Origin of the sequence: Streptomyces fagopyri, from assembly GCF_009498275.1 — a bacterium.
Classification (GTDB): Bacteria; Actinomycetota; Actinomycetes; order Streptomycetales; family Streptomycetaceae; genus Streptomyces; species Streptomyces fagopyri.
Genome location: NZ_CP045643.1, coordinates 2,469,945 through 2,526,875, shown reverse-complemented (window position 1 = coordinate 2,526,875; position 56,931 = coordinate 2,469,945). Strand labels below are relative to the sequence as shown.

Annotated in this window: 49 protein-coding genes and 1 pseudogene (1 of these 50 cut by a window edge); 24 read left to right on the top strand and 26 right to left on the bottom strand. The window is 72.8% G+C overall.

Going from position 1 to position 56,931, the window contains the following annotated elements:
* From GFH48_RS10750 to GFH48_RS10740, 3 genes are all read left to right on the top strand, one after another.
* Window positions 1-484: the 3' portion of a PDZ domain-containing protein gene (locus GFH48_RS10750; protein WP_153288046.1), read on the top strand. Its footprint begins 170 nt before the window's first position; 484 of the gene's 654 nt are visible here — the last part of the coding sequence; its start codon lies off the left edge, out of view; the stop codon is at window positions 482-484.
* A 209-nt stretch (window positions 485-693) separates the two neighbouring features.
* On the top strand, window positions 694-1,809 hold the full coding sequence (locus GFH48_RS10745; RefSeq protein WP_153288045.1) for an aminopeptidase P family protein: 1,116 nt from the start codon (window positions 694-696) through the stop codon (window positions 1,807-1,809).
* Window positions 1,764-2,768, top strand: a complete 1,005-nt coding sequence (locus GFH48_RS10740) for an aminoglycoside phosphotransferase family protein (protein WP_153288044.1) — start codon at window positions 1,764-1,766, stop codon at window positions 2,766-2,768. The genes GFH48_RS10745 and GFH48_RS10740 overlap by 46 nt, the downstream gene beginning before the upstream one ends.
* A gap of 320 nt (window positions 2,769-3,088) precedes the next feature.
* Here the strand turns inward: GFH48_RS10740 and treZ are convergent, their stop codons facing one another.
* Window positions 3,089-4,834, bottom strand: coding sequence for a malto-oligosyltrehalose trehalohydrolase (gene treZ, locus GFH48_RS10735; RefSeq protein ID WP_153288043.1), 1,746 nt, complete (start codon window positions 4,832-4,834; stop codon window positions 3,089-3,091).
* A 193-nt stretch (window positions 4,835-5,027) separates the two neighbouring features.
* On the opposite strand from treZ, the gene GFH48_RS10730 reads away from it, so the two are divergent.
* The 3 genes from GFH48_RS10730 (at window position 5,028) to GFH48_RS10720 (ending at window position 7,758) form a co-directional block, all read left to right on the top strand.
* Entirely contained in the window at window positions 5,028-5,579 is a 552-nt protein-coding gene (locus GFH48_RS10730; RefSeq protein ID WP_153288042.1) for a DUF1707 and FHA domain-containing protein, read from the top strand.
* A gap of 272 nt (window positions 5,580-5,851) precedes the next feature.
* The gene (locus GFH48_RS10725; protein WP_153288041.1) at window positions 5,852-7,219 is read left to right on the top strand and encodes a M14 family zinc carboxypeptidase; all 1,368 of its coding nucleotides are present in this window, start codon (window positions 5,852-5,854) and stop codon (window positions 7,217-7,219) included.
* Window positions 7,216-7,758 carry an SSI family serine proteinase inhibitor gene (locus GFH48_RS10720; RefSeq protein WP_153288040.1) on the top strand — a complete coding sequence of 181 codons (543 nt, stop codon included), beginning with the start codon at window positions 7,216-7,218 and terminating at the stop codon, window positions 7,756-7,758. The genes GFH48_RS10725 and GFH48_RS10720 overlap by 4 nt, the downstream gene beginning before the upstream one ends.
* 1 nt (window position 7,759) lies before the next feature.
* On the opposite strand, the gene GFH48_RS10715 is transcribed toward GFH48_RS10720, so the two are convergent.
* The 3 genes from GFH48_RS10715 to glgX form a co-directional block, all read right to left on the bottom strand.
* On the bottom strand, window positions 7,760-9,010 hold the full coding sequence (locus GFH48_RS10715; RefSeq protein ID WP_153288039.1) for a M14 family zinc carboxypeptidase: 1,251 nt from the start codon (window positions 9,008-9,010) through the stop codon (window positions 7,760-7,762).
* Window positions 9,011-9,440: 430 nt separating this feature from the next.
* Window positions 9,441-11,867, bottom strand: a complete 2,427-nt coding sequence (gene treY, locus GFH48_RS10710; protein ID WP_153288038.1) for a malto-oligosyltrehalose synthase — start codon at window positions 11,865-11,867, stop codon at window positions 9,441-9,443.
* Between the two features lie 279 nt (window positions 11,868-12,146).
* Window positions 12,147-14,264 carry a glycogen debranching protein GlgX gene (gene glgX, locus GFH48_RS10705; RefSeq protein WP_153288037.1) on the bottom strand — a complete coding sequence of 706 codons (2,118 nt, stop codon included), beginning with the start codon at window positions 14,262-14,264 and terminating at the stop codon, window positions 12,147-12,149.
* Between the two features lie 178 nt (window positions 14,265-14,442).
* Here glgX and GFH48_RS10700 point away from each other — a divergent pair, with 178 nt between their 5' ends.
* The 4 genes from GFH48_RS10700 (at window position 14,443) to GFH48_RS10685 (ending at window position 18,858) form a co-directional block, all read left to right on the top strand.
* Window positions 14,443-15,264, top strand: coding sequence for a Tat pathway signal sequence domain protein (locus GFH48_RS10700; RefSeq protein ID WP_153288036.1), 822 nt, complete (start codon window positions 14,443-14,445; stop codon window positions 15,262-15,264).
* Between the two features lie 93 nt (window positions 15,265-15,357).
* On the top strand, window positions 15,358-16,677 hold the full coding sequence (locus tag GFH48_RS10695; protein WP_153288035.1) for a copper amine oxidase: 1,320 nt from the start codon (window positions 15,358-15,360) through the stop codon (window positions 16,675-16,677).
* Between the two features lie 114 nt (window positions 16,678-16,791).
* Window positions 16,792-18,030 (top strand): SAV2148 family HEPN domain-containing protein, encoded by a 1,239-nt coding sequence (locus tag GFH48_RS10690; RefSeq protein WP_153288034.1) that lies wholly within the window; start codon window positions 16,792-16,794, stop codon window positions 18,028-18,030.
* A 105-nt stretch (window positions 18,031-18,135) separates the two neighbouring features.
* Entirely contained in the window at window positions 18,136-18,858 is a 723-nt protein-coding gene (locus GFH48_RS10685) for a 3'-5' exonuclease (protein WP_153288033.1), read from the top strand.
* Window positions 18,859-19,171: 313 nt separating this feature from the next.
* On the opposite strand, the gene GFH48_RS10680 is transcribed toward GFH48_RS10685, so the two are convergent.
* Complete coding sequence (locus tag GFH48_RS10680) at window positions 19,172-20,035, bottom strand: phosphotransferase enzyme family protein (protein WP_153288032.1); 864 nt, start codon at window positions 20,033-20,035, stop codon at window positions 19,172-19,174.
* A gap of 233 nt (window positions 20,036-20,268) precedes the next feature.
* Here GFH48_RS10680 and GFH48_RS10675 point away from each other — a divergent pair, with 233 nt between their 5' ends.
* From GFH48_RS10675 to mgt, 4 genes are read left to right on the top strand one after another with little or no spacing between them, the layout of a single operon-like run.
* The gene (locus GFH48_RS10675) at window positions 20,269-21,204 is read left to right on the top strand and encodes a carbohydrate ABC transporter permease (protein WP_153288031.1); all 936 of its coding nucleotides are present in this window, start codon (window positions 20,269-20,271) and stop codon (window positions 21,202-21,204) included.
* A complete protein-coding gene (locus tag GFH48_RS10670) occupies window positions 21,201-22,034 on the top strand; it encodes a carbohydrate ABC transporter permease (RefSeq protein WP_153288030.1) in 834 nt (277 codons plus the stop codon). Before GFH48_RS10675 ends, GFH48_RS10670 begins: the two co-directional genes overlap by 4 nt.
* Complete coding sequence (locus GFH48_RS10665) at window positions 22,034-23,314, top strand: ABC transporter substrate-binding protein (protein WP_153288029.1); 1,281 nt, start codon at window positions 22,034-22,036, stop codon at window positions 23,312-23,314. Before GFH48_RS10670 ends, GFH48_RS10665 begins: the two co-directional genes overlap by 1 nt.
* A 38-nt stretch (window positions 23,315-23,352) precedes the next feature.
* Window positions 23,353-24,594: a macrolide-inactivating glycosyltransferase gene (gene mgt / locus GFH48_RS10660; RefSeq protein WP_153288028.1), complete on the top strand. Its 1,242-nt coding sequence runs from the start codon at window positions 23,353-23,355 to the stop codon at window positions 24,592-24,594.
* Window positions 24,595-24,679: 85 nt separating this feature from the next.
* Here the strand turns inward: mgt and GFH48_RS10655 are convergent, their stop codons facing one another.
* The gene (locus GFH48_RS10655) at window positions 24,680-26,950 is read right to left on the bottom strand and encodes an MMPL family transporter (protein ID WP_153288027.1); all 2,271 of its coding nucleotides are present in this window, start codon (window positions 26,948-26,950) and stop codon (window positions 24,680-24,682) included.
* 251 nt (window positions 26,951-27,201) lie between these two features.
* Here GFH48_RS10655 and GFH48_RS10650 point away from each other — a divergent pair, with 251 nt between their 5' ends.
* On the top strand, window positions 27,202-27,750 hold the full coding sequence (locus GFH48_RS10650) for a DUF1697 domain-containing protein (RefSeq protein WP_153288026.1): 549 nt from the start codon (window positions 27,202-27,204) through the stop codon (window positions 27,748-27,750).
* Window positions 27,743-28,129 carry a nuclear transport factor 2 family protein gene (locus GFH48_RS10645; protein WP_153288025.1) on the top strand — a complete coding sequence of 129 codons (387 nt, stop codon included), beginning with the start codon at window positions 27,743-27,745 and terminating at the stop codon, window positions 28,127-28,129. Before GFH48_RS10650 ends, GFH48_RS10645 begins: the two co-directional genes overlap by 8 nt.
* A 187-nt stretch (window positions 28,130-28,316) precedes the next feature.
* On the opposite strand, the gene GFH48_RS10640 is transcribed toward GFH48_RS10645, so the two are convergent.
* A complete protein-coding gene (locus GFH48_RS10640) occupies window positions 28,317-29,147 on the bottom strand; it encodes an aldo/keto reductase (RefSeq protein ID WP_153288024.1) in 831 nt (276 codons plus the stop codon).
* 52 nt (window positions 29,148-29,199) lie between these two features.
* Here GFH48_RS10640 and GFH48_RS10635 point away from each other — a divergent pair, with 52 nt between their 5' ends.
* Window positions 29,200-30,237, top strand: coding sequence for a ketopantoate reductase family protein (locus GFH48_RS10635; RefSeq protein ID WP_153288023.1), 1,038 nt, complete (start codon window positions 29,200-29,202; stop codon window positions 30,235-30,237).
* Between the two features lie 369 nt (window positions 30,238-30,606).
* On the opposite strand, the gene GFH48_RS10630 is transcribed toward GFH48_RS10635, so the two are convergent.
* The 15 genes from GFH48_RS10630 to GFH48_RS10560 form a co-directional block, all read right to left on the bottom strand.
* Window positions 30,607-31,344 carry a sirohydrochlorin chelatase gene (locus GFH48_RS10630; RefSeq protein ID WP_153288022.1) on the bottom strand — a complete coding sequence of 246 codons (738 nt, stop codon included), beginning with the start codon at window positions 31,342-31,344 and terminating at the stop codon, window positions 30,607-30,609.
* A gap of 7 nt (window positions 31,345-31,351) precedes the next feature.
* Window positions 31,352-32,263, bottom strand: coding sequence for an ABC transporter permease (locus tag GFH48_RS10625; RefSeq protein WP_153288021.1), 912 nt, complete (start codon window positions 32,261-32,263; stop codon window positions 31,352-31,354).
* Window positions 32,250-33,047: an ABC transporter ATP-binding protein gene (locus tag GFH48_RS10620; protein ID WP_153288020.1), complete on the bottom strand. Its 798-nt coding sequence runs from the start codon at window positions 33,045-33,047 to the stop codon at window positions 32,250-32,252. Before GFH48_RS10620 ends, GFH48_RS10625 begins: the two co-directional genes overlap by 14 nt.
* A gap of 36 nt (window positions 33,048-33,083) precedes the next feature.
* Entirely contained in the window at window positions 33,084-34,196 is a 1,113-nt protein-coding gene (locus GFH48_RS10615; protein ID WP_153288019.1) for an aliphatic sulfonate ABC transporter substrate-binding protein, read from the bottom strand.
* Window positions 34,197-34,467: 271 nt separating this feature from the next.
* Complete coding sequence (locus GFH48_RS10605; RefSeq protein WP_153288018.1) at window positions 34,468-35,823, bottom strand: sulfate adenylyltransferase subunit 1; 1,356 nt, start codon at window positions 35,821-35,823, stop codon at window positions 34,468-34,470.
* A gap of 2 nt (window positions 35,824-35,825) precedes the next feature.
* Window positions 35,826-36,776 carry a sulfate adenylyltransferase subunit CysD gene (gene cysD / locus GFH48_RS10600; RefSeq protein ID WP_153288017.1) on the bottom strand — a complete coding sequence of 317 codons (951 nt, stop codon included), beginning with the start codon at window positions 36,774-36,776 and terminating at the stop codon, window positions 35,826-35,828.
* A complete protein-coding gene (cysC, locus tag GFH48_RS10595) occupies window positions 36,773-37,339 on the bottom strand; it encodes an adenylyl-sulfate kinase (protein ID WP_153288016.1) in 567 nt (188 codons plus the stop codon). The genes cysD and cysC overlap by 4 nt, the downstream gene beginning before the upstream one ends.
* Window positions 37,340-37,341: 2 nt before the next feature.
* On the bottom strand, window positions 37,342-38,061 hold the full coding sequence (locus GFH48_RS10590) for a phosphoadenylyl-sulfate reductase (protein WP_153288015.1): 720 nt from the start codon (window positions 38,059-38,061) through the stop codon (window positions 37,342-37,344).
* A complete protein-coding gene (locus GFH48_RS10585) occupies window positions 38,058-38,264 on the bottom strand; it encodes a hypothetical protein (protein ID WP_153288014.1) in 207 nt (68 codons plus the stop codon). The genes GFH48_RS10590 and GFH48_RS10585 overlap by 4 nt, the downstream gene beginning before the upstream one ends.
* Before the next feature lie 58 nt (window positions 38,265-38,322).
* On the bottom strand, window positions 38,323-40,017 hold the full coding sequence (locus GFH48_RS10580; protein WP_153288013.1) for a nitrite/sulfite reductase: 1,695 nt from the start codon (window positions 40,015-40,017) through the stop codon (window positions 38,323-38,325).
* A 131-nt stretch (window positions 40,018-40,148) separates the two neighbouring features.
* A complete protein-coding gene (locus tag GFH48_RS39900; RefSeq protein ID WP_309474722.1) occupies window positions 40,149-40,232 on the bottom strand; it encodes a putative leader peptide in 84 nt (27 codons plus the stop codon).
* 153 nt (window positions 40,233-40,385) lie between these two features.
* Window positions 40,386-40,958, bottom strand: a complete 573-nt coding sequence (locus tag GFH48_RS10575) for a GNAT family N-acetyltransferase (protein WP_153288012.1) — start codon at window positions 40,956-40,958, stop codon at window positions 40,386-40,388.
* Window positions 40,959-41,064: 106 nt separating this feature from the next.
* On the bottom strand, window positions 41,065-42,441 hold the full coding sequence (locus tag GFH48_RS10570) for a hypothetical protein (RefSeq protein ID WP_153288011.1): 1,377 nt from the start codon (window positions 42,439-42,441) through the stop codon (window positions 41,065-41,067).
* 81 nt (window positions 42,442-42,522) lie between these two features.
* On the bottom strand, window positions 42,523-43,908 hold the full coding sequence (locus tag GFH48_RS10565) for a GAF domain-containing protein (protein ID WP_228120510.1): 1,386 nt from the start codon (window positions 43,906-43,908) through the stop codon (window positions 42,523-42,525).
* Between the two features lie 298 nt (window positions 43,909-44,206).
* Window positions 44,207-45,844 carry an acyl-CoA dehydrogenase family protein gene (locus GFH48_RS10560; protein ID WP_153288010.1) on the bottom strand — a complete coding sequence of 546 codons (1,638 nt, stop codon included), beginning with the start codon at window positions 45,842-45,844 and terminating at the stop codon, window positions 44,207-44,209.
* Window positions 45,845-45,861: 17 nt separating this feature from the next.
* Between GFH48_RS10560 and GFH48_RS10555 the strand changes: the two genes are divergently transcribed.
* Window positions 45,862-47,028: a YihY/virulence factor BrkB family protein gene (locus GFH48_RS10555; RefSeq protein ID WP_153288009.1), complete on the top strand. Its 1,167-nt coding sequence runs from the start codon at window positions 45,862-45,864 to the stop codon at window positions 47,026-47,028.
* 439 nt (window positions 47,029-47,467) lie between these two features.
* On the opposite strand, the gene GFH48_RS10550 is transcribed toward GFH48_RS10555, so the two are convergent.
* Complete coding sequence (locus GFH48_RS10550; protein WP_228120508.1) at window positions 47,468-48,328, bottom strand: NAD(P)H-binding protein; 861 nt, start codon at window positions 48,326-48,328, stop codon at window positions 47,468-47,470.
* A gap of 103 nt (window positions 48,329-48,431) precedes the next feature.
* Between GFH48_RS10550 and GFH48_RS10545 the strand changes: the two genes are divergently transcribed.
* On the top strand, window positions 48,432-49,367 hold the full coding sequence (locus GFH48_RS10545; protein ID WP_153288008.1) for an AraC family transcriptional regulator: 936 nt from the start codon (window positions 48,432-48,434) through the stop codon (window positions 49,365-49,367).
* A 16-nt stretch (window positions 49,368-49,383) separates the two neighbouring features.
* A complete protein-coding gene (locus GFH48_RS10540) occupies window positions 49,384-50,070 on the top strand; it encodes a helix-turn-helix domain-containing protein (RefSeq protein WP_228120507.1) in 687 nt (228 codons plus the stop codon).
* A 37-nt stretch (window positions 50,071-50,107) separates the two neighbouring features.
* Here the strand turns inward: GFH48_RS10540 and GFH48_RS10535 are convergent, their stop codons facing one another.
* Window positions 50,108-50,509 (bottom strand): VOC family protein, encoded by a 402-nt coding sequence (locus GFH48_RS10535; protein ID WP_153288006.1) that lies wholly within the window; start codon window positions 50,507-50,509, stop codon window positions 50,108-50,110.
* 89 nt (window positions 50,510-50,598) lie between these two features.
* Here GFH48_RS10535 and GFH48_RS10530 point away from each other — a divergent pair, with 89 nt between their 5' ends.
* Together GFH48_RS10530 and GFH48_RS10525 are read left to right on the top strand one after the other, a co-directional pair.
* Window positions 50,599-51,270 (top strand): ThuA domain-containing protein, encoded by a 672-nt coding sequence (locus tag GFH48_RS10530; protein WP_153288005.1) that lies wholly within the window; start codon window positions 50,599-50,601, stop codon window positions 51,268-51,270.
* 55 nt (window positions 51,271-51,325) lie between these two features.
* Window positions 51,326-51,703 (top strand): annotated as a pseudogene (locus GFH48_RS10525) (carboxylesterase/lipase family protein); the annotation flags it as partial.
* A 43-nt stretch (window positions 51,704-51,746) separates the two neighbouring features.
* On the opposite strand, the gene mmuM reads toward GFH48_RS10525, so the two are convergent.
* Window positions 51,747-52,691: a homocysteine S-methyltransferase gene (gene mmuM, locus GFH48_RS10520; RefSeq protein ID WP_153288004.1), complete on the bottom strand. Its 945-nt coding sequence runs from the start codon at window positions 52,689-52,691 to the stop codon at window positions 51,747-51,749.
* A gap of 357 nt (window positions 52,692-53,048) precedes the next feature.
* On the opposite strand from mmuM, the gene GFH48_RS10515 reads away from it, so the two are divergent.
* Entirely contained in the window at window positions 53,049-54,941 is a 1,893-nt protein-coding gene (locus tag GFH48_RS10515) for a DUF2264 domain-containing protein (protein WP_153288003.1), read from the top strand.
* Between the two features lie 67 nt (window positions 54,942-55,008).
* Window positions 55,009-55,905: an isocitrate lyase/PEP mutase family protein gene (locus GFH48_RS10510; RefSeq protein WP_153288002.1), complete on the top strand. Its 897-nt coding sequence runs from the start codon at window positions 55,009-55,011 to the stop codon at window positions 55,903-55,905.
* Here GFH48_RS10510 and GFH48_RS10505 read toward each other — a convergent pair.
* Entirely contained in the window at window positions 55,850-56,677 is an 828-nt protein-coding gene (locus GFH48_RS10505) for an alpha/beta fold hydrolase (protein ID WP_153288001.1), read from the bottom strand. The genes GFH48_RS10510 and GFH48_RS10505 overlap by 56 nt on opposite strands.
* Window positions 56,678-56,931 lie beyond the last annotated feature (254 nt).

The following is a 56,931-nucleotide window of genomic DNA, read 5'->3' as shown; positions in this document are numbered from 1 at the left end:
CGGGCTCGGCACCGTGGGAGCCACGGTGATCGGCATGAGCAGGCTGGCGGACCTGCAGAAGCAGGCCGGCGACGCCGGGGCCGGGCAGGAGCAGCAAGGCCAGGACCATGGACGGGGTCCGGGGCACGCGCGGGGACGGAGCCCGGGGCCCGCAGCGGGTGCCGAGAGCGGGTCGCCCCGGTCCGCGCCCACCCGGGGAGGCGCGGAGGCGCTCACCACGGCGACGCTCGGGGTAGAGGCCGTCGACGCGTCCGGGGGCGCCGGCGCGCTGCTCACGGGTGTCCACGACCCCGGCCCGGGTCACACCGCCGGTCTGGTCCGCGGAGACGTGCTCGACGCCTTCGACGGGACCCGCGTCGGCTCGGCCGCCGACCTGGCGCGGGCCGTGGCCGCGGCGCACCCGGGGAGCACCGTGACGCTCGGTGTGCGCCACGCCGACGGCGGACGTCAGCGGCTGACCGCCGTCCCGGGCATCGTGACCTGACGCGGTCGGCGGCCGGCTCGCTCCCGGTCCCTCGACCGGCCGTCACGGGCGGCCGAGGTCCGCCGGGTCCCAGGTCACGGAGGCATACCATCGTCCGTAGGACCCCCGGATCGGCCCGTGGCCGCCGCGAGCGGCTCGCGGGAGCCACGGCGAGGGGGCAGGATGCTGCCCGTAGCCCCTGGGGGGAACTCGGACATGCGGAGGCATGGATGACCGGCACGCCCACGCCCTTCACCGCCGGTGACTACGAGGCCCGGATGCGGCGCGCGGCCGAGGCCGCCACGGAGGCCGGACTCGACGGCCTCCTGGTCGCCCCCGGGCCCGACCTGGTGTGGCTGACGGGCTACCGGCCGGGGGAGACCGAGCGGCTCACCCTGCTGGTGCTGCGGGCCGGACAGGACCCCGTGCTCGTGGTGCCCACCCTTGAGGCACCGGACGCGGCGGCCGCGGCGCCCACGCTGACCCTCCGCGACTGGACCGACGGCAAGGACCCCTACGAGGCCACCGCGTCCCTCGTCGACGCGGACGGCCGCTTCGGCGTCAGCGACAACGGCTGGGCACTGCACCTGCTCGCCCTCCAGAGAAGGCTGCCCGACTCCCGCTACGTCGCCCTCACCGAATCCCTCCCGATGCTCCGCGCCGTCAAGGACGCGGCGGAACTGGAGCGGCTGGCGGCCGCGGGCGCCGCCGCCGACGCGACGTACGAGGAGATCCGCAAGGTTCCCTTCGGGGGACGCAGGGAGACCGACGTCGCGGCCGACCTCGCCGATCTGCTCCGGCAGTTCGGGCACTCCCAGGTCGACTTCACGATCGTCGCCTCGGGGCCCAACGGCGCCAATCCGCACCACGACGCGGGCGACCGTGTCATCGAGCGCGGCGACATGGTCGTCCTCGACTTCGGCGGTCTCAAGCACGGCTACGGCTCCGACACCTCCCGTACCGTCCACGTCGGCGAACCGGACGCCGAGGAGCGCGAGGTCCACGACGTGGTGCGCGCGGCCCAGGAAGCGGGCGTCGCGGCGGTCCGGCCGGGTGCCGCCTGCCAGGACGTCGACCGGGCGGCCCGCGCGGTCGTCGCCGGGGCGGGGTACGCGGACCGCTTCATCCACCGCACCGGCCACGGCATCGGCGTCACCACGCACGAACCGCCCTACATGATCGAGGGCGAGGAGCAGCCCCTCGTACCCGGGATGTGCTTCTCGGTGGAGCCCGGCATCTATCTGCCCGGCCGCTTCGGGGTGCGCATCGAGGACATCGTGACGGTGACCGAGGAGGGCGGATGGCGCCTCAACACCACGTCCCGCGAGATGGCGATCGTCGACTGAGCGGCCACCGGGAGCGGCACGGCGCGACCACGCCCCGGGCACCGGCACCGACCGCGGACACCGTCGGCCGGCTGGTCCGTTCACTGACCGCCGGCGACGGGCCCGCCGGCGCGGGACCGGAGGTACGGCCCGTGACCGAGGGCGGCGAGCAGTGCGCCTGGTGGGTCGGCGGCCGGCACGTGCTGCGGCTCACCCGGGACCAGGGGGCGGCGACGCGCGCACGCCGGGAGCTGAGGGTGCGCGACCTGGTCCGCCCGCTGGTCGGCGTCGCCGTGCCGCAGAGCGTCGCGCACGGGGACTGGGCGGTCGGACTGGCCTACACCCTGGACACCAGACTGCCCGGCCGCTCCGGCGCGACGCAGGCCGTGTCGGCCGTCGGGGAGGCTGACCTGGCCGCCCTGCTCACCGGGCTGCGCGAGGTGCCCGTACGGCAGGCGGAGTCGCTCGGCGTGCCCCGCGCCGAACCGCGCTCCCTGGAGGAGCTGCGGGCGGCCGCCGAACGGGCCGCCGGGCAACTGGCCGCCGAGGACGAGTTCGACCCCGCGAACCTCGCCCAGCTCACCGCGGACGCCGCCGTCCAGCTCGCGGCCCGGACCGCCGCCGCCGTCCTCGTGCACCACGATCTCCGGGGCGAACACCTGGTGGTGAGCGCGGACGGGCGGGTGCGGGGCGTCGTCGACTGGGCCGACGCGGTCCTCGGGGACCCCGCCGAGGACATCGCCGGCCTCGCCCTGTCCGTCGGCGCCCCCGCCGCCGTACGTGCCGCCACCCTCGCCGGATACGGCGCCCGCCCCTGCCTGCGCGGCCTGTGGCTGTCGCGCTGCGACGCGGTGATCCGGCTCGCCGACCGGCTCGCGGGCCGTGACGACAGCCCCCTGCCGCCGCTGCGCGGCCAACTCCGCCGCGCCTGGGAGTCGATCCTCCTGGAACGGGTCACGGAACTGCCGGGCGACGACTGAGGCACCCGGCCCCCGGCCCCCGGCACTCCGTCGAGCCCGCGAGCGACGCGGGGTCCGTCCCGGCCGGAGCATCCCGCACGGTCTCGCACCCGCACGCACGCTCACGTCGGCAGTGCGGGGTCCGCCGCGCGTGGTCGGCGGTCCGAAGCCCGCTTGTCCGAGCCCGAGCCCGAGCCCGCGGCCGGCGGCTCGCCCGAGCCCGCGGCCGGCGGCCCGCAGTCCGCTCGCCCAAACCCGCGGTCCGCTGTCCGTATCCCGCTGTCCGCAGGCCGCTCAGCCCGAGCAGCCCGGTGTCCGCGCCCTCACGCCCGTGCGCGTCCTCACGCCTGCGTCAGCACCACGCACGACTTGCCGGGCACGCTCAGCAGCCCGTCGGCGTCCGGCGTCCGCACCGGCTCCCACGCGGCCAGCACGCGCGCCCGGCTCAGGCCCAGCGGGATCCCGGCGGCCTCCTTGCCGAGGTTCACCGCCACCCGGACGTCCCCGCGCCGCAGGGCGAGCCAGCGGGCCCCCTCGTCGTGGGCGATCCTGACCGCGGCGAGATCGGGGTCCGCGAGGTCCGGGTGACTCCGGCGCAGGGCGATCAGGTCGCGGTACCAGGCCAGCATTCGCGCGTGGAGCGCCTCCTGCGGCTCCGACCAGTCCAGACAGGAACGCTCCCGTGTCGCCGGGTCCTGCGGGTCGGGGACGTCCTCCTCGGCCCAGCCGTGCGCCGCGAACTCCCGGCGCCTGCCCCGTCGTACGGCATCCGCCAGCCCGGGGTCGGTGTGGTCGGTGAAGAACTGCCAGGGCGTGCCCGCGGCCCACTCCTCCCCCATGAACAGCATCGGCGTGAAGGGGCCGGTGAGCGTCAGCGCGGCCGCGCAGGCCAGCAGCCCGGGGGAGAGCGACGCCGAAAGGCGGTCCCCCTGGGCGCGGTTGCCGATCTGGTCGTGGGTCTGGGAGTAGCCCAGCAGCCGGTGTGCCGGGACCCGGGTACGGTCGAGCGGGCGGCCGTGGCGGCGCCCCCGGAAGCTCGAATACGTGCCGTCGTGGAAGAAACCCGACGTCAGCGTCTTGGCGAGAGCCGTGAACGGGGCTTCGGCGAAGTCCGCGTAGTAGCCCTGCGCCTCACCGGTCAGCGTGGCGTGCAGCGCGTGGTGGAAGTCGTCGTTCCACTGGGCGTGCAGCCCGAGACCGCCCTCCTCGCGGGAGGAGATCAGCCGAGGGTCGTTCAGGTCCGACTCGGCGATCAGGAAGAGCGGCCGGCCCAGGTCGTCCGCGAGCGTGTCCACGGCCGTCGACAGCTCCTCCAGGAAGTGCAGCGCGCGGGTGTCGCGCAGCGCGTGCACCGCGTCCAGCCGCAGCCCGTCCAGCCGGTAGTCCCGCAGCCACGCCAGCGCGCTGCCGACGAGATACGCCCGCACCTCGTCCGAACCGGGCGCGTCCAGGTTCACGGCGGAGCCCCAGGGCGTCTGATGGGTGTCCGTGAAGTACGGCCCGAACGCCGGCAGGTGGTTCCCGGACGGCCCGAGATGGTTGTGCACCACGTCGAGGACGACGCCGAGGCCCAGCTCGTGCGCCCGGTCGACGAAACGCTTCAGCGCCTCGGGGCCGCCGTACGGCTCGTGCACCGCCCACGGCGAGACACCCTCGTAGCCCCATCCGTGCCGCCCGGGGAACGGGCACAGCGGCATCAACTCGACGTGGGTGACGCCCAGTTCCGCGAGATGTCCGAGCCGCTCGGCGGCCGAGTCCAGGGTGCCCCCGGGGGTGTACGTCCCCACGTGCAGCTCGTACAGGACCGCGCCCGGCAGTGGACGGCCGGCCCACTCGGCGCGCCAGTCGTACCGCTCCTGGACGACCACCGCGCTCAGCCCGTCGGGGCCGTCCGGCTGCCGCCGCGAGCGCGGATCGGGCAGTACGGGGCCGTCGTCCACCGCGAACCCGTAGCGCGTCCCGTCCCGCGCCTCCGCGTCTCCCGTCCACCATCCGGCGCGCTCCGGATCGCGCTCCAGCGCGCTCGTGGCGCCCTCGCGGTGGAGTGCCACCCGGTCGGCCTGCGGTGCCCACACCTCGAACCGCACTGACGGTTCCCCCTTGTCCGCTCTCCGTGACGTAGCCCGTCCATGGTGCGGCACACGAGATCGATTCGCGCTCCTCTCCACCCATTTGCCGCGCGTTCGCCATGTCATGGACGCGCGGCGGGAACGTGTCGGTGGCGGCGGCCGTTTCCGGGTCTTCTGGACACCCCGCCCCTCCTGACCGACAATCACCAGCGTGACGTCGTCTTTCGAGTTCCACACGTACCCCGCGCGGTTGTCCGACGCGGAACGCGACCGGGCGCTCAAGGCCCTGCGTGACGGCGTCGCTCTCGGACGTCTCTCGCACGACACGTTCGTCCGCCGCATGGAACTGGCGCTCTCCGCCCGCCGGTCCGACGAACTCGCCGTGCTCACCGCCGACCTGGCCACCGAGGGCCGCTGGTCGAAGCTGGTGTTCGGCACCGTCGAGGCGGTCTCCGGCTTCACCGTACGGGTGCGCAGGGCCTGGCAGGCCGAGCGGCTTCCGAAGCTGCTGCTGCCGCACCCGGGCAACGGCTACCCGCTGCGGATCGGCCGCGACCCCGCGAGCGGGCTGCGGCTCAACCACGAGACGGTGTCGCGGATCCATGCCGAGCTGAGCCGCCAGGGCGGCCTGTGGGTCCTGCGTGACCTGGGGTCGACCAACGGGACGACGGTCAACGGACGGCGGGTGATCGGCGCCGCCGTCGTCCAGGACGGCGACCAGATCGGTTTCGGACGGATGCTCTTCCGGCTGTCGTCCACCTGATCCACATGGCCCGACCGGCCGACATGGTCCGTCTGGTCCACCCGGTCGTCCTCGTGCTTCCGGTCCTCCTCGTCCTTGTGACCCCCCGGTCCGTCCTGTCGCCCCGGCTCCGGCACGTCTCCCTCCTCAGGGACGGCCGGATCGAGCTCTGGCCTGGGTTTCACTCAGCGATTTCCTCGCCTTCCCTTACGTTCCGCGGTGTTGACGTTCCTTCACAGTCGTGACTGACTGTGCGTACACCGTGTACATCAGGTGAAGCGACGGCACCATATGTGTGGAGGTGCGCCCTGCCGCCACTCCTCCGCTACCCGACCGTGGACGAACTCGGCGCCCGTGCCGCCGCGCTCGTCGCCCGCCGTCCGGCGGACGCCCGGTTGCGCCGCGTGGGCACGTCCCGGGCCGGCACACCCCTCTGGCTCCTGTCCGTCGGGCACGGCCGCCGCCAGGCCCTCGTCGTCGCCGGACCGCACGCCAACGAACCGGTGGGCGGCGCCACGGTCCTCCGCCTCGCGGAACGGGTGCTCGCCGACCCCCGGCTGCGCGACGGCGCGGACGCCACCTGGAACCTGCTGCTCTGCCTCGACCCCGACGGCTCCCGCCGCAACCAGGCGTGGCTGTCCGGCCCCTACACCCTCGGCCGCTACTTCCGGCACTTCTTCCGCCCCGGCTTCCTCGAACAGCCCGAGTGGCTGCCCGAGGGCGCGGACGGCGTGACGCTGCCCGAGACCCGCGCCCTCCTCGACCTCCAGGACGAACTGAGGCCCTTCTTCCAGTGCTCCCTGCACGGCGTCGACGTCGGCGGCGCCTTCGTCGAGCTGACCCGCGAGCTGCCCGGCCTCGCCCAGCGCGTCGCCCACACCGCCGCCCGGCTCGGCATCCCGCGCGAGCTGGGTCCGTACGACACCCTCTACTGGCCGGCCCTCGGGCCCGCCGTCTACCGCATCCCGCCGCCGCACCGCGGGGACCTGGCCGCCGCGATCACCGAGGCCGCCGTGGAGTCCACCTGGTTCCATCCACACCGCCACGGCACCGTCACAGCGGTCGTCGAGGCACCCATGTGGGGCGTGGCGGCCGTGGAGGACGCCACCCGGCCCGCCGACGCCGACGCGGTGCTGCGCTCCGTCAGTCACACGCTGCGCCACGACACCCGCGTCCTCGAAGGCATCCTCGGGCGCGTGCGCCCCGGCCTCGGAACCGCTCCGGACGCGGCCCGTCTCCTCGCGCCCGTCGACGACTATTTACTGGTCGGCCCCGGCCTCGCGGACTCCTGGGACCCCGATCTGCGGGACTCCGGCTCCCGGCCACTGCCGTCGCTGGGCACCGCCCGGCTGATGTCCCTGCGCCTCGCCGGGCGGCGGGTCGCCCTGCGCACGGCCGGCCTGCTGCACCAGCTCGTCACCGGTTCCGGGCACGACCCGCGCGAGGCGCTGCCGGAACTGGACCGGCTGATCGACGGTTGGTGCGCCGACTACCGCGAAGGCTGCGGGGCACGCTGGATCCCGGTCGCGCGCCAGGTCGAGTACCAGGCGCGCGTGGTGATCGCCGCGTTCGAACTCGCCGGGCGGTACGCACCGGTGGGTTCCCCTTCGGGTGAGACGGGGTGGAGTCCACAGGCCGCGCTGCCGATGCACCGGGAATGACGAGAATCACCGAAGCGCTGCGCGGCGCCCTGACGGTCGCGGCGGCTCTGCTCACGACCGCGGCGGCCCCGGCACCGGCGACGTCCCAGCAGGCCGTCCCCGGCAACTGGCTCCAGCTCACGCTCACCCCGGGCGAGGTCTCGCCGCCCGCCCTCCCACCCTCGCGGGCACCCTTCCGGACGGAGGGCGTCCCCGGTACCGGCATCGGTGGCACCGGCACCGTCAGCCCCGGTACCGGCACCGGCATCGGTAGCCCCGGTACCGGTACCGGCGTTCCCGGCACCCGCGGCGCCCTCCTGCTCTGCGACCCGCCCCAGGGGCACCCTCACGCGGCACGGGCCTGCGCGGAACTCGCCGCCGCCGAGGGCGACATCGGCCGGATCCCGGACACGCCGGGTGTCCTGTGCCCCATGATCTACGCACCGGTCACCGCCGCCGCGCGCGGCGCGTGGGACGGCCGCCCGGTCACCTACACGCACACCTTCGCGAACTCCTGCGTGATGGGCGCCGCCACGGGCGCGGTGTTCGACCTGGAGTAGCTCAGGCCGCGTTGTCGCGTGCGTGCAGGGCCGCCGCGACCACCGTGCGGGACTGGTGCTCGACCTGGTGCTCCAGGGGGACCCAGCGGGCGCCGAAGTGTTCGGCGAAGGCGTCGCTCCAGGACGCGACGAGACGTTCGAGGCGCGGCGCCGCCCGGTCGTCGGCCTCCTGGAGGACGCGCAGCAGCATCGCGGCGGCCCTGAGCGGCAGCCGGCGCCCGAACGCGTCCACACTGCCGACGTACGCCTTCGTGGTGTCCGCCGGCGGCGTACGGACCCAGTCGTCGGCCAGCCCCGGCACCAGCTCCAGCGCCCATTTCGCGGCACGCAGGAGCGGTCCGTCGGGGCCGGGCAGCCGCGGCACGACCTCCGTCAGCACCGTCTCCACCTGCCGCGCGTCCAGCCGCAGCCGGCGGGCCAGACCCCGCATCGCCGCGGCCGGCGCCGGATGCTGCGCGGGGTCGCCCACCAGATCGCTGGCCCACATCGGGACCTCCACGACCGCGGTCAGACCTCCGTACCGGTGCGCGTGGTACCAGGTGCTGTGCCGCGCGTCGTCGGGCATGCTCGGATAGGCCGCGTCCGAGCCGGGGGCCGGCATCACATGCACCCCGGGCCCGGAGGCCGGCCAGCCCGCGGCGTCCGACGCGCCCGTCTCCACCGGGATGTGCAGCTCCGCCGCGGACTTGGCGAACGGCTCGGCGAGCCCCGGGATGTCCTTGGTCAACTGCACCCAGCTGCCGCCGAGATCGGTGCCGTGCAGGGTCGCCTGGAGGTAGGGACGCAGCTCGTCGATGACCCGGGTGAGGGCGCGGGTCTCCGGCGGCAGCCGGTCCGGCGGCAGTACGGACGGCGACCACTCCGGCTGCTCGGGTCCGGCCGGACGGAAGAAACCGAGGTGGTAGTCGAGCAGGGTGCGCGGCGCCGGTGTCACATGCAGGCTCGCCCCGTCCGGGTCCGCGCAGAGCAGGAAGTGCCACGAGGTGTCGGTCCGTAACTCCACGTCGTACAGCACGCGTTCGGCCAGGGACAGCAGCGTCGAACCACCGGCGGGTTCGTTGGCGTGAGCCCCCGCGACGACCAGGACCGCGCGCTGTGCGTGACCGACGGACAGCAGGTGGAGCGGCCGGCCCGCGCGGGAGACCCCGATCTGTCTGAGCGTGCTCAGGCCAGGCCGGTGGGCCGCCAACGCCCGTGCGGACGCGACGATTTCGGACACACTGGGGTAGCGCAGCTCCTGCAGGAGACTCACCCCCGACTTGTCCGCCCTGCGTCGCCTTCCGCAGTACTCCACGGACGGGGACAACTGTCAAGCAGAGTGCGGGGAGCCCCCGGGGACGCCGGGTGGAGTCCACCGCCGGCGACGGGCGCGCGCACCGCCGAAAGACGGAGGTCCCGCCGGGGCGGCCGTGGGTCTCCCGCGACTGCCGGGACCCGGCGGCCGGCCTCCGGCGTCACCCGTGCGGGTGTACGGGGGCTGTCCGGCGGGCCGCGGAACGGGGCTCCGGTGAGGCGACCGGGCGCCACACCCGGGCGCGCCGAAGCGACGCGGACCGTGCGCGGCGACACGGCGCGGACCGTGCGACGGCGCGGACCGTGCGAAGACGCGACCGTGGACCGCGCGCCCCGCCGGCCGTCCGGCCTCCCCGGCGCCGGGTTCCCGGTCCGCCGCGGAGGCCTGGTCAGCCGCCTGCCGTGTGGTCCGCGGGACCGCGTTCGCCGACGCGCTCCAGCAGTGCCACCGGCAACCGCTCGAAGAGCTCCGTCATGCGCGCGTGGCCCGTGAACTCCCGTCCCGGGGTGAGCAGATCCACCCAGCGCCCCACGGGCAGCGCGAGACGCGTGTCGCGCCAGCCGCCCTCGTCCGACAGCCGCGACGACAGCCGGGTGACCGCCGAGACCACCTCCCCGGAGCGCGCGAACGCCACGCAGTGTCCGGCACCCGGACCCGCCGCGGTCAGCGGCGCGTACGACGCCTTGTCGCCGAAGACGTCGGGGCGCCGCCCGCGCAGCCGGAGCGCCGCTGTGGTGAGTGCCGCCTTCTCGGAGACCTCCCCGTCACCCCGCGCCGAAGGCCGCGGCGGTACGAACGGCTTCCGGTTGTCCGGGTCCACCAGCGCCAGGTACTCGTCCTCGGTGCCCTGGTAGACGTCCGGCACCCCCGGCATGGTCAGCTGCACCAGGGCGGCCCCCAGGACGTTCGCCCGGACGTGCGGCGCGAGCCCCGCGCGGAAGTCGGCCACCCGCCTCCCGGGTTCCCCGCAGGGGCCGGCCGCGACGAACTCCGCGACCGCCGCCTCGTACGCGGGGTCCTGCTCGGTCCAGGCGGTGTGCAGGCCCGCCTCCCTGGCGTGCTTCAGGAGCGCGCCCTGGACGCGGTCCGCGTCGGCCGGGCCCAGCCCGAACACCGTCTGCCACGCCGCCCACGCCAGCTGACGGCCGGCCGCGTCCGCCGCTCCCTCCGGCGTGACCTCGGCGAGGAGGTCGCCCCACCGGCGCGGGCACTGGGTGAGCACGGACAGGGCCGCGCGCACGTCCGCGCTGCGTTTCGTGTCGTGGGTGGACAGGGCCGTTCCGGTGCCGGGCCAGTCGCGTTGCAGGCGCGAGCAGTAGGCGTGGAAGTCCTCGGGGGAAACGGCCGGAGCCCCCGGGTCGCCGCCCACCTCGTTGGCCGACAGCAGGGGTACGTAGCGGTAGAACGCCGTGTCCTCGACGGACTTGGCCCGCAGGGCCGAGGAGGTCTGGGCGAACCGCGCCCGGAACTCCGCGTGTTCAGGTCCGTCCCCGCCCCGCCCGAGGACCAGGTCCCGTACGACGTCCACGGCGTGCGCCTCCTCCGGCACGGTGAAGACCGCCCGGGCCTCGGCGGCGGCCTCCGCGGTGACGACGGCGGAGGCGTCCGTGGAGGGATACGGCCGGTAGACGTCGACCCGCACGAGGAGTTCGCGCAGCGCGGCACCCAGGGCCCAGGGAGCGTGGTCGCGCAGGGCCGGGTCGAGGGAGCGGGCGCACAGGCGCTCCGCCACCCGCGTGAGGCGGTCGAACTCGGTGGCCAGCTCCTGTGTGATCACCTTGTACGCAGCGCGGCGTACCGTCGCCTCCCAGGAGCCGCCCTGATCGGCCCGCGGGGCCGCGAACCGCCGGTACTGGACGAGGAGTTCATCCGCACCCGCCGGGTCCGTGAAGAGGCCGTCGACCTGCCGCAGCGCGTCGTAGCCGGTGGTGCCCGCGACCGGCCAGGCGGCGGGCAGCGGCTCGCCGTCCGCGAGGATCTTCTCGACGACCGTCCAGCGTCCGCCGGTCGCCTCGTGCAGACGGCGCAGATACGCGTCCGGGTCCGCCAGGCCGTCCGGATGGTCGACGCGCAGCCCCTCGACCACGCCGTCGGCCAGCAGCTCCAGGATCTTGCCGTGGGTCGCGGCGAACACCTCCGGGTCCTCGACACGCACCCCGACGAGTTCCGAGATGCTGAAGAACCGGCGGTAGTTCAACTCGGTGCGGGCCAGCCGCCACCAGACCGGGCGGTACCACTGAGCGTCCAGGAGCTGTGGCAGCGGCAGCTCCCGCGTGCCCTCGCGCAGCGGGAACACGTGGTCGTGGTAGCGCAGTACGTCGCCGTCCACCTCGAACCGGTCGATCTCCGTGCCGAGGCGGCCGCCGAGCACCGGCAGCAGCAGCCGCCCGCCCTGCGCGTCCCAGTCGATGTCGAACCAGCGCGCGTAGGGCGACTGGGGCCCCTCGCGCAGCACCTCCCACAGCGGGTGGTTGTGGCGCGGGGTCATGGCCATGTGGTTGGGCACGATGTCCACGACCAGCCCGAGCCCGTGCGCGCGCGCCGTGCGGGCCAGGGAGCGCAGCCCCGGTTCGCCGCCCAGTTCTTCCCGTACGCGGGTGTGGTCGACCACGTCGTAGCCGTGCGCCGAGCCCGGGACGGCCTCCAGGACGGGGGACAGGTGCAGATGGGAGACGCCGAGCGACGCCAGGTACGGCACGGCGGCCTCGGCGGCGGAGAAGGGGAACCCCGGTTGCAGCTGGAGCCGGTACGTTGCGGTGGGCGCGGCGGGAACCGTCGAGTCCGGGATCTCCCGTTCGGGACGCTCAGGTGTCATGGGAACCTACGTACCCCTCTCACCCGGTTTCGTGACATCGGCGCCCGCATACGGGTCCGCGCGGCACCGGACCCCGGACAACCCCGGACACGGAAGCCCCTGGCGCGTGCCCCGTGGCCGCGCCGGAGCCGCCGGGGGGCCGCCCGGTCGGTCCCCGTCCGGCCGGGACCGGCCGGACGGCAGCCGGGACGGTCTCCGGACCCGGCCGGGCCGCTCCGCCGGACGGCGGGGCACCCCGCCGTCCGGCGATCCGCTGATCCATCGATCCGCCGCGGAGCCTCAGAGGTCCTGGGCGGGCCGTTGCAGCACCGTCAGGCTCCGGTCGATCAGGGTCAGCCGGTCCCCGGCCTGGACCTTGGCGCCGGTGCCCGGCACGGGGCCCTCCGGGAGGGCGGTGTCGACCACCACCTGCCACTGCCGTCCGTGGTCGACGGGCACCACGAACTCCAGCGTCCTCGGCGAGGCGTTGAACAGGAGAAGGAAGGAGTCGTCGGCGATGTGCTCCCCGCGCGGGCCCGGTTCGGAGATCGCGTTGCCGTTGAGGAAGACGGACAGCGCGTGTGTCTGCGTCGCCCCCCAGTCCTGCTGGGTCATCTCGGCGCCCGCCGGGGTGAACCACGCGATGTCGGACAGTTCGTCGTGCGTGCCCTGGACCGGACGGCCGTGGAAGAAGCGGCGGCGCCGGAAGACCGGGTGGTCCCGGCGCAGCCACACCATCGCGCGGGTGAAGTCGAGCAGTTCGCCGCCGTCCTGCGGCCACGGCACCCACGCGAGCTCGCTGTCCTGGCAGTACGCGTTGTTGTTGCCGCCCTGGGTGCGGGCGAACTCGTCGCCGTGGCTGAGCATCGGCACACCCTGGGAGAGCATCAGCGTCGCGATGATGTTGCGCCTCTGACGGGCCCGCAGGGCGAGCACGTCCTCGTCGTCGGTCTCGCCCTCGACCCCGCAGTTCCACGAGCGGTTGTGACCCTCGCCGTCGCGGTTGTCCTCTCCGTTGGCCTGGTTGCGCTTGTTGTTGTAGGAGACGAGGTCGTTGAGCGTGAACCCGTCGTGGCAGGTGACGAAGTTGATGGAGGCGAGCGGACGGCGGCCGTCGTCCTGGTAGAGGTCCGAGGACCCCGTCAGCCGGGAGGCGAACTCGGCGAGCGTGCGCGGCTCCCCGCGCCACAGGTCACGGACGGTGTCGCGGTACTTGCCGTTCCACTCCGTCCACAGCGGGGGGAAGTTGCCCACCTGGTAGCCGCCCTCGCCGACGTCCCAGGGCTCGGCGATCAGCTTCACCTGGGAGACCACCGGGTCCTGCTGCACCAGGTCGAAGAAGGACGACAGCCGGTCCACCTCGTGGAACTGCCGGGCCAGCGTCGCCGCGAGGTCGAAGCGGAAGCCGTCGACGTGCATCTCGGTGACCCAGTAGCGCAGCGAGTCCATGATGAGCTGGAGCACGTGCGGGGAGCGCATCAGGAGGGAGTTGCCGGTGCCCGTGGTGTCCATGTAGTAGCGGGGATCGTCCGCCAGACGGTAGTACGAGGCGTTGTCGAGACCCCTGAAGGACAGCGTCGGGCCGAGATGGTTGCCCTCGGCCGTGTGGTTGTAGACCACGTCCAGGATGACCTCGATCCCGGCCTCGTGCAGCGCCCGGACCGCGGACTTGAACTCCAGGACCTGCTGGCCGCGATCGCCCCAGGAGGCGTACGTGTTGTGCGGGGCGAAGAAGCCGATGGTGTTGTAGCCCCAGTAGTTGTTGAGCCCCATGTCCACCAGACGGTGGTCGTTCACGAACTGGTGCACCGGCATCAGTTCCAGTGCCGTCACGCCCAGTTCCGTCAGGTGCTCGATGATCGCGGGGTGCGCGAGTGCCGCGTACGTGCCGCGCAGTTCGTCGGGCAGTGCCGGATGCTGCATCGTGAGGCCTTTCACATGGGCCTCGTAGATGACGGTGTGGTGGTACTCGGTGCGCGGGCGCCGGTCGTCACCCCAGTCGAAGTACGGGTTGACCACGACCGACGTCATGGTGTGCGGCGCCGAGTCCAGGTCGTTGCGCTTGTCGGGGGACCCGAAGGGGTAGCCGTACACCTCCTCGCCCCAGGTGATCGAGCCACTTATCGCACGCGCGTACGGATCGAGCAGCAGCTTGGCGGAGTTGACGCGCTGTCCGCGCTCGGGCGCGTACGGCCCGTGCACCCGGAACCCGTACCGCTGTCCGGGCATGATCCCGGGCAGGTACGCGTGCCGTACGAACGCGTCGCTCTCGCGCAGTTCCACCGCCGTCTCCGAGCCGTCGTCGTGCAGAAGACACAGCTCGATCCGGTCGGCGGCCTCCGAGAAGACCGCGAAATTGGTACCGGCGCCGTCGTACGTGGCACCGAGTGGATATGCCTCACCAGGCCAGACCTGCATGGATACGACTCTCCCAGTAGTGCCGCGCCCCGGGGGGCGACTCCGAAGCGAGTCTCCCCGAAAGTGATGGAACCTCCTATGACTTACGTCCCTCTTACCCGCTGACCAGGCATACGTCGTATGCCGAACCAGAGGTACTCAAGACGCTCCTAGAGAAACAGGGGGAGTAGGGGGAAATGTGCGCAAGATAGTGCACCGCCATCTGGGAAAAGTGGTGGCCGGTGCGGCCATCGCGGTGGCCGGGACGGCCGTGATGGTCGGGATCACCCTGCCGGGCTCGGCGGGGGCCGAAGAACCGGGCCGGGGCTCGGCCGGAGCCGCCCCCGGGCAGGCGGGATCGGGGCAGGAACAGGGACAAGGGCAGTCGGCCGTGCGGCCCGGCGTCGTCGAGCGGGCCCCGGCGCAGGGCGACAAGGGCACCGGCCGTGACCCGCTGACCGACGACGAGACCGCCCGCGTCGAACGGATCGCGGTGAACCGGCAGTTGTTCGGTTCCAGTGAGAACGTCGAGGGGGGCCGGGGCCCGCAGCGCATCGGTGTCGACCTCGCCGAGCCGGAGGAGAACGAACTCGACGACCCCGGGGCACCGCGCCGCGCGGACGTCACGTTCTACGACTACCGCAACGACACGCTCGTCACCCGGACCGTCAACCTCGACACCGGGAAGGTGGAGCGGACGGACACCCAGCACGGGGTCCAGCCGCCACTGGGCCGCGACGAGATGACCGAGGCGGCCGAACTGCTCATCGCCGACCCGCTCGGCGCGGGCCTGCGGGCCGACTACAAGGACGCCACCGGCAAGGAACTCACCTCGCCCGACCAGCTCACGCTGAACAGCATGGTCTACCGGGCGACCCCGGGCGCCCAGCCCGGCCTCCTCGCGAAGTGCGGCGAGCACCGCTGCGTGAGGCTCTTCCCGAAGGTCAGGAACGGGTCCTGGATCGACAGCCGTGACCTGGTGATCGATCTGAGCGCCCGCAAGGTCGGCAAACTCGGCTGACGCCCGCGTCCGCCTCTGCGAAGCGGCGCCGCGTCCACCGTCATCCTCTCCAACTCCCTTCTTCCGCATGCTCTCGCGAGGAGTCCCTTCGTCATGCGCGTGAACAGAAACAGCCGTGCCCGCAGCCGGGCGGCGGTGGGCCTGTCGGTGGCCGCGCTGGCCGTCGGCGCCACGACGGCCGCGGGTCCGGCCGTCGCCCAGCAGAAGTCCGCCCCGGCGGCAGCGGCCAGTTGCAGCACGGCCTACAAGATCGAGCAGAAGCTCTCCACCGGCACCACCTGGCGCATGTGCTGGCACTACGAGAGCGAGGCCGGGCTCGTCCTGGAGAACATCTCGTACCAGCCCAAGGGCGAGGCCCAGCCGATCAAGGTCCTCACCAGCGCCAAGCTCGGCCAGATCCACGTCCCCTACGACGACGGCAAGGCCGAGTACGACGACCTGACGGGTGCCGGCTTCGGCCAGGGCCTGATGAAGATGGCGCCGGGCGAGTGCCCCGGCGGCACCATCAAGACGGTGAAGATCCCCAATGCCTGGGACCCGCAGCACCCGAACGTCAACGGCCTGTGCACCACGACCCGTTCGCGTGGTCACGCCTACCGCATGGAGGCCGACACGGGGAACAAGGTCTACCAGACCCAGGGCAAGGACCTGTTGATCTACACCGTCAACAAGGTCGGCTGGTACGAGTACATCACCGAGTGGCGCTTCCAGGACGACGGCGCCGTCAGCATGAACATCGGCGCCACCGGCAGCCTCTCGCCCGGCGACTACGACGCGGGCGACGGCCGCGGCTGGCCCATCGGCAACGGTGCGAGGGCGTACGCCACCAGCCACAGCCACAACGTCTTCTGGCGGCTCGACTTCGGCCTGGACGGCTCCTCCAAGAGCAAGATCGAGCAGTACGACTCGGTGGTCAGCCCGCCCCGCAACGGCAACGAGGGCCCGACCAACAAGACCACCCGCACCAAGATCACCAAGGAACTCGCGGGGGACGCGAAGAACATGCGCTGGTGGCGCGTGGTCAGCGCCACCGGCAAGAACAAGGACAACCACGCCCGCTCCTACGAGATCGTCCCCGGGGCCACCACCAAGTACCTCGGCCGCAGCTTCACCAAGCACGACCTGTACTTCACCGAGTACAAGAAGTGCGAGCAGTTCGCCAGCAACAACCTGCTCAACTGCGGAGCGGGTGCGGGCAGGTCCGTCGACAAGTACGTCAACGGGCAGACCCTCACTCACCCCATCGTCTGGGTCAACGTGGGCTTCCACCACATCGCGCGCGACGAGGACCAGCAGCCCATGCCGGTCCACTGGCAGGGCTTCTCCATCGCTCCGCGCGACGTCACAGCTATGAATCCGCTCACTCCGCCGGAGCTGGCCGACCAGAACGGGCATGTGGAAAACGGTAGTTGAGAAACGACCTGTCCATCGGGCTGCACCGCCCGCCGCTCCCGGAGTACCCTTCCTTGATCGTTGAGTGGGGCTGGCCCCACGGGAGAGCTCGGGGGAGCGGAAGGCGGTGCGCGGGTGGGCTCGGGAGGGCTGGAGTTGCCTCCTGGTGACGAGGGTCACGAGGGGAACTCCACAGATGTCCCACCCGGCGCGGTGTCCCTGGCGCGGCCGATGGAGATGGGATCCATCGGACCGGAACTGGACTGGGGCGCCGACGCCTGGCGCGAGGTGCGTACGCGCGCCCAGCGGGCCGGGCGCGCCTACATCTGGCTGAACCTGGTCGAACAGCGGCTGCGCGCGGTCGTGGCCGCTGTTCTGCGCCCCATCTACGAGCCCGTCCACGGCGACGACTGGGTGGTCGCGGCGGCGGGCCCCGCCGGACAGGAGTGGGTGCAGCGCGCGGTCGCCGTGCGCGAGGTCAGCCGGCGCAAGGGCTACCTGCTCGACCCCGCCGACGACAACGTGCTGAGCTTCCTGACCCTGCCGCAGCTGCGCGAGCTGATGGTGCAGCACTGGCCGTGCTTCGAGCCCTACTTCGACGAGCGCCGGGACGTCGAACTCGCCCTGGACGAGCTGGAAGTCACCCGGAACGTGGTCTCGCGCAACCGGGCCCTGTCCGAGGCGGTGCTGGGCCAGGCCGAGCGGGCCGCCGGAAAGCTCCTGGGGATACTCGGTGCCGGCAGCGACACCCCCTCCGCGCGGAGGCTGCCCGTCGACGCCGTCGAGGACCTGGTCGGCGACCGGTACGCGGACGTGGTCGGGGTCCACTCCGACCGGGTGAGGCTGCTGCGGCAGTTCCCCGCGGAGGACCTCTTCGGTGGAGCCCGCCGCCTCGACGCCATCGGCATCGGCCTGAACCTGCTGGTGCAGAACTTCTCCGGGCGGCGGCTGGTGCGGCTCGCCGAGTCCGGCTGCCGGGTCAGGCTGCTGTTCCTCAACCCGGCCTCCAGCGCGGTCAAGCGCCGCGAGCGCGAACTCGCCATCAAGCGGGGTGAGCTGAGCCGGGCCGTCGAGATGAACATCCTGCACATGCGGAGAGTCCGGGCCCGGCTGCGGGACCCGGGCGCGTTCGAGATCCAGGTGTACGACGAGACACCGCGCTTCACGGCCTATCTCGTCGACGGCGACGGCTCGGACGGCGTGGCCGTCGTGCAGTCGTATCTGCGTCGCGCGCGTGGCATGGAGGCGCCGGTGCTGGTGCTGCGCGGCGGCAGCCGGGTGGTCAAACCGGACGAGATCGGCGAAGAGGGGCTCTTCCCGACATACCGCGAGGAGTTCGAGGTGGCCTGGGCCGATTCGCGGCCGGTGTCCTGAAGTGTCGCTCCTCCCCGGAAGCGGAACGCGGTCCTCGGGTTGTCAGTGGCTCGTGCGATCGTGGAGACCACTGGGGGAAAGCACCACGAAGAAGGGGGGCCGCCGATGGGCTGGCACCAGGAGCTGCTGATCGGCTTCGACCTGGAGACGACCGGGACCGATCCGCGCGAGGCGCGCATCGTCACGGGCGCCGTGATCGAGGTCAGAGGCGGAGAACCGCTGGGGCGCCGGGAATGGCTGGCCGATCCGGGCGTGCGGATCCCGGCCGACGCGGTCGCGGTGCACGGGATCTCGAACGAGCGTGCCGCCGCGGAGGGCCGCCCCGCCGACCAGGTCGCGGACGCGATCGCGGAGGTCCTCGTCGGGTACTGGAAGACGGGCGTCCCGGTGGTCGCGTACAACGCCGCGTTCGATCTGACCCTGCTCTCCGCCGAGCTGCGCAGGCACGGACTGCCCTCGCTGCGCGAGCGGCTCGGCGGGAGCGACCCCGCCCCGGTCATCGACCCGTACACGATCGACCGGTCCGTCGACCGCTACCGCCGCGGCAAACGCAACCTCGAAGCGGTGTGCACGGAGTACGGGGTGGAGCTGCGCGCGGCCCACGACGCCTCGGCCGACGCCCTCGCCGCGGCCCGGCTCGCCGGGGCGATAGCCGGCCGCCACCCGAAGGTCGCGGCTCTCGGCCCGGCGGAGCTGCACCGCCGCCAGATCGAGTGGTACGCCGAGTGGGCGGCGGACTTCCAGAGCTTCCTGCGCCGCAAGGGTGACGCGGACGCGGTGGTCGACGGGACCTGGCCGCTGCGGGACCTGGCCGACGAGCGGGTCTGACCCCCGACCGGCCCCAGGGATCCGCGGTACCCGGGCAGGGAAGCGGCTCGGGCGGGCGACGCGCGGCGGGCGACGGGCTCGAGTCGAGACTCGCGGTCCCCGGCCCGGCAACGGGCGTGGCGCGACGGCCGGAGCGGGACCCGTGCCGGTCAGGACGGGTGGCCCCTTCCCCGAGACGGCGGGCGCGGTCCGGGACGCGGCGCTCGGCGTCGACGGCGAACCGGACGGCCCGGGAGCCCGGAACGGGGGACCGTGAAGCTCCCCACGGTGCCGGATCGGACGGCGCGGCGGGCCGCCAGGAAGATCCGGGGTGTCAGAACGGGTACCAGCGCACCGACTCGTCCCCGTCCCGCAGCGACGCCACCCGGCGTTCGAACTCGGCCAGCGCCTTGGGACTGGCCGGGGCGTGCTGGGCCACCCACGCACAGCTCGCGGTCTCCCGCGCACCCCGCAGCACGGAACAGCCCTCCCACGCGCGCACGTCCCAGCCGTAAACGCGGGTGAAGGAGTCGTAGGCGTCGGCGGGCAGCCCGTAGCGGTCCCGGGAGAGCGCCATGACCACCAGATCGTGCTCGCGCAGATCGGCGGAGAAGGTCTCCAGGTCGACCAGGACCGGGCCGTCGGGACCGACATGCACGTTGCGCGGCAGCGCGTCACCGTGGATCGGGCCCGGGGGCAGGTGCGGTGTGAGCGCGGCGGCGGCGGACGCGAAGCCGTCGCGCCGGGCGCGCAGAAATGCCGCGTCCCCGGGGTCGATCGCGTCGCCGGCGAGACGCAGCCAGCGCTCCACACCGCCCAGCAGCTCGCGGGGCGGCAGGGAGAAGGGGGGCGAGGGCAGTGCGTGCACCACCCGGAGCAGTTCGGCCAGATCGCGCGGCTCGGCGGGGCGCACGGGCGCCGCCAACCGGTGCCACACCGTCACCGGATGACCGTCCACCAGCAGCGCCTCGGCCTCGGCCGCCCGTACCGCGGGGACGTCCGCGTCGGCGAGCCAGGCCGCGATGGCCAGCTCCCGCCGGGCACGGTCGAGGAGTTCGGCGTCCCGGCCGACCTTGACCACCAGGTCACCGGCGGCGAACACCGCGTTCTCGCCCAGGGCGAGGAGGCCGGCCTCCCCGGCCGGCCCCGGCAGCACGCCCGCCGCGGCCAGTACGTCCCGCGCCCGTGCCTCGTCCATCCGTCGCCTCCGTCTCCTCGCGCGGTGCCCGCGCGGTCCCCGCGTCCGCGCGGCGCGGTCCGCACGGGGCCCTCGCGCACGGCGTCGCGTTCACGCCATCCGTCGCCAGTCTCGCATTCGCACAGGTCGGGGCCGCGTGCACGGTGTCTTGACGGTGTCCGCCGCCTTCACGACCATGACGAGGGCCGCCGGGACGGCCGGACCCGCACGACCCGCCCGAAGGAGCCGTGTCCATGACCTTGGCGAGCGCGACGAGTCGGCCGGCCGGGCACGCGCCCCGCCGGGGCGGGGCCCGGCGCCCTCCCGATCACGGGGCCTGGTTCCTGGTGCTGCCGGCGCTGATCCCGATCCTGGTGCTCAGCGTCGGACCGCTGCTGTACGGGATCGCGCTGGCGTTCACCGACTCCCAGTCGGGCCGTACCGCCCCCACCCGGTGGATCGGGGGCCTCAACTTCCAGGACCTGCTGCACGACACCCTGTTCTGGGACTCGTTCCGGATCGGTCTGCTGTGGGCGGTCGGGGTGACCGTGCCCCAGTTCCTCCTCGCCCTCGGACTCGCCCTCCTGCTGCACCAGGAGCTCCGCTTCCGGTGGCTCGCCCGCGCCCTGGCGATCGTCCCGTGGGCCATGCCCGAGGTCGTCGTCGGCATCATCTGGCGACTCGTCTACAACCCCGACGCGGGCGTCCTCAACGAGACGCTGCACGACCTCGGCCTCGGCGACGGCCGTGACTGGCTCAGCGGCCTCGGCACCGCGCTGCCCGCGGTGATCGTCGTCGGCGTCTGGGCGGGCATGCCGCAGACCACGGTCGCGCTGCTCGCCGGACTCCAGAACACCCCGCGCGAACTCCACGAGGCGGCCGCGATGGACGGCGCGGGTGCCTGGCGCCGCTTCCTGACCGTCACCTGGCCCGCCCTGAGACCGGTCGCGCTCGCCATCACGGCACTCAACCTGATCTGGAACTTCAACTCCTTCGCCCTGGTCTACGTACTGACCAACGGCGGTCCCGGTGGCCGCACCCGCCTGCCGATGCTCTTCGCGTACGAAGAGGCCTTCCGATACGGACAGTTCGGCTACGCGGCGGCGATGGGCTGTGTGATGGTCGCGGTGATCTCGGTGATCCTCGCGATACGGCTGGCGGTCCGGCTGGGCGGGGGCGAGGACACGTGAGGGCCGGCAAAGGAGCCCGCGCGGGCCAGTACATCGCGCTGCTGGGCTATCTCGTCTTCCTGGGCTTCCCCTTCCTGTGGCTGATCTCCACCGCGTTCAAACCGGCCCGCGAGCTGGCAGCCCTGCACCCCGGCTGGATCCCCCGGCACCCCACCCTCGCCAACTTCCGGCAGGCCTTCGACGAACAGCCCCTGCTGCACGCGGCACTCAACTCCCTGTTCGCCGCGCTCGGCGCCGCGGTGATCGCCGTACTGATCGCGACCCCGATGGCCTACGTCATGGCACGCCGGCGCACCCCGCTCGCGAGGGCCGCCACCGGCTGGGTCGTGGTCAGCCAGGCGTTCCCGTTCGTCCTCGTGATCATCCCGCTGTTCCTGATCCTCAAGAACCTCCACCTGATCGACTCCCGGGCCGGTCTGGTCATGGTGTACGTGGTGTGGGCGCTGCCGTTCGCGCTGTGGATGCTGGTGGGCCACGTACGGGCCGTGCCCGCGGAGTTGGAGGAGGCCGCCGCGGTCGACGGGGCGGGACGGGTGCGCACGCTGGTCTCCGTCACCGCGCCGCTGCTCGCGCCCGGCATCGTGGCGACGGCGCTGTTCGCCTTCGTCAGCGCGTGGAACGAGTTCTTCTTCGCGCTCGTCCTGCTCAAGACGCCGCGGAAGCAGACGCTGCCGGTCGTCCTGACGCACTTCATCGGGGCGGAGGGGGTCGCGGACCTCGGCCCGCTCGCCGCCGCGTCGTTCCTCGCGACCCTGCCGTCGCTGGTCGTCTTCGCGGTCATCCAGAAGCGGATCACGGGCGGCGTGTTCGCCGGGGCGGTGAAGAGCTGATGCGGACGAGACTGCTGACGGTCCTTGCCGTCCTCGGCCTGTTGCTCACCTCGTGCACGCACGGTGGGGGCGGACCGAGAGGAGTGATCACCCTCCGATTCCAGTCCCTCGCCTGGCAGCAGGAGTCCGTCGCCGCCGACAAGGAACTGGTGAAGGAGTGGAACGACGGTCACCCCGGCGTCAAGGTCGAATACGTGCAGGGGAGTTGGGACAGCGTCCACGATCAGCTGCTCACCTCCTTCGAGGGCGGTGAGGCGCCGGACATCATCCACGACGCCTCGGACGACCTGGCGGACTTCGCGTACGGCGGCCGTCTCGCGGATCTGCGCGGTCTGCTGTCGGAGCGGCTCACGGCCGACATCCCGCCGCGGAGCTGGGCGGCGGGGACCTTCGGGGCAGGGGTCTACGGCGTGCCGTTCCTCCAGGAGCCGCGCGTCCTGATCGCCGACACCGAGTGGCTGAAGAAGTCGGGCGTCCGCATTCCGACCCCCGAACACCCCTGGAGCTGGGGCGAGTTCCGCACGGTCGCGAAGCGGCTGAGCGGCAAGGGCGGCTACGGGGTCGCATGGCCGCTCAGGGAGCCCGTCTCGGCGACGCTCAACCTCTCCCTCTCCGCGGGGGGAAGGCTGTTCCACCGGGGCCCGGACGGCAAGGTGACCGTGCGTTTCGACGAGGCCGACGCCGTGGTCCCGAGGACCGTGCACGACGAGGTGAACACGGACGGGAGCGCGTCGGGCGCGACGCTCGGCATGGGCGGCTCGGACACGCTGCCCGGGTTCTTCGGCGGCAGGTACGCGATGGTGGCGCTCGGGTTCTCCTACCGCCAGCAGATCGCGCAGCAGGCCCCCAAGGGCTTCCGCTGGCAGGTGCTGCCCGCCCCGGCCGGCGCGGACGGCCTCACCCAGGGGGTGAGCCCGCAGACGCTGTCCGTCGCGGCGGACAGCCCGCACAAGAAGGAGGCCGCCGCGTTCATCGACTTCCTGCTCCGGCCGGAGAACATGGTCCGGCTCGCGCTCGGGGACTGGATGCTGCCCACGGGGACTCGGGCCCTGGAGGACCCCGCCCTGCACACCGCCGAGAACGGCTGGGCGACGGGCACCGCCCTCGCCGCCCACCTCCGCCCGGCGCCCGCCCAGTCCGTGCGCGGCTACCCCGAGTGGAAGGACAAGGTCGCGACCCCCGCCTTCCAGGAGTACTACAGCGGGGCGATCGACCTGGCCGAACTCCGCAGACGCCTGGTGCGGGACGGCAACCTGGTGCTGGCCCGCTACCAGCGCTGAGCGACCTGCCGGCAGCGGGCGGCGGGCGGTGCGCGTGCATGAGGTTGCACGAGACGTCTCGTCTCGCCTACGGTCGGGACATGACCGTCCGACGCGCCCACATCGCCATGTTCTCCATCGCCGCCCACGGGCATGTGAACCCGAGCATCGAGGTGATCCGGGAGCTCGTCGCGCGCGGGCACCGGGTCACGTACGCCGTTCCGCCCGCCTTCGCCGAGCAGGTCGCCGCGACGGGAGCGGAGCCCAGGACCTGGCACTCGACGCTGCCGACCGACGACGACCCGGACGCGTGGGGGACCGAGACGATCGACCACCTCGAAACGTTCCTGGCGGACGCTCTGCAGGCCGAGCCGCAGCTCGCGGCCGCCTACGAGGGTGACGAGCCGGACCTCGTGCTCTACGACATCACGGCCTACCCGGCCCGGGTCCTCGCCCACCGCTGGGGTGTCCCGATCGTGCAGCTCTCCCCGAGCACGGTCGCCTGGGAGGGGTACGGGGAGGAGGTCGGCAGGGCGGTGTTCGAACCGCTCATGCGGACACCGCGCGGGCGGGCCTTCTACGAGACCTTCGCCCGCTGGATCGCCGGAAACGGCATGGATCTGAGCGTCGAGGACTTCATGGGCCGCCCCGACCGCTGTCTCGTCCTCATCCCCCGGGCCCTGCAGCCGAACGCCGACCGTGTCGACGAGGCGCGCTACACCTTCGTCGGCGGCTGCCAGGGCGATCGTGCCGCCCAGGGGGACTGGCAGCGGCCCGAGGACGCCGAGAAGGTGCTGCTCGTCTCGCTGGGCTCCAGCTTCACCAAACAGCCGGCGTTCTACCGCGAGTGCGTGAAGGCCTTCGGCGATCTGCCCGGCTGGCATGTCGTGCTGCAGATCGGCGGGTTCGTCGACCCCGCGGAGCTGGGGGACGTGCCGGGCAACGTGGAAGTACGCCGGTGGGTACCCCAGTTGGCGATCCTGCGCCAGGCCGACGTCTTCGTCACGCACGCCGGTGCGGGCGGCAGCCAGGAAGGTCTGGCCACCGGCACACCGATGGTCGCCGTACCGCAGGCCGTCGACCAGTTCGGCAACGCCGACATGCTCCAGGCGCTCGGAGTCGCCCGCCATGTACCGATGGCGGAGGCGACGGCCGGCGTACTGCGCGAGGCGGTCCTCACCCTCGCCGGCGACCCCGAGGTGGCGCGCCGCCTGCGGGACATCCGCGAACGGATGGCGAAGGAGGGCGGAACCCACCGGGCCGCCGACCTCATCGAGGCCGCGCTGCCCGGAGACGCGTAGCCGGCGCGGACTCCGCCGCCGCCCATGGCGAAGGGCCCGTCGGTCCCTCCCCGGTGGGGACCGACGGGCCCTGTCGCGGCCGGAGTTACACCCCGGCCCGCTCGTCCTGCCTGGCGGGCGGCAGCACGGCCTCCGGCGACTCGTCGTGGGTGAGGTCCGGCAGACGGTTCAGCCACTTCGGCAGATACCAGTTGCGCTCGCCGAGCAGTGCCATCACGGCCGGCAGCAGCACCCCGCGGATGATCGTCGCATCGATGAGCACCGCGGCCGCCAGGCCCACGCCCATCTGCTTCATGGACTGCATGGACAGCGTCCCGAAGATCGCGAACACGGCGACCATGATGACGGCGGCGCTGGTCACGACACCGGCGGTGGTGACCACCCCGTGCCGGATCGCGTCCTTGGTGTCACGCCCCCGCAGCCGTGCCTCACGGATCCGCGAGACCACGAACACGTGGTAGTCCATCGAGAGCCCGAAGAGGATCACGAAGAGGAACAGCGGCAGCCAGGTGACGATGGCGCCCACACCCTCCGCGCCCACCAGCGAGGCACCCCAGCCGTGCTGGAAGACGGCGACCAGGATGCCGTACGCGGCCGCGACCGACAGGAGGTTGAGCACGATCGAGGTGATCGCGATCGTCAGCGAGCGGAACGAGAGCAGCATCAGCAGGAAGGCGAAGACGACCACGAACGCGAAGACCGGGGCCACCGAGCCCACCAGCTGGTCGTTGAAGTCGTGTGATCCGGCGACCTGTCCCGTGATCGGTGCCTGGACCCCGTCCACCTTGCCGAGCGTCGCGGGCCGCACCGTGTCGCGCAGCAGCTCCAGGCTCTTCTCCGCCTTGTCCTGGTCGGAGCCGCCCACGAGCGGGACGTACACGAAGGCGACGTTCTGCGCCGCGTGCACCTTGATGTCGACCGGGCCGCGCGACGCACCCGAACTGATCGCCCGGGTACGGAAGTCGGCGAGCGCGGACCGCACGTCGGCGGCGTTGATGTCGTGTGCCTTGACGACCACCTCGGCCGGCTCGGAACCGCCGGGGAAGGCGTCGTTGACCCGGTTGTACGTTCCGACGATCGGCAACGAGTCGCCGAACTCCTTGTCCAGCGTGAGCTGCTGGGTCTTCATACCGAGGGCGGGTGAGGCGATGGCGAGCAGCACCCCGGCCGCCACGACCAGGGAGAGGCCGGGCCTGACGAGCACGACCCGCAGCACGGCGCCCCAGAAGCGGCTGCCCTCCTGTCCCGGCGCGCGGTTGTCCCGGCGGCCGCCGGTGCCACGCTTCTCCCGGTGCAGGAACGGGATGCGGCCCTTCTCCACCCGCTCGCCGAGCAGCGACAGCAGCGCGGGCAGCACGGTGACCGAGCCGACCATGGCGACCGCCACGACCATCAGCGAGGCCAGTCCCATCGCCTCGAACTCGGCGAGTCCGGTGAAGAGCATGCCGGCCATCGCCACGCAGACCGTGACACCGGAGACGACGATGGCGCGGCCGCTGGTCGCGGCGGCGATCCGCAGCGCGGTCTGCGCGTCCCGGCCGGCCTCGCGCTCCTCGCGCTCACGGCGCAGATAGAACAGGCAGTAGTCGACCCCGACGGCCAGACCCACCAGCAGCATCACGGAGTTGGCGGTGTCGCTCATCGGCTGCAGATGGCTGACGATGCCCATCAGACCCATCGTCGCCACGATCGCGGTGACCGCGAGCGCCACCGGGAGCAGCGCCGCCACCAGCGCGCCGAAGGCGATCAGCAGGATGCCGAGGGCCACGGGCACGGCGGAGAGCTCCGCCTTCTGGAAGTCGTCGCCGAACGCGTCGTCGAAGGTCTTCTGCATGCTGGCGCCGCCGATCTCCTCGATCCGCAGCCCCGCGTGCTCCTTCTGCACCCCCTTGACGGCGTCCAGCACCGGCGCGACCCGATCGCCGGCGGTCTCCGAGTCGCCCCGCATGTCGAACTGCACGAGGGCGCTGCGGCCGTCCTTCGAGATCGTCTTCGTGTCGTACGGCGAGGTCACCGCCGTGACCTTGCCGGTCGCGCCGACGGCCTGGACGACAGCGGTGACGGCGCTGTGGAACTCGGCGTCCGTGGAGGTGACGTTCCCGTCCTTCGCCTGGATCAGGACGCTCTCACTGGCGGGTTCCTTGATCCCCGAGTCCTCGATGATCTTCGCGGCGGTGTGCGTCTCGCCCTTGAGCTGATCGCTCTCGTTGACGTCCACACGGCCCGCCGCCGAGCCGAGCCCCATCGCCAGTACGACGAACAGCACCCAGATTCCGACGGCGGCCCATCGGTGCCGGGCGCTCCAACCGCCTGCCCGCGCGGCGATGCCCCGCACCCGTATGTCTCCGTTCCCCATGACGGGCCATCCCCTTTGTGCGCGGTGACAGCCCCTGCCGCCACCTTTCGTTATGAAGGTATGGCCCGGACGGGCCGGTCTCCTCGTACTGCCCGGTGAACCGTCCGGCCCCCGGCTCCTCCCCGCGGACCCCGCCGTCTCCGCACTGGGGAGGATAGAAGCCCCTTACATACAGGGAGGGTTCTCGGGGATCCGGGTCAGGGTGCGGGTGTTGGTGCGGGTGCGCCGGACGGCCGTCCTAAGGTGAAGGGATGACGACGACGTACGCGGCGCTGCTGCGCGGGATCAACGTGGGCGGCAACAAGAAGGTGCCGATGGCCGAGCTCCGTACCCTTCTGCAGCGGCTCGGCCACGGTGGCGTGGGCACCTATCTCCAGAGCGGGAACGCCTTCTTCTCCTCCGGCCGGGGTGACGAGGACTCCCTCGCGGCGGAGTTGGCCGAGGCCGTCGAACGGCACTTCGGCTTCACCGTCGAGGTACTGGTCCGCGACCACGCCTATCTGAGGGCCGTACGGGAGGCGTGCCCGTTCCCGGCCGCCGAGCTGGAGGCCAAGCAGGTGCACGTCACCTACTTCTCCGCCCCGGTCGACCCCGGGCGATTCGCGCCGGTCGACCCGGCGGCCTTCCTGCCGGAGGAGTTCCGGCTCGGCGACCGCGCGCTGTACCTGTACGCCCCCGACGGCCTCGGACGCTCCAAGCTGGCCGAGGCCCTGGCCAAGCCGAGGCTCCTCAAGGGCCTCACGGCCACCACCCGCAACTGGAACACCGTCGTCAAACTCGAGGAGCTGACCGGTGCCTGACCACGATTTTGCCGTGGAGGCGGCCATCGAGGGCGAGCTGAGCCTGCTCGACGCGGAGGTCCGCCGCTCGCCGGAGCGGCTGGGAGCCCTGCTGCACCCCGGCTTCCGCGAGTTCGGCGCCTCGGGCCGGGTGTGGGACCGCGCCTCGATGCTCGTCCACCTGACCTCGACGACGGGACCGGGGTCACGGCCCATCACCGCCACCCGTATGAAGGGGGTCCAGCTGGCACCGGACCTGGTCCACATCACCTTCGACACGGAGGGCGACAACGGACGTCTGGTGCACCGGAGTTCACTGTGGTCACGGACGCCCGACGGCTGGCGGCTCTACTTCCACCAGGGAACACCGTTCAGCGCGGAGCCCCCGGACGCGGAGTGATTTTCCGTACGCCCCGGCAGGCGGCGCACCAGGCGATCTCGTCCAAGTGCGTGGCGGGGCCGCGGAGGCCCCGGGCGGGTGCCCCGGCGCGGCCCGCAGCACACGCGGCGGTTCCGTCACGTACCGCGTCCCGGCGTCCTCGCGCGGCCGCTCCCCAGGGGACCACGTGGGCGAAGCGCCGACAAGGTCAACCCAGAGCCCGCATGTCCTCGGCGGTCAGCCGTACCGCGGCCGCGTCGAGGTTCTCCTCCAGGTGGACGAGTGATCCCGTACCCGGCGTCGGACAGAGCACCGGGGAACGGTGCAGCAGCCAGGCGAGCGCGATCTGGCCCGGTGTCGCCCCGTGCGCGGCGGCGATCTCCGTGCGGACCCCTCCGGCGGTGAGGGAGCCGTTGCCGAGGGGGAACCACGGCAGGAACGCGATTCCGCGCGTCTCGCACAGCTCCAGCAGCGGTTCCGAGTCCCGGTCGAGCAGGTTGTAGCGGTTCTGGACCGCCGCGATGTCGGTCAACTTCAGCGCCGCACACAGCTGTTCGGCCGTCACGGTGTCGAGTCCGACGTGCCGGATCTTCCCCTCGGCGCGCAACTCGTCCAGCACGCCCAGTTGTTCGGCCATCGGCACCCGCGGGTCAAGTCGGTGCAGCTGGTACAGACCGATCGTGTCGAGCCGCAGCCGCCGCAGACTCGCCTCGCACATCGCCCGCAGCGTCTCCGGCCGCCCGGACACGTGCCACGTGCTGTCGCCGGTGCGGACGACGCCGCCCTTCGTGGCGATCAGCAGATCCCCGGGGTAGGGGCGGAGTGCCTCGGCGACCAGTTCCTCCGCCACCGACGGGCCGTAGTTGTCGGCGGTGTCGATCAGCGTGACCCCGCGCTCGACGGCCCGCCGCAGTACGGCCACCGCGGCCCGGGCGTCCCCGCGCGGGCCCCAGTACCCCGGGCCCGTCAGCTGCGCCGTGCCGTAACCGAGTCTCCGTACCGGCAGCTCCCCGCCGAGCACGAACCGCTGAGAGATCATCCGACGGAGGCTACCCGCACCCGGGCGGCCCGACTGTGCGAGGCTCCTCCCCATGCGTTACGTCATCATCGGAGCGGGAGCCGTGGGCGGGGCCGTCGGCGGCCGGCTCGCCGAAGCGGGACACGAGGTCGTCCTGGTCGCACGGGGCGCGCACCACGAGGCGCTGCGCGCCGGTGGACTGCGCCTCATGACCCCGGAGGGCGTCCGCACCCACCGGCTGCCCGTGGCCGACGGGCCCGCGGCACTCGGCGCGCTGCGTGCCGACGACGTCCTCGTGCTCGCCGTCAAGACGCAGGACTGCGAGGCGGCCCTGGCGGCCTGGGGCCCGGCCCCCGTGGCAGGCGGTGGTACGGCCGCCGAGCGGCTGCCGCTGGTCTGCGCGCAGAACGGCGTGGAGAGCCAGCGCCTGGCGCTGCGCCGGTTCCGGCGGGTGTACGGGGTCTGTGTCTGGCTGCCCGCCACCTTCGTCGAGCCCGGCGCCGTGTCGGCGGCCGGCACCCCCCTCACCGGCATCCTGCACCTCGGCCGGTATCCGCACGGTACGGACGGGACGGCCCACAGGATCGCCGCCGACCTGGAGAAGTCCCGTTTCGAGGCGCCGGTCGTGCCGGACGTGACGCGCTGGCAGTACGCCAAGCTGCTCGGCAACCTCGCGAACGCGATCGAGGCGGTCAGCGGCCCGCTGACCGGCGAGGGCGGCCTGGAACTCTTCGGGCGGGTTCGCGCCGAGGGTGAGTCGGCGCTCGCCGCCGCCGGCATCGCGTACGCGAGCGAGGAGGAACAGCGGCTGGCCCGCGGCGACAGGATCCGCCTCCAGCCCTTCGACGGCGCCCCACGCCGCGGTGGCTCCTCCTGGCAGTCCCTCCACCGCGCGACGGGGACCATCGAGGCCGACCACCTCAACGGCGAGATCGCCCTCCTGGGCCGGCTGCACGGCGTACCGACCCCGCTCAACGACCTGCTCCAGCGACTCGCGAACACCTTCGCGCGCGAGCGCAGGGCGCCGGGTTCGATGCCGGTCGCCGAACTGGTGCGGCTGGCCGGGGAGGCCGTTGCACTGGCGGACGAGGAGCGGCCCCCGCGTTCCTAGAGCCACCGGTACGGAGCGCGTGTGCGGGTGGCGGCACCCGGAGCCGTAGGGAGTACGTGTGCGGGTGGCGGCACCCGGAGCCGTAGGGAGTACGTGTGCGGGTGGCGGCACCCGGAGCCGTACGGAGCACGCGCACGGGGCGCGGCACCCGGAGCCGTACACATGGTCTGCCCGAACTCCTCGCCCGGGTAGGGCCGTCGAGCCGGCGACGCGGACGGTAACGGCACCTCCCCGTGTCCCCGCCGGAGAGGACCACGCGGCGCGGCGGACACGGCGCACGGGGCACGGAGCAGGGTCTGTCGTTCGGATCACGTGGCGGGACGCCGACAGGCACGCGCGTCCGGGTCACACCGGACCGAACGGCGGACGCTACGCGCCGACCGCCGCCAGCGCCGGCATCCGCGCCTCGTCGTAGCGCTCCAGCAGCACCCGCGCCACCTCCGGCGCCGGGCCCAGCACGTCCGCGAGCACGTCCGCGTCGGCCGCGCCCCGGGCGATACGGTCCGGCAGGAAGCCCGGGGCCAGGACATAGGGCGCGACGGCCACCCGCGCACAGCCGAGTGCACGCAGCTCGCGCACCGCGTCCTCGGTGCGGGGGAGGGCGGCGGAGGCGAACGCGGGCCGCACGGCGCGCCAGCCGGTGCGCCGCCACTCCCGCGCGAAGTCCGCGATCACCGCGATGGCCTCCGGGTCCGTGGACCCCGCCGAGGCCAGCACGACCCCGGTCGAGGCCTTGTCCGCCGGGGTCAGTCCCGCCTCGTACAGACGCCGTTCGAGCGCGTCCGCCAGCAGGGGCGACGGGCCGAGGACCGCCGCCTGACGGATACGCAGCCGTGCCGGGGCCTGCCGCAGCACCGCCGGGATGTCCGCCTTCGCGTGGAAGGCGCGGGTGAGCAGGAGCGGCAGGGCCACCACGTCCCGTACGCCCTCCGCCGCCAGGGACTCCAGCACCCCGTTCACCGAGGGGACGTTGAAGTCCAGGAAGCCGGTCTCCACGCGCAGGCCGGGCCGCCGTGCCCGTACCCGCCGGACAAGGGCGTGGACGGTCGCGGCATGGCGCGGGTCGCGGCTGCCGTGGGCGATGACGAGGAGGACCGGACGGTACATGGAGGACTCAGCTCCTCACGAGGAGACCACGACCGCGCAGCACCCGCCGTTCCAGGGGGCTGAAGAGGAGCAGGTCGATCGCGATACCGACGAACAGGATGAGGAAGATGGCGAGGAACACCATCGACATGGAACTGGCGTTGCGGCCGTTCTCCAGCAACTGGCCGAGTCCGACGCCCAGATCGGGCGAGGACGCGATGATCTCGGCGGCCATCAGCGAACGCCAGGAGAACGCCCAGCCCTGCTTGAGGCCCGCCAGATAGCCCGGCAGCGCCGCGGGCATGACGATGTGCCAGGTCCCACGCAGCCCGGTGGCACCGAGCGTCCGCCCCGCCCGCAGGAAGAGCGGGGACACCTGGTCGACACCCGAGACCAGACCGTTGGCGATCGAGGGAACGGCGCCGAGCAGGATCACGGCGTACATCATCGAGTTGTCCAGGCCCAGCCAGATCACGGCCGGCGGCACCCACGCCACCGAGGGCAGGGACTGCAGGCCGGACAGGACCGGACCGATCGCGGCGCGTACGAACCTCACCCGCGCCACCAGCAGACCCAGCGGTGTGCCGATCACCAGCGCCAGCACGAAGCCGAGCAGGCCCCGGGAGACGCTGGTCCAGACGTAGTCGAGCAGTGTTCCCTCCAGCCACGCGTTCTTCGCCTCGTCCCAGACGGCCGAGGGCGAGGGCAGCTTGCTGGGGTCGGTGACGATGTCGAACGAGATCAGCGACTGCCAGACCACCAGCACCAGCGCGACGGCGACGAGGGGCGGCAGGACCTTCGCGAGGAAGACCTGTCCGAAGGAGGGCCGGTCGGTGTGGACCGCGGTCTCCAGGGCGTCGAGGCCCGCGAGGTCGTTGTCCTCGGTGCCCGCCCCGCCCTCCCTTACGGCCGCGTCGTCCGTGGTCTCAGTGCTGGCCATGACGGCGGATCTCCCCACGCAGTTGTTCGGTGATCTCGACGGACAGCTCCGCCACGGCGGTGTCCTCGATGCGGCGCGGCTGCGGAATGTCCACGGTCCACTCGCGCGCCACCCGCCCGGGGCGCGAGGAGAGGAGCACGACGCGCTGCGCGAGCCGCACCGCCTCGCGCACGTTGTGCGTGACGAAGAGGACCGACAGCCGCGTCTCCCGCCAGATCCGGGTCAGTTCGTCGTGCAGGACGTCCCGCGTGATGGCGTCCAGCGCCGCGAACGGCTCGTCCATCAGCAGGAGCCGGCTGTCCTGGGCGAGCGCGCGGGCCATCGCGACGCGCTGGCGCATCCCGCCGGACAGCTCGTGCACCCGCTTTCCGTACGCGCCCTTCAGCCGTACGAGTTCGAGTAGTTCGTCCGCCCTGTCGCGGCGCTCGGACTTCGCGACACCCCGCAGACGCAGGGCGAGTTCGATGTTCTTGCCCGCGGTCAGCCATGGGAAGAGGGCGTGCTCCTGGAACATCAGGGCCGGGCGCCCGTCGGTCGTGATGCCGCCCGTGGTCGGGGCGTCGAGCCCCGCCACCAGATTGAGCAGTGTGGACTTCCCGCAGCCCGAGGCCCCCAGGAGGGTGACGAACTCGCCCGGTGCGACATCGAAGGTGATGTCGTCGAGGACGAGTTGCGGACCCGCCGGTCCGGCGAAGGACTTAGAGACGTGCTCGATCCTGGCGGCGGGGGCGACCGCTGTGGCGCTGTCGGCGCTGTGGGCGGTCCTGGCGAAAGTCGTGGCCATGGTCGTCACCTCCTGGGAACTCATCGGGATCCGGGACTACTTGACGCCGAGACCGGCGTCGTCGACGGTGCTCTCGCCCTCGGCCGTGAGGACCTTGTTCAGCAGGGTGAGGTCGTAGATGCCCGTCAGGACGGGCTTCTCCAGCAGGCCGGACTTCACGGCGTGCTCCGCCTCGGTGTTGAGGGTGGACGCCAGCGGGTCGTCGGTGACCTGGATCGACTTCCAGGCCGGGTCGAGCACATCGGCGGGCAGCGCCTTGCCGGAGTCGGCCTCCAGCTGCTTGTTCGCCGACGCCTTCGCCTCGTCCGGGTTGGCGTTGATCCACTTGTTGGTCTCGACCGAGGCCTTCAGCACGGCCTCGACCGCCTTCGGGTGCTCCTTGAGGAACTTCTGCGACACGATGATGTTCGTGATCACGAACTTCTTGTCGGGCCACAGGTCCCGCTCGTCGAGCAGTACCTTGCCGCCCTCGGCGACCAGCTTGGACGCGGTCGGCTCCGGCACCCAGGCGCCGTCGATGGAGCCGGACTTGTAGGCGTCCGGGGTGATCTTGTTGTCCGTGCGGACGACCGAGACATCGCCCTTGCCACTCTGCGGGTCGACCTTCCAGCCCTGCTCCGCGGCCCAGTTGAGGAACGCGACGTCCTGCGTGTTGCCGAGCTGGGGGGTCGCGATCTTCTTGCCCTTGACGTCCTTCAGGGACTTGATCTTCTTGGGGTTCACCACCAGCTTCACACCGCCGGACGCCGAACCGCCGATGATGCGCAGGTTCTTCCCCGCGGACTTGGTGTAGCCGTTGATGGCCGGCGAGGGACCGATCCAGCCGATGTCGATCGAACCCGAGTTCAGCGCCTCGATCTCGGAAGGGCCGGCGTTGAAGATCTGGTACTTGGGCTGCGTGGCGCCGAGCTCCTTCTGGAAGTAGCCCTTCTGGTTGGCCACGAGCGCGGTCGCGTGCGTCAGGTTGCCGAAGTAGCCGATCTTCACGGAGTCGAGGCCGTCGATCTTCTTGGACCCGGCGGCGACCTTCGCCTTCGAGCTGTCGTCCTTGGACTCGGAACCGTAGCTGCAGGCGGCGAGGGCGAGCAGCGGGAGTACGACGGCGGCGGCTGTGCCACGGCGTGCGAGGGCGGAGCGGATGGCAGGCACGGGAGGCTTTCCTCTCGTTGGCCCGGCGGTCACGGTTTCAGTTCGTGGCCGGGAGGTCGGCAGGTCTTCGCCGTCGTTTCCGGGGTGGGGGTACCACCCGGTTCGGGCGAAGCCGGGGACGTGGGGGAGCGTGGGGGGACAGGGCGCGCAGGCAGTGCGCGTACGTCACCTCGCACATCGCGCCACCCCGCCCTGCCCGCTGCCGAGGGCGCCGCTGCCGACGCGGCCGCCCTCCTTGGCGAACGTGGAGTAGAAGTCGGTGGAGGTCATGTCAGAAGTCCCACCCGTCGTCGTCGCCCTCGTCCTTGACCGGCTGCGGCGCGGCGAAGGACTCGCCGACCATGCCCGCGGTGAGCGTGGTGCCGTCCGAGGGGTCGATCAGGATGAACGCGCCGGTGCGCCGGGAGTCGGCGTACGAGTCGAGCGGAAGCGGCTCGGCGGTACGGATCTTGACGCGGCCGATGTCGTTGGCGGCGAGCCGGCCCGGGTGGGGGTGCAGCGAGAGGTCGTCCAGCGTCAGCCGGGACGGGATGTCCTTGACGATCGCCTTGACCGTGCGGGTGCCGTGCTTGAGCAGGACCCGGTGGCCGACCGTGAGCGGCTGGTCCGCGACGTGGCACACGGTGGCCTCGACGTCCTGCGTCGTCGGGGGCGCGTCCTTGCTCGGCACGAGCAGGTCGCCGCGTGAGACGTCGATGTCGTCCGCCAGCAGGAGGGTCACCGACTGCGGGGTCCACGCGATGTCGACCGGCGTGCCGAGCAGGTCGATTCCGGCGACCTTCGAGGTGCGCCCGGAGGGCAGCACGGTCACGCTCTCGCCGACCCGGAAGGTACCGGCCGCGATCTGGCCGGCGTACCCCCGGTAGTCGGGGTGCTCGGCGGTCTGCGGGCGGATCACGTACTGCACGGGCAGCCTTGCGTGGCAGTGCGCCAGGTCGTGGCTGACCGGCACCGTCTCCAGGTGTTCCAGGACCGTCCGGCCGCCGTACCAGTCCATGTTCGCGGACGGTTCCACCACGTTGTCACCGGCGAGCGCCGAGATGGGGATCGCGGTGATCTCGGGGACGCCCAGCTCGGAGGCGTACGCCGTGAACTCCTCGGCGATCGCCGCGAAGACGGACTCCCGGTAGTCGACGAGGTCCATCTTGTTGACGGCGAGGACGACGTGCGGGACGCGCAGCAGCGCGGCGACGGCGGCATGGCGCCGGGTCTGCTCGATGACGCCGTTGCGGGCGTCGACCAGAACGACGGCAAGGTCGGCGGTCGAGGCGCCGGTGACCATGTTCCGGGTGTACTGCACATGGCCCGGGGTGTCGGCCAGGATGAACCGGCGGCGCGCGGTGGCGAAGTAGCGGTAGGCCACGTCGATCGTGATGCCCTGCTCCCGTTCGGCGCGCAGGCCGTCGGTGAGCAGCGCGAGGTCCGGGGTGTCCTGGCCGCGGTCGGCCGACACCCGCTCCACTGCCTCCAGTTGGTCGGTGAGGACCGACTTGGAGTCGTGCAGCAGACGGCCCACGAGTGTGGACTTGCCGTCGTCGACGGAGCCCGCGGTGGCGAAGCGCAGCAGTGTGGTCGCCGACAACTGCTCGACCGACAGGGGCTCGGCGGGTTCGGTGGCGCTCGTCATGACTAGAAGTACCCCTCGCGCTTGCGGTCTTCCATCGCGGCTTCCGACATCTTGTCGTCGGCGCGGGTGGCGCCCCGCTCGGTGAGCCGGGAGGCGGCGATCTCGGCGATCACGGCGTCCAGCGTGGTCGCGTCGGAGTCGACGGCGCCGGTGCAGGACATGTCGCCGACGGTGCGGTAACGGATCCGCCGCTTCTCGACCGTCTCGCTCGCCTTCGGACCGCCCCACTCGCCGGCGGTCAGCCACATACCGGCGCGCCGGAAGACCTCGCGCTCGTGCGCGAAGTAGATGCCGGGGAGTTCGATGTGCTCGCGGGCGATGTACTGCCAGACGTCGAGCTCGGTCCAGTTGGAGAGGGGGAAGACGCGGACGTGCTCGCCGGGGGCGTGGCGCCCGTTGTAGAGCTGCCACAGCTCGGGACGCTGGCGGCGCGGGTCCCACTGGGAGAACTCGTCGCGCAGGGAGAAGACGCGTTCCTTGGCGCGGGCCTTCTCCTCGTCGCGGCGTCCGCCGCCGAACACGGCGTCGAAGCGCTCCGACTGGATCTTCTCGGTCAGCGGCACGGTCTGCAGGGGGTTGCGGGTGCCGTCCGGACGCTCCTTGAGGACGCCGCGGTCGATGTAGTCCTGTACGGAGGCGACGTGCAGGCGCAGGCCGTGCGCGGCCACCGTGCGGTCGCGGTACTCCAGGACCTCCGGGAAGTTGTGCCCGGTGTCGACGTGCAGCAGGGAGAAGGGGACGGCCGCGGGAGCGAAGGCCTTCAGCGCCAGGTGGAGCATGACGATGGAGTCCTTGCCGCCCGAGAAGAGGACCACCGGCCGCTCGAACTCGCCCGCGACCTCGCGGAAGATGTGCACCGCCTCGGACTCCAGCGCGTCCAGGTGCGACAGCGCGTACGGGCCTGCGTCCCCCGAGCCGCCGGTTGCCTCGGACACAGTGGCTGCGGTCGTCATGCGAGACCCCTTTCGGTGAGCAGCGCGTGCAGCGCGGCCGCGGACTCCTGCACGGACTGGGTGTGCGACTCGAGGCGCAGATCGGGCGACTCGGGCTCCTCGTAGGGATCGTCGACGCCGGTCAGCCCGGAGATCTCGCCCGCGGCCTGCTTGGCGTACAGACCCTTCACATCCCGTACGGAGCAGACCTCGACCGGGGTCGCCACGTGCACCTCCAGATACGCGGTGCCACTGGCCCCGTGACGTTTCCGCACGGCCTCCCGGCTGTCGGCGTACGGCGCGATCACCGGCACCAGCGCCTTGACGCCGTTGCGCGAGAGGAGTTCGGCGAGGAAACCGATGCGCCGCACGTTGGTGTCGCGGTCGGCACGCGAGAAGCCGAGGCCCGACGAGAGGAACTCGCGGATCTCGTCGCCGTCGAGCACCTCGACGCGGTGGCCCTCCTCACGCAGTCGGCCGGCCAGCTCGTACGCGATGGTGGTCTTGCCGGCACTCGGCAGACCCGTGAGCCAGATCGTGGCTCCGGTCACTTGGTTCTCCTGGTTCTCCGCGATCCCGGTCATGGTCAGCCGTGCAGCCCGCACTCGGTCTTGGAACGTCCCGCCCAGCGGCCTGCGCGCGCGTCCTCGCCCGCCAGGACGCGGCGGGTGCAGGGCGCGCAGCCGACGGAGGCGTATCCGTCCGTCAGCAGCGGGTTGGTGAGCACGCCGTACTCGGCGACGTAGGCGTCCACGTCGTCCTGCGTCCAGCGGGCGATCGGCGCGATCTTGACCTTCCGCCGCTTCTCGTCCCAGCCGACGACCGGGGTGTCCGCCCGGGTCGGGGACTCGTCCCGGCGCAGGCCCGTCGCCCAGGCGTCGTACGCCGTCAGTCCCTCTTCGAGGGGCTTGACCTTGCGCAGGGCGCAGCACAGGTCCGGGTCGCGGTCGTGCAGCGCGGGCCCGTACTCGGCGTCCTGTTCGGCGACCGTCTGCCGGGGGGTCAGGGTGATGACGTCGACGTCCATCACCGCCTCGACCGCGTCCCGGGTGCCGATGGTCTCGGGGAAGTGGTAGCCGGTGTCGAGGAAGACCACGTCGACCCGGCCGCCGTCCGGTCGGGCACGGGAGGCGAGATGGGCGACGACCGCGTCCTCCATCGACGAGGTCACGCAGAACTTCCCGCCGAAGGTGTCCACGGCCCACCGGAGGATCTCCAGGGCGGACGCGTCCTCGAGGTCGCGTCCGGCCTGTTCGGCGACGCTCTTCAAGTCCCGGGTCGTACGGTCTTGCTGAATGGCCGTCATATCTCGTCCCCTCCGCCTTCGTCGGGCCGGACGTTCCCGTTCCGAGGGGTGCGGTGCACGCCCTGGGCCAGCAGCCCGAGGAACTTCAGCTGGAAGGCCCGGTTGCACGCCGCGCATTCCCAGGCGCCGTGGCCCTGTTCGCTGGGTCGCAGATCCTCGTCCCCGCAGTACGGGCAGTAGAACGGTGCGGCGCGCTCGCTCATGACTCGACCGCCGTTCTCCTGGGTGTGCGGCCCGGTTGCGGGGCGCTGAGGCCGGTGTTCACGACAGGGCCTCCTCGGAGGCCCGCAAGGCCCAGGTCGCGAAGCGCTCGCCGTCCGCGCGCTCCGCCTGGAAGCGCTTGAGGACACGCTCGACGTAGTCGGGGAGTTCGTCCGAGGTGACCTTCAGGCCGCGGACCTTGCGGCCGAAGCCGGCCTCCAGTCCGAGCGCGCCGCCCAGGTGCACCTGGAAGCCCTCGACCTGCTGTCCCTGGTCGTCGAGGACGAGCTGTCCCTTGAGGCCGATGTCCGCGACCTGGATACGGGCGCAGGCGTTCGGGCAGCCGTTCACGTTGATCGTGATCGGCTCTTCGAACTCGGGCAGACGGCGTTCGAGTTCGTCGATCAGGGAGGCGCCGCGCGCCTTGGTCTCGACGATCGCGAGCTTGCAGTACTCGATACCGGTGCAGGCCATCGTGCCGCGCCGGAAGGGAGACGGCCGGACCGTCAGGTCGAGGGCTTCGAGACCCTCCACCAGCGAGTCGACCCGGCTCTCCTCGACGTCGAGCACGATCATCTTCTGCTCGACGGTGGTGCGCAGCCGGCCGGAGCCGTGGGCCCCCGCCAGCTCGGCGATCTTGGTCAGGGTGGTGCCGTCCACCCGTCCCACGCGGGGGGCGAAGCCGACGTAGAAGTTGCCGTCCTTCTGCCGGTGCACTCCCACGTGGTCGCGCCAGCGGGCCACGGGCTGCTCGGGCGCGGGGCCGTCGACCAGCTTGCGCTCCAGGTACTCGTCCTCCAGGATCTGGCGGAACTTCTCCACGCCCCAGTCGGCGAGCAGGAACTTCAGGCGGGCGCGGGTGCGCAGCCGGCGGTAGCCGTAGTCACGGAAGATCGAGATGACGCCCTCGTAGACGTCCGGGACCTCGTCCAGCGGGACCCAGGCGCCGAGGCGCTGTCCGATCTTCGGGTTGGTGGAGAGACCGCCGCCGACCCAGAGGTCGAAGCCGGGGCCGTGCTCGGGGTGGTTCACGCCGACGAACGCGACGTCGTTGATCTCGTGCGCCACGTCCAGCAGCGGGGAGCCCGAGATCGCGGACTTGAACTTGCGGGGCAGGTTCGAGAAGTCCTTGTTGCCGATGATCCGGCGCTGGATCTCGTCGACCGCGGGGGTGCCGTCGATGATCTCGTCCTCGGCGATCCCGGCGACGGGCGAGCCGAGGATGACACGCGGGGTGTCGCCGCAGGCCTCGGTCGTGGACAGGCCCACGGCCTCCAGCCGGTTCCAGATCTCCGGGACGTCCTCGATGCGGATCCAGTGGTACTGCACGTTCTGCCGGTCGGTGAGGTCGGCGGTGCCGCGCGCGAACTCCTGCGAGATCTCGCCGATGACGCGCAGCTGGTCGGTGGTGAGGCGGCCGCCGTCGATGCGGACGCGGAGCATGAAGTACTTGTCGTCCAGCTCCTCCGGCTCCAGGATCGCGGTCTTGCCGCCGTCGATCCCGGGCTTGCGCTGGGTGTACAGACCCCACCAGCGCATCCGTCCACGGAGGTCGTTGGGGTCGATCGAGTCGAAGCCCCGCTTGGAGTAGATCGTCTCAATGCGTGTCCGCACGTTGAGACCGTCGTCGTCCTTCTTGAACTGCTCGTTTCCGTTGAGCGGGGTGAAGTGACCCACGGCCCACTGCCCCTCACCGCGGTGACGGCTCACCTTGCGGCGGGGCGCGGCGTCGGGATTCTGCGGGGTGGCGGCCATGGTTGATACGTCCTTCGGGACTGCGGGACGGGAAGGAGGGCACTCTTGAGCGCGCGAATGGGCACATACCGGAGTACGTGCGCGCCATCGCGCGGGAGAGGCGAAGGGGAATGCCGGCTCGGCCGGGGCTGTCAGCTCACCGGACAGATGGCGCTGGACATGCGGCCGAGGTCGACGTGCCGCCGACTCACCAAGGCAATTCCAGTTCCAGACATGACGGAAGCGTGTCACGGGCATCTCTGAGGAGTCCACCATCATCCATCATGTGGACACCCTTGTCCCGAGGGGTGGGACAAGGATGGTTTCGGTCACTCGGCCGGTCTGCGAGACCTCGCGACGGCGGGCTGGAGCGCCCGCGTTCTCGCAGGTCAGAGCGTCCGTGCGCCGGGCCAGGGGCCGGGAGCGGTCACGTCCGGCTCCTCCTCGACCTTGGTGTCGAAGAGCCTGAACCCGCGCCGCAGGTAGTTGTCCATGGCGTGCTCCCCGTCCTGGCTGCACGTGTGCAGCCAGACCCGCTTGGTCTCCGCCCGCCCCGGCACGCGCTCCGCCAGGTCCCAGGCCCGCGCGACCCCGTACGAGAGGAGGTGGCCGCCGATGCGCCGGCCGCGGAAGGCGGGGATCAGACCGAAGTAGACGATCTCCACGACGCCGTCGTCCTGCGGTTCCAGCTCGACATAGCCCGCGGGCGTCCCCCGGTCGTAGGCGACCCAGGTCTCCACGCCCGGCCGGTCCAGGAACCGCTCCCACTGCGCGTACGTCCAGCCCAGCCGGTCGGTCCAGCGGACGTCGGCGCCGACCGACGCGTACAGGAAGCGGCTGAACTCGGGCGAGGGGACCCCGGCGCGCACGATCCGGACGTCGCCGTCGGGCGCGACCGCGGGGAGCAGGTCGGCCGGGGCCGTCTGCTCCAGGGACCAGGTGGTCACAGTGACGTTGCTCATGGGGTCAGGGAACCACGGCCGCTCGGCCCCCTCCAAGGCGGGCCCCGCCGCCGCGGACCTCCGGACGGCGCGCCCCCGCCCTCGGGGCGCGCGCCTGGCCGGACACCTAGCCCAGCGAACCGTCCACCGACGTCAGCGGCACGGAGTAGAGGGTCCGCTCCGGTGTCGTGTCGGTGCCCGCGCCGCTGAGGGTCCACAGCTCGCCGGTCTCCTGCCAGTACGACAGGGAGGCGGTGTGCTGCCCCCAGCACGCGTACGACTGGTCACCGCTGCACCGCACCGCCTCGGCGCCGTTACCGCTCTGCCGCCACAGGGTGCCGTGCCGGCCGCCGCTGTCGGGGGTGTGGCCGACGTACCAGTCGGCCCTGCGGGTCCCGGCGGGCGTGTGCGACAGGACGCCGGACAGACCGGTGGCCTTGGTCGTGTAGGCCTCGTCCGCGTCGACCCGGCCCACGGAGTCGCTGCGGAGCAGACCCTCACGGCCCGCGACGGAGCTGTAGGAGTAGCGCCAGATGCGGGTGCGCTCGCCGCCGCCGGTCCCGGAGGCCTCCGTGGCGACCAGGCTGTCCGGCGTCGACGTGCGGTCCAGCGAGAGCGAACCGAAGCAGGGGACCGTCCCGGTGGCGGAGCCGCAGGTGTCGCCCGCCGGGCTGTACGAGCCGACGGCCGGCAGCACGTACTGGTAGCCGTGCGCGGAGTAGCCGCTGCCCACCCTGCCGACCGCGCCGCTGTTCACCCCGGCCTTGAGGATGTGGTGCAGGTCGAAGACGAGCAGCGCGTCGTCGCGGCCGGCGCCGTTGCGGCCGGTCACGATCAGCTTGCCCTGGTACCAGACCATGCCGCTCATCCGGGAGCGGACCGCGTCGAAGTCGCTGCCCCCGTCACGCGGCGCGACGAGCAGCACCCAGCGGTAGGTGAGGGCCCGTGGGTCGCTCGCGTCGATGACGGCGATCCGGGCCAGACCCCGGTCCCCGGCCGTCGCGCCCGCCGCCCGGTCGTCGTGCGTCCAGCCCGCCAGGATGACGCGCTGCGCGCCCCACCGGCCGTCGTCGTCGGCGTCGCCCGAGGTGGTGACGGAGGCGGGTCGCCACTGCCGGGTGCGGGCGTCGTCCCCGGCCCAGCAGTAGGCCCGCGTGGCGACGGGTTCGAGGGGCAGCGCGGCCCGCTCGGCGCCGGAGCACCCCGCCCGGTCGCGCATCACGTGGTCGGTGTCCGCCAGGACGCCCGAGACGCCGACGTTCCCGCCCATGTTCTTGGTGAGCGTGGCGAGGGTGTCCTCGGCGACCAGGTTCTCGTGCAGCCGGAAGCCGCCGGCCGCCGCCGCGGAGCCGAGCGGGGTCAGTGCCCCGGGGCTGTTGCTGCCGGTGGCCTGGGAGGTGCTGATCAGCGTGGCGGCCGCGGTGAGCGCCAGGGCGGTTCCGGCGAGGGTGGCGCGCAGCGCCTGGCCCCTCCGTTGTCGGCGGTGCCTGCCGCGGTGCTTCATGCGTCCTCCCGAGGAAGGCCAACTGCCCCTCTTGATCAGTACGTTGACGGAGAGACGGGTGGGGTGGCCTGTGAGGGGATGCTACGGCAGGGAGCGGCGTACCTGGTCAAGGACCCCCGAAGACGGGCCCGAAATACGCTCCTTGTGGTTCACCGGGGACACGGCGGCCCCGGGTGCGGTACAAGGGGGTCCCGCCACGCGCGCCCTGCGTACCGCCGGCGCCGTCGAGTGGGCGAGCAGGTCCCGGGGGTCGTCCGGGAGGGCCAACTCCACCTCGGTGTCGTCGCAGAAACGATACGGCCGGTGTTCCAGGAAGGCCCCGAGGTACCGCCGTACGCGCGACATCTCGGCCCGTACCGTCACCGTGCGGCCGGAGTCGCCGAACAGGTCGTCGGCGAGGCCCGCGGCGCTGCGGCCGGCCGGACGGGTCGCCAGCAGATAGAGCAGCTCGGCGTGGCGGGGGGTCAGCTCCTGGCACCAGGTCCCCGCGTCCGAGGCGACCGTCACCGACCAGCGGCGCGGATGTGCCAGGTCCAGCACGATCCGGGCCGGCCGCCGGGGCGCCGGTTCGTCGGCGGCCCGGACCAGCCAGCCGCCGGGCAGCGGCTCCACGACGCAGGTCCCGAGCGTCGGCAGCCAACCCCGGCCGGTGCTCGGCTCCTTGGGCAGCGTGAGCCGGTTCGTGTACGGCATCCCGGTGACCGCCGCGGTCCAGCCGTCCCGGTCGACGGCCACCGCGCGCCCGCCGAGCCGGGCCAGCACCGGCGCCGCCACCGCGCGCAGCCGCTCCAGCGAGGTCAGGTGCAGCTCGCGCAGACGCGCCTCGGCGAGCTGGGCCACCGAGCCGACCAGCGCCAGCGTGGCGGGGTGCAGCGTGTCCAGCGGCCCGCTCACGTCCACCACGCCGAGCAGGCTGCCGTCGCGCGGGTCGGTGACCGGGGCACCGGCGCACGTCCACGAGTGATGGGTGCGCACGAAGTGCTCGGCGGAGAACACCTGTACGGGTTGGCGGGTGACCAGCGGGGTGCCCACGCCGTTCGTGCCGACGACGTTCTCGCGCCAGTCCGCGCCGAGGTCCAGACCGAACCCGTCGGCCTTGCGCAGCACCGACGCGCAGCCCTCGCGCCACAGCACCCGGCCCTCCTGGTCCGCGACCACCACGATGTGGTGGGCCGCGTCCGCGACCGAGAGCAGCCCCTCGCGCAGCACCGGCAGCACGTGCCGCAGCCGCGAGGTCTGCCGCCGGCGCTCCACCTCGTCGCGGACGAGCAGCCCCGACCGGACGTCGTGGTCGGGGTCGACGCCGTCGCGGAGCATGCGCTCCCAGGACTGCCCGATCACCGGGCGCGGCGCGATTCGGGCCGGATGCCCGGCCAGCGTGGCCTCGCGCACCTCGCCCAGCACCCGGGCCGCCTGCGCGGCGTCCAGGGCCGCGAGCCGTGTCACGTCGATCGGCGGGTGCTCCACTGATCCTCCCCGGACGGACTGCGCACGGTGGCGGACGACCGGACGCTCGGCTCTTTTCGGCCAAGGGAGATCCGCCCCGTACTGGCTGCGGCTCTCATAGTGCCGCCCGGCGCCGACGGAGGGACACAGTCCGAACACACTCCGCAGGAAAGTTGCAACCCTCTGCAACCCTGGCGAACAGCCGTACGGGGTCAGAAACTTGAGCAACGCCGCCTGTGCGGCGTTCGTGCTCCCCGCCACGGGGCCAGAGAGCGGGGGTGGTGCCGTGTCGGCGCAGCACCACCCCCGCGCCACCGGTTCAGGAGACCGGACGGGCCCGCTCCACCACCGTGGCCAGATCCAGACTGTGCGGCAGGGTGCCGAACGCCGAGCCCCAGTCGCCGCCCAGGCGTGAGGCGCAGAACGCGTCGGCGACCTCCGGGGGCGCGTACCGCACGAGCAGCGAGCCCTGGAGCACCAGGGCGATGCGCTCCGCCAGCCGGCGGGCACGGGCCTCGATGCCGTCCAGATCGGCGAGTTCGGTCAGCAGGTTCTTGATCGCGCCGTCCAGCCGGTGGTCGGCGCCGCGGGCCAGGCCCACCTCCCGCAGGAACGCGTTCAGCGCCTGCGGCTCGCGCTGCAGCGCCCGCAGCAGGTCGAGGGCCTGTACGTTGCCCGCGCCCTCCCAGATGGAGTTGAGCGGCGACTCGCGCAGCAGCCTCGGCATGCCGGACTCCTCGACGTACCCGTTGCCGCCCAGGCACTCCAGCGCCTCCACCGCCACCGGCGTGCACCGCTTGGTCACCCAGTACTTGGCGGCAGGCACCGCGAGCCGCAGGAACGCCCGTTCCTCCTCGCCGCCGCCGTCGTCGTACGCGGCCGCGAGCCGCATCGCCAGCGTTGTGGCCGCCTCCGACTCCAGCGCCAGGTCCGCCAGCACGTTGCGCATCAGCGGCTTGTCGATCAGCTTCCCGCCGAAGGCCTCCCGGTGGGCGCTGTGGTGCACGGCCTGCGCGACGGCCTGCCGCATCAGCGACGCGGCGCCGAGCACACAGTCGAGCCGGGTCGCCGAGACCATCTCGATGATGGTGCGCACCCCGCGGCCCTCGTCGCCGACCCGGCGTGCCCAGGTCCCGTCGAACTCGATCTCGCCGGACGCGTTCGACCTGTTCCCGAGCTTGTCCTTGAGCCGCTGGATGCGGAACACGTTGCGGGTCCCGTCCGCCAGGACCCGCGGCACCAGGAAGCACGTCAGACCGCCGGGGGCCTGCGCCAGCACCAGGAAGCCGTCCGACATGGGTGCCGAGCAGAACCACTTGTGCCCGGTCAGCTCATACGTCCCGTCCTCGGCCAGCGGCCGGGCCTCCGTGGTGTTGGCGCGTACGTCGCTGCCGCCCTGCTTCTCCGTCATGCCCATCCCGAAGAGCACTCCGGCCTTCTGGGCGGCGGGCCGCAGCCCCTGGTCGTAGACGGTGGACGTCAGGCGCGGCTCCCACTCGGCGGCGAGCGCGGGGTCGGTGCGCAGTGCGGGCACCGCCGCGTGGGTCATCGACAGCGGGCAGCCGTGGCCCGCCTCGGCCTGCGTCCAGACGATGAAGCCGGCCGCCCGCCGCAGATGCCCGCCGGGGCGCGACCAGGCGGCCGTCAGCCCGGCCGACACCCCCTTGCCGAGGAGCCGGTGCCAGGAGGGATGGAACTCGACCTCGTCGACGCGGTTGCCGTAGCGGTCGTGGGTGCGCAGCTTCGGCGGGTTCTCGTTGGCGAGCACCCCCCACTCCTGCACCTGCGCGGAACCGGTCGTGCGGCCGAGCGTCGTCAGCTCGTCCCGCGCCTCGTCGAGAAGCCGTGGATCCAGGTGCCGCTCGACCGCCTCCACGAGGGCCCGGTCGGCGGCAAAGACGTCATATCCGACCAGGGGCGGAGCCTGGTTGGTCACGGTGTGGGTGCTGGCTGCCATACGGATACGGTAAGGATGTGCACCAGGCAAAAGAAACACCTGAACGGCCTCCCTCGGGCCGCTTCCACCGCGCTCGCGCGCTGTACAGGAACGTGTCGAAGCGCAGGACCGCCTGGCTGCTGCTCAAGGACACCGTCAACTCCTGCATGGAGTACCGGATCCTGGGGCTGGCGGCCGAGTCCGCCTTCTTCACGCTCCTGTCCGTGCCGCCCCTGCTGCTCAGCCTGATCGGGCTGCTCGGTTACGTGGACGACTGGACCGGCGCGCACTCGATCGCGAGCCTGGAGTCCAACATCCTGGAGGCGTCCCGCACGGTCCTGACCGACAAGGGTGTGCACCAGATCGCCGAGCCGATCCTCCACGACGTGATGAAGGGCGGCCGCCCCGACGTCATCTCCATCGGCTTCCTGTTCGCCCTGTGGTCGGGCTCGCGCGCGGTGAACGTCTTCGTCGACACCATCACCGTGATGTACGGCCTCGACGGCACCCGCGGGATCGTGAAGACCAGGATGATGTCGTTCCTGCTCTTCGTCGTGGCGCTGCTCATCGGCTCGATCGCCCTGCCGCTGATGGTCGCGGGTCCGGACGCGGTGGTGCAGATCGTGCCGTGGTCGGCGACGCTCGTGCAGGTGCTGTACTGGCCCGTCGTCATCGTGCTCTCGGTCGTCTTCCTCACCACGCTCTACCACGTCTCCGTGCCGGTGCGCTCGCCCTGGGTCGAGGACGTGCCGGGGGCCCTCGTCGCCCTCGCCATGTGGGTCCTCGGCAGCTTCCTGCTCCGGATCTACCTGACCAGCACGGTCGAGGGCCCGACGATCTACGGTTCGCTGGCCGCGCCCGTCGCCGTCCTCCTCTGGATCGGCGTGTCCGCGTTCGCGGTGCTGGTCGGCGCCGCGGTCAACGCGGCGATCGACCGGGTCTGGCCGGCCGCCGCCACGGCCGCGGCCCGCGCCGCGAACGAGCGGCTGCGCCACGAGCAGGCCGCCGAGTACGTGGCCCGCGCGGCCGCCTCCCTCGCCACCGACCCCGACCCCGACGACCCGGACATGCCCTCCGAGTTCCCCGAGCGCTGGTCGCGCTTCCTGCCCCCGGAGGACGTGACGTCCCGGCTCCGCGGCCATGTGAAGAGCACGCACCACCCGCACAGGAACCACGACGGCGAGGACGGCCCCCCGGCCGGGTGACGTCGCCCTCGGCCGACCGGCTTCGCCGGCCGCGCGGCTTCGCGCCGTCCGTCCGTCTTCGTCCTCGGCCGAGTGGCTTCGCCTCCGGCTGACCGGCTTTGTCCTCGGCCGAGTGGCTTCGCGCCGGCCGTCCGTCTTCGCCCCCGGCCGACAGGCTTCGCCTCCGGCCGACTGGCTTTTTCCTCGGCTGACCGGCTTTTTGCTCGGCCGAGCGGCTTCGCGCCGTCCGACTGGCTTCGCGCCGTCCGAACGGCTTCGCCCCTTGCCGGCCGGCCGGCCCTGCTCGCCGTGTCCGCCGGTGACCCACTGGCCTGCCTGCCCGCCGCCCCGCGGCCCGGGTTCTCGGCCCCGCTCCCCGCCGCCGCCGAGCCCGCGGCCCCGCTCCCCGCCGCGCCGCCGAGCCCGCTCCCCGGCCCGCCGACGCGGGCTCCCGGTGTCCTCAGGCCTTCCACACCCCGGCCGCCGCGGCCTCCCGGGCGAAGTCCGTGAAGTCGCGCGGCTCGCGGCCCAGGACCTGCCGCACACCGTCCGACAGATGGGCGTTGCGGCCGTCGAGGAGGCTCCCGAAGAGCCCGACGAGGAACTCGGCCTCCTCGGACGGCACCCCGAAACCGGCCAGAACGTCCCCGTACTCCCGAGCCGTCACCGGCACATAGGCCAGTTCACCGCCGGTCGCCCCGGCGATCTCCGCCACCGCGTCGCGGAAGGTCAGCAGCCGCGGCCCCGAGACCTCGAGATCCCGGCCCACGTACCGGCCGCCCGCCGTCAGCACGGCCACCACGACGTCCGCGATGTCCCGCACGTCGATGAACGGCTCGCGCACCTCGCCGGCCGGGAACACCAGCTCGCCGTGACGCAGCCCGTCCACCAGCGGGCCCTCGCTGAAGTTCTGCGCGAACCAGGCGGCCCGGACGACCGTCCAGTCCGCGCCCGACTTCCTGAGCGCCTCCTCGGCCGGGCGGGCCTGTTCCTCGCCCCGCGACGACAGCAGCACCAGCCGCCGCACGCCGAGCCCGACCGCCTCCCTCGCCAGGGCGCCGACCGCCCCGGCCGCGGCGGGCGAGCCGATGTCGGCGGGGTGGGCGAGATACGCCGCGTCGGCGCCGCGCAGGACGTCCGCCCACGTCGACCGGTCCGTCCAGTCGAAACCCCGGGCGCGGGAGACCGCCCGCACCCTGAACCCGGCCGCCCGCGCGGCCTCCGCCACCCGGCGGCCGGTGCGCCCCGAGGCCCCCGTCACCACCACCGTCATGTCCCGCACGCTCCTGATGTCCTGATCATGTGCCGTGTGGTCCGTCATGCCGCCAGTCAAGTGCCACCCGCGCCGGGGTCCCATCGCTGAAGGGCTCATTCCCATAAGAGGACGTCCACGACGGCCCGGCGGGGCCGTCTACGCTGACGCCATGGACGCACTCTCCGGCCTGCTGGAGGGCCCCCGGGCACGCGGCGCCTTCATGATCCGGGCGACCTTCGACCCGCCCTGGTGCGTGCGCGTCGAGGACCGCGCCCCCCTCACGGTCATGCTCGTGGTCCGCGGCCGGGCCTGGGTCACGCCCGGCGAGGGGGAACCGGTCCTGCTGCGCGCCGGCGACCTCGCCATCGCCCGCGGCCCGGACCCGTACACCTGCGCGGACGACCCCGGGACCGCGCCGCAGGCGGTGATCCTCCCTGGCGGGGAGTGCGCCTACCCCGACGGACGCTCGCTCCGGGGCCACTGGGACCTCGGTGTGCGCAGCTGGGGCGACCGCCCCGACGGTTCCACGGTGCTGCTGATCGGGACGTACATGATGCGGGGCGAGATCGGCGGCAGACTGCTCGACGCGCTGCCGCCGCTGCTCTCCCTCACCCAGGACGTGTGGCACTGCCCGCTCACGCCGATCCTCGCCGAGGAGATGGCGCGCGACGAGCCCGGCCAGGAGGTCGTTCTCGACCGGCTGCTCGACCTGCTGACGATCGCCGCGCTGCGCGCCTGGTTCTCCCGTCCGCAGGCGGCGGCCCCGGCCTGGTACCGGGCGCTCGCGGACCCCGTCGTCGGACGGGTGCTGCGCCTCCTCCAGGACGACCCGGCGCACCCCTGGACGGTGGCGGAGCTCGCCGTGAAGGCCGGGGTCTCGCGGGCCGCGCTGACCCGGCGCTTCGGTGAACTCGTGGGCGAGCCCCCGATGACGTACCTCACCGGCCGGCGCCTCGCCCTGGCCGCCGACCGGCTGCGCGACACGGACGACACCCTCGGATCGATCGCCCGCCGGGTCGGGTACGGCAGCGCGTTCGCCCTGTCCAGCGCCTTCAAACGGGTGTACGGGATCAGCCCGCAGGAGCACCGGACCCGGGCGGCGTAGCGTGGCGTCCGGGTGCGTGGAGCGTGCGTCCCGGTTGCCCGGCGCGGTCGTGTGGAGCCGCGCGGTCTCCACGCCCGCCGAGGCCGTACGGCCCGTGCTCCCGGACGGCTGCATGGACCTGCTGTGGACCGAGGGCCGGCTGCTGGTCGCCGGCCCCGACACCCGCGCGTACGTTCCCGGCGGCGCGCCCGCCGACTGGGCGGGGGTCCGTTTCTTCCCCGGCACGGCGCCGGCCCTCCTCGGCGTCCCCGCGGACGAACTCCGTGACCTGCGGGTGGACCTGGCCGATCTGTGGCCCGCCGCCGAGGTACGGCGCCTGGCCGCGCGGATCGACGCGGCGGCCGACCCCGTCACGGCGCTCGAAGAGGTCGCACTGGACCGGGCGGCGGGCACCGGGCCCCCCGATCCGCTGCCGCGGGAGATCGTGGCCGCCCTCGGGGCCGGGCGGCCGGCGGCGGTCACGGCCGTCCGACTGGGCCTGAGCACACGTCAGTTGCATCGTCGCTGCCTGGCGGCCTTCGGCTACGGACCCAGAACGCTGACCCGGATTTTGAGGCTGCAACGGGCCCTCGCCCTCGCACGGGACGGCGTCCCCTTCGCGGAGGTCGCCGGCCGGTCCGGCTTCGCCGACCAGCCCCATCTGGCCCGGGACGTCAAGGAGTTCGCGGGCATGCCGCTGGGCGAACTGCTCGCCCGCTCCTGAGATCCCCCGACCCGAGGGGCCGCCGCCGGGTGCCGGGCTACTTCCCGGGCAGGTGCGCGAACAGGTCCACGCCGTTGCCGTCCGGGTCGTGCACGACCGCGTACCGCATGCCCCAGACGGCGTCCCACGGCTTGAGTTCGCCGTGGTGTCCGGCGCCCACCAGATCCTCGTACAGGGAGTCCACCTCCGCCGGACTGTCGCAACGGAAGGCGAGCGACGCCCGGCCGCCTCCGGCCGCTCCCGGCCGCCACCCCGGGTGGAACGACCGGATCGTCTCCTCGGTGTCGATCGCCAGCCGGAGACCGCCGGGCAGCCCGGCCTCGACATGCGGCTGGTCCTCGGCCCCCTCGGGGAAGACGAGACCGAGACGGCGGTAGAAGGCGAGCGTGGCGGCCATGTCGGAGGCGACCAGGCCGATCACATCGAATCGTGGAGTCATGAGGTCACGGTAGGCGGCCGGCCGGGGAGAGGTCTTGAACGAATCGGACGTCCGGGAACGCCGGGCGGCGGCGGAATAGGGTCACCACCATGGCCAACCGCGTGCTCGTCCACACCCGCACCACCGCCTACCGGCACGACTCCATACCGGCCGCCGTGGCCGCCGTACGCTCCCTCGGCGACACACACGGGTTCGATGTCGTCGCCACCGAGGACCCCGGCCGCTTCGAGGGGTCCCTCGACGCGTACGCCGCCGTGGTCTTCCTCTCCACCAGCGGCGACGTGCTGACACCGGAGGGCCGGATCCGGCTCGCGGCGTACGTCGAGGACGGCGGCGGCTTCGTCGGTGTGCACGCGGCCGCCTGCACCGAGTACGACTGGCCGTACTACGGCGAACTGCTCGGCGCGCGCTTCGACCGGCACCCCGACCTCCAGCCGGGCCGCGCCCTCGTCGCGGACCGCACGCATCCGGCGACCCGACACCTCCCGCCGGTCTGGGAGTTCACCGACGAGTGGTACGACTTCCGCCCCGGGCCGGACAGTTCGGCACGCGTGCTCGTGCGCGCCGACGAATCCTCCTACGAGGGAGGCGGCATGGGCGACGACCACCCGCTGGTGTGGTGCCGCGAGCAGGGCGCGGGCCGCTCCTTCTACACCGCGCTCGGCCACACCGCGCAGGCCTACGAGGACCCGGACTTCCGTGCGCACCTGCTCGGCGGCATCACCTGGGCCGCCCGCGGCCCGGCCGCTTCGGGCCACTGAGGTCCCGTCGTCCGGCCGCCCGCGCACGCTTCGGATGCCCTCCCCGTGTGCGCCGTTGCTGCGCACCCAGGCCGAGGTGAGCCGGCTCAGCAGCCCCCTGCTCGGCGGGCCCTCCTTCGGCATCGTCGTCGACGGCGACCTGGTCCCCCGCGATCCGCTGGAGGGCGCCGCACCCGGCGTCGACCTGCTCCTCGGCTGGACCAGTGAGGAGTACCGGCTGTGGCTGGTCCCCGGCGGCCTGCTGGAACGCGTCGACCGCCTCGGTCCGGTCGCCGTCGCCGGTGCCATGGCCCGCTGCCGCTGCGGCCACGAGGTGCCGCGCGGCTACCGCGCGATCCATCCGGCGGCGAGCACCGGCGAGCTGGTCGGCCAGATGGTCACCGACCACCTGCTGAGGGTCCCGCTGCACCGGCTCGCGGACGCCCGCCGCGGGAGGACTCCCTCACCGGACCGCGCCGTGCCGTGCCGTGCGGATGTCACCGGCCTGAGGCCAGCGACTCCCTGATCCCCGTGATCGCCGCGGGGCCCACCCGGCAGCAGCCGCCGATCAGCCGGGCCCCGCCCCGCCGCCAGCCGACCACCTGTCCGGCGCCGAACGTCGAGCGCCCGCTCCACGCACGGGCCCGCGCGTCCCACACCTCACCGCTGTTCGGATAGACCACCACCGGCTTGCCGGTCACCCGCGCCGCGATCCCGACCGCGGCGTCCACGTCCTCGGGCGCGCAGCAGTTCACACCGACCGCGATGACCTCGTCCGCATCGGCGGCCAGGGCGAAGGCCTCCTCCAGGGGCTGCCCGGCCCGGGTGCGGTCACCGGCGACGCTGTACGACAGCCACGCCGGCACACCGAGCCCCCGCACCGCCCGCAGCAGCGCCCGCGCCTCGTCGGTGTCCGGCACGGTCTCCAGGGCCAGCACGTCGGGCGCGGCGGCGGCCAGCACCTCCAGGCGCGGGCGGTGGAAGCGCTCCAGTTCGGCCACGCTCAGCCCGTACCGGCCCCGGTACTCCGAACCGTCCGCGAGCATCGCCCCGTACGGGCCGGCCGACGCCGCCACCCACAGGGGCCGCGTGACGCCCCCGGCCCGCGCGCGACGGGCCGCCTCGCGCGCCGATCCGACGCTGAGGCGCAGCAGCCCGGCCGCCCGGCCGTACGGGATGCCGCGTCTCGCGAAGCCCTCGAAGGTGGCCTGGTAACTGGAGGTGATGGCCACGTCCGCGCCCGCCTCGAAGTAGGCGAGATGCGCCTCGGTGATCGCCTCGGGCCGTTCGGCGAGCAGCCGCGCCGACCACAGCTCGTCGCTCAGATCGTGTCCGGCGGCCTCCAGCTGGTTGGACATCCCGCCGTCCAGGACGACCGTTCCCGACGCGAGGGCGTCGGCGAGTGCGCGGGGTCGGTCACCGGGGGAGGCGTCAGTGCTCATGTCACGACGCTAGTCGACAAGGGGAACGGCGCCCGCCCGTGTCCGGTGCGCGAACGCACTCCTCACGACCTGCGACGACCTGCGACGACCTGCGACGACCTGCGACGACCTGCGACGACCTGCGACGGCATGCGACGGCATGCGACGAAGTGCGGTGGCATGTGACGAAAGGCGACGGCGTGAGCCGCGGTGTGCGACGCACCCGGAACCGACCCGCCCCCGCGCCTCCCCGCCGCCACCGGCCGGCCCCCGCCCCGGCGTCCGGCTCCCGCTTCGTGCCCCGCCGGCCCCGTTGACCTCGCCGTACCGCACCTCTACCTTTTCGGCGTTCCCACGGCACAGAGAGGAAGTCCGCCGATGCCGCCCCTTCCCCTTTCACCGCCGTCGTTCCGCGCACTCCCCGAGGACCGCGCCCTCAGCCCCTACACCGGCCTCACCCGCGCCCACTGGGAGGCGGCCGCCGACTCCCTGCTCGCGGCGGTCGCCCCGTACGCCACCGCGGACGGCGCGCTCTACCATCTGCCCGCGGACCGCACGAGCTGGTCCGGCAGGCTCTCCGACGGGCTGGAGGGATACGCCCGCACGCTGCTCCTGGCGGCCTTCCGCGGCGACGAGAAGGTGCTGGAACGCTACGCGGACGGCCTCGCCGCCGGCACGGACGGTGTCTGGCCCCGGGTCCGGGACCGCGGCCAGCCCCTCGTCGAGGCCGCGTCCGTCGCCCTGGCCCTGCGGCTGACCCGTCCCCTGTTGTGGGACCGGCTCGACGACGCCGTACGGCAGCGCGCGGCGGGGTGGCTCGGCGACGCGCTGACCGCCGAACCCTGGCCCTGCAACTGGGAGTTGTTCCCGGTGACGGTGGGCGGCTTCCTGGCCGAGATCGGTCATGAGCCGGAGGCCTCGCGGGCCGCGGTCGACCGCGGCCTGGACCGGATCGAGCAGTGGTACCTCGGCGACGGCTGGTACAGCGACGGTCCCGGCCGCGCCTTCGACTACTACAACGGCTGGGCGATGCACCTGTATCCGGTGCTGCACGCCCGGCTGGCCGGCGACGAGCGGCTGCTCGGCCTGTACGGCGGCCGGCTCGCACGTCATCTGGAGGACTACGCACGGCTGTTCGGCGCCGACGGTGCCCCCGTGCACCAGGGCCGCTCCCTGACCTACCGGTTCGCGACCGCCGCGCCGCTGTGGCTGGGCGCCCTGACGGGGCGTACTCCGCTGGCCCCGGGACAGACCCGTCGCCTCGCGTCCGGTGCCCTGCGCCACTTCCTCGACCGCGGCGCGGTCGACGACCGGGGGCTGCTCACCCTCGGCTGGCACGGCCCCGACGAGTCGGTCCTCCAGGGCTATTCGGGTCCGGCGTCCCCGTACTGGGCGAGCAAGGGGTTCCTCGGCCTGCTCCTCCCGTCCGACCACGAGGTGTGGACGGCACACGAGGAGCCCGGCCCGACGGACCGCGCCGACGCGGTGACAGCCGTGGGTCCGCCCAACTGGCTGCTCCAGACGACCGCTTCGGACGGCCTGGTCCGCCTCCACAACCACGGCAGCGAGGACGTCCGCTGGGACCCGTACTACACGCGGCTCGCCTACTCGACGGTGACGCGCCCCTCGGCGCCGGCCCGCGACGCCGACTCGACCGCCGACGGCGTTCCGGCCGGCGACGACGCCCCGGCCCATGACAGCGCCCCGACCGGCGACGACGCCCCGACCGGCAACGACGCCCCGACCCGCGACAGCGCCTCGGCCGGCCACAGCGCGTCCTGCGACAACAGTGTGATCGTCGGCGGTGACCCGAGCCGTACGCGGATCGAACCACTGGGCGTGGGGGACGGCTGGGCGGCGTCCCGGCACTCGAACGGGGACGGCGTCCGGGTCACGAGCCTCGTCCTCGCACATGGCGCGGTCGAGGTGCGGGCGCACCTGGTGGCGGGAGCGGCTCCCGGAACGCCGGTGCGCGTGACGGGCTGGCCGCACGGTCCCGCGGCGCGGTCCGAACTCCATTCCCTGCACGGCCTGTCGGAGGGGGCCGGCGTGGCAGGAGCGGACGCGACCCTCTTCGTCGCCCTCGCCCGGCTCACCGCCGAACCGGAGCCCCGCCCCCTCGCCGAGCTGGTGTCGGTGACGGTGTCGGTGACGGTGGAAGGGGCGCACGACGTCCGGGTGAGCTGGGCGTCCGGTCCGTCGGCGCGGTTCCGCTTCAGCGCCGTGGACGGGGGCTCCACGGTGCCGTCGTGGGCGGTGGAGCCCCTGTGACCGCCCGTTCGCGCCGGCGGACACGGTTCGGTCGGCGCCGAAGGGTCGTGCCGCTAGCGTGGGGAACATGAACGCCGACCAGAGGCATCCGTCCCGTCCGCCGGACCCTCGCACCGGGGACCCGGCGCACCCCGCCGCGGCGGTCCGGCGCACCGCCTCCCGGCCGACCCCCTTCGCCGCACTCCACGGCACCGGTTCCCCGCTGCTCCTGCCCAACGCCTGGGACCACGCCTCGGCGGCCCTCCTCGCGGGCGGGGGCTTCGCGGCGATCGGGACGACGAGTCTCGGTGTGGCCGCCTCCGCCGGGCTGCCGGACGGTGCCGGGGCGACCCGGGAACTGACGGTGCGCCTGGCCCGGCAGCTCGCCGCCGGCCCGTACCTGGTGTCCGTGGACGCGGAGGACGGCTTCGCCCAGGACCCCGACGAGGTGGCCGCGCTGGCGCGCGAACTGGCCGCCGCGGGCGCTGCCGGTGTCAACCTGGAGGACGGGCTCGGTCCCGCCGAGGCGCACGCGGCGAAGATCGCGGCGGTCAAGGCCGCGGTACCGGACCTCTTCGTCAACGCCCGCACCGACACCCACTGGCTCGGCGACGGTACGGACGATCGGGACACGCTCCACCGGCTCGACCTCTACCAACAGGCGGGCGCCGACTGTGTGTTCGTCCCGGGCCTGACCGATCCCACCCGGATCTCCGCCCTCGTGAAGAGCCTCGACGTGCCGCTCAACATCCTCTACTCGCCCTCCGGGCCACCCGTCGCGCACCTCGCCGACCTCGGTGTGCGCAGGGTCAGTCTCGGTTCGTTCCTCTACCGGCGGGCGCTGGGCGCGGTCCTGGACGCGGTGGGGGACATCCGCGCCGGCCGGCCCGCCGGGGGCACGGCACCGGCGTACGACGCGGTGCAGGCGCTCAGTCGGAGATCCTCCCGACCGACAGGCCCCGGGTACCCTCGGCGGCCCCGGTGAACAGGGCCGTGAGCCGGTCCGCGAACGTGACCGGATGCTCGATGACGCCGAGGTGACCGCCGGGGAACTCGGCGAAGTCGCCACCGCTGAGGTCGGCGAGCAAGGCAGTCGTGCGGTAGGGGAGTTGGCCCCGTGAGTCGTGGCCGGCGCCGAGGGTGAGCCGGGCGGAGAGGCTCTTCAGCGCCGGCAGGTCCGGGGTGTGGGTGGTGAAGGGCCGCAGCACGTGGGTGAGGAAGACGCCCATCGGGGTGTCCGGGTCCACCTCCGGCACCGAGGCGGGCGGTCCGTCCCACGTCCCGCCCACGAGTCCGGCCTGGAGGCGGGCCATCGCGGCACCGAGGCCCCGCGCGCGGCCGATCTCGTCCACCTCGTCGATCATCGCCCGCTGCCGCGCGGCGTCGGGCAGCACGGCCAGGCTGGGCGGCTCGTGCGCGACCACGTGCCGCAGCCGCCGCGGATGGCGGGCCAGCAGGTCCAGGGCGACGATGCCGCCGGAGCTGCTGCCGAAGACGTACGCGCTCTCGTCGTCGGGGAGCAGCGAGTCGAGGAGGCGGTGGGCGCCGTCGCTCCAGGCCTCGACGCGCTGTTCGCCGACCGGGCCGTCGAGGGGGCCGAGGGACAGCCCGAGCGGGTCGGACGTCACCACGGTGAACCGTTCGGCGAGGCGTGCGGTGGCGCCCTCCAGCCCCATGGGGTGACCGGCCCCACCCGGAAGGATCAGCAGCACGGGTCCGCTGCCGCGTACGTCGTGATGGGATCGGCGATCAGGCATGGAAGTCGTCCTCCGTGGCCGGTGCGTGGGTGCCGTGTGCGGGCTGTCGGGTGCCCGCTCCGACGGGGTCCGCACGTCCCGGGGTGCGAACGGTGCCTGCCACGGCACCCGTGCCCGCGCACACCGCGGGCGGTCCGCACGCGCGGCGGAGTCGGACGGCGGGCGTGGCGACCGCCCGAGCCCGAACTCACCGACACCGTAAGGCTGTCGAGCGGTGCTCCGCACGGCTTTTTCGCCGCGGCGAGAGCGGGCGG

Excerpts from the sequence above, each read along its gene's own strand:
- GFH48_RS10605 (WP_153288018.1), bottom strand. The coding sequence starts at position 35,823 with ATGACGAGCGCCACCGAACCCGCCGAGCCCCTGTCGGTCGAGCAGTTG.
- GFH48_RS10575 (WP_153288012.1), bottom strand. The coding sequence starts at position 40,958 with ATGAGCAACGTCACTGTGACCACCTGGTCCCTGGAGCAGACGGCCCCG.
- mmuM (WP_153288004.1), bottom strand. The coding sequence starts at position 52,691 with ATGAGCACTGACGCCTCCCCCGGTGACCGACCCCGCGCACTCGCCGAC.
- GFH48_RS10505 (WP_153288001.1), bottom strand. The coding sequence starts at position 56,677 with ATGCCTGATCGCCGATCCCATCACGACGTACGCGGCAGCGGACCCGTG.
- GFH48_RS10740 (WP_153288044.1), top strand. The coding sequence starts at position 1,764 with ATGGCGCCTCAACACCACGTCCCGCGAGATGGCGATCGTCGACTGAGC.
- GFH48_RS10570 (WP_153288011.1), bottom strand. The coding sequence starts at position 42,441 with ATGAAGCACCGCGGCAGGCACCGCCGACAACGGAGGGGCCAGGCGCTG.
- GFH48_RS39900 (WP_309474722.1), bottom strand. The coding sequence starts at position 40,232 with ATGTCTGGAACTGGAATTGCCTTGGTGAGTCGGCGGCACGTCGACCTC.
- GFH48_RS10550 (WP_228120508.1), bottom strand. The coding sequence starts at position 48,328 with ATGACGGACCACACGGCACATGATCAGGACATCAGGAGCGTGCGGGAC.
- GFH48_RS10630 (WP_153288022.1), bottom strand. The coding sequence starts at position 31,344 with ATGTACCGTCCGGTCCTCCTCGTCATCGCCCACGGCAGCCGCGACCCG.
- GFH48_RS10675 (WP_153288031.1), top strand. The coding sequence starts at position 20,269 with ATGACCTTGGCGAGCGCGACGAGTCGGCCGGCCGGGCACGCGCCCCGC.
- GFH48_RS10560 (WP_153288010.1), bottom strand. The coding sequence starts at position 45,844 with ATGGCAGCCAGCACCCACACCGTGACCAACCAGGCTCCGCCCCTGGTC.
- GFH48_RS10515 (WP_153288003.1), top strand. The coding sequence starts at position 53,049 with ATGCCGCCCCTTCCCCTTTCACCGCCGTCGTTCCGCGCACTCCCCGAG.
- mgt (WP_153288028.1), top strand. The coding sequence starts at position 23,353 with ATGAGGTTGCACGAGACGTCTCGTCTCGCCTACGGTCGGGACATGACC.
- GFH48_RS10635 (WP_153288023.1), top strand. The coding sequence starts at position 29,200 with ATGCGTTACGTCATCATCGGAGCGGGAGCCGTGGGCGGGGCCGTCGGC.
- treY (WP_153288038.1), bottom strand. The coding sequence starts at position 11,867 with ATGACACCTGAGCGTCCCGAACGGGAGATCCCGGACTCGACGGTTCCC.
- GFH48_RS10640 (WP_153288024.1), bottom strand. The coding sequence starts at position 29,147 with ATGATCTCTCAGCGGTTCGTGCTCGGCGGGGAGCTGCCGGTACGGAGA.
- GFH48_RS10680 (WP_153288032.1), bottom strand. The coding sequence starts at position 20,035 with ATGGACGAGGCACGGGCGCGGGACGTACTGGCCGCGGCGGGCGTGCTG.
- GFH48_RS10510 (WP_153288002.1), top strand. The coding sequence starts at position 55,009 with ATGAACGCCGACCAGAGGCATCCGTCCCGTCCGCCGGACCCTCGCACC.
- GFH48_RS10625 (WP_153288021.1), bottom strand. The coding sequence starts at position 32,263 with ATGGCCAGCACTGAGACCACGGACGACGCGGCCGTAAGGGAGGGCGGG.
- GFH48_RS10650 (WP_153288026.1), top strand. The coding sequence starts at position 27,202 with ATGACGACGACGTACGCGGCGCTGCTGCGCGGGATCAACGTGGGCGGC.
- GFH48_RS10620 (WP_153288020.1), bottom strand. The coding sequence starts at position 33,047 with ATGGCCACGACTTTCGCCAGGACCGCCCACAGCGCCGACAGCGCCACA.
- cysD (WP_153288017.1), bottom strand. The coding sequence starts at position 36,776 with ATGACGACCGCAGCCACTGTGTCCGAGGCAACCGGCGGCTCGGGGGAC.
- GFH48_RS10580 (WP_153288013.1), bottom strand. The coding sequence starts at position 40,017 with ATGGCCGCCACCCCGCAGAATCCCGACGCCGCGCCCCGCCGCAAGGTG.
- cysC (WP_153288016.1), bottom strand. The coding sequence starts at position 37,339 with ATGACCGGGATCGCGGAGAACCAGGAGAACCAAGTGACCGGAGCCACG.
- GFH48_RS10545 (WP_153288008.1), top strand. The coding sequence starts at position 48,432 with ATGGACGCACTCTCCGGCCTGCTGGAGGGCCCCCGGGCACGCGGCGCC.
- GFH48_RS10530 (WP_153288005.1), top strand. The coding sequence starts at position 50,599 with ATGGCCAACCGCGTGCTCGTCCACACCCGCACCACCGCCTACCGGCAC.
- GFH48_RS10685 (WP_153288033.1), top strand. The coding sequence starts at position 18,136 with ATGGGCTGGCACCAGGAGCTGCTGATCGGCTTCGACCTGGAGACGACC.
- GFH48_RS10655 (WP_153288027.1), bottom strand. The coding sequence starts at position 26,950 with ATGGGGAACGGAGACATACGGGTGCGGGGCATCGCCGCGCGGGCAGGC.
- GFH48_RS10720 (WP_153288040.1), top strand. The coding sequence starts at position 7,216 with ATGACGAGAATCACCGAAGCGCTGCGCGGCGCCCTGACGGTCGCGGCG.
- GFH48_RS10665 (WP_153288029.1), top strand. The coding sequence starts at position 22,034 with ATGCGGACGAGACTGCTGACGGTCCTTGCCGTCCTCGGCCTGTTGCTC.
- GFH48_RS10585 (WP_153288014.1), bottom strand. The coding sequence starts at position 38,264 with ATGAGCGAGCGCGCCGCACCGTTCTACTGCCCGTACTGCGGGGACGAG.
- GFH48_RS10695 (WP_153288035.1), top strand. The coding sequence starts at position 15,358 with ATGCGCGTGAACAGAAACAGCCGTGCCCGCAGCCGGGCGGCGGTGGGC.
- GFH48_RS10535 (WP_153288006.1), bottom strand. The coding sequence starts at position 50,509 with ATGACTCCACGATTCGATGTGATCGGCCTGGTCGCCTCCGACATGGCC.
- glgX (WP_153288037.1), bottom strand. The coding sequence starts at position 14,264 with ATGCAGGTCTGGCCTGGTGAGGCATATCCACTCGGTGCCACGTACGAC.
- GFH48_RS10745 (WP_153288045.1), top strand. The coding sequence starts at position 694 with ATGACCGGCACGCCCACGCCCTTCACCGCCGGTGACTACGAGGCCCGG.
- GFH48_RS10590 (WP_153288015.1), bottom strand. The coding sequence starts at position 38,061 with ATGACGGCCATTCAGCAAGACCGTACGACCCGGGACTTGAAGAGCGTC.